Origin of the sequence: Rathayibacter sp. AY2B9 (assembly GCF_002931595.1) — a bacterium.
Taxonomy (GTDB): Bacteria; Actinomycetota; Actinomycetes; order Actinomycetales; family Microbacteriaceae; genus Rathayibacter.
In genome coordinates this window covers 109,021-163,618 of the sequence record NZ_PSUB01000001.1, presented here as the reverse complement: position 1 = coordinate 163,618, position 54,598 = coordinate 109,021, and the positions used below count along the sequence as shown (strand labels likewise).

Below are 54,598 nucleotides of genomic sequence, written 5' to 3'. Positions count from 1 at the left end.
TCGTCACCGAGCGCCACCTGGCCACCCTCTCCACCCCCGGCCGCCAGGGCCGCCTGCACGTGGTCGCCGTGGGCTTCACCTACGAGGACGGTGTCGTCCGCGTCATCACCTCCCGCGAGAGCCAGAAGGTGCTCAACGTCCGGCGGGGCGGCACCGCGACGGTCGGGCAGGTCGACGGCATCCGGTGGCTGAGCCTGGGCGGTCCGGCGACGATCGAGGAGGAGCCGGACGCCGTGCAGCACGCCGTCGAGCTCTACTCCCAGCGCTACCGCACCCCGCGCCCGAACCCCCTCCGCGTCGCGATCCGCATCGACGTCGACTTCGCCCTCGCCTCCTCCGGCCTGCGCGCGGAGTAGCCGGGTGGCCCGCGGCGACGCGCTGGGCGGGGGCGGCGCCGTCTCCTCCCTCCGCACCTACCGCTACGTCCGCCTCTCCCTGGTGGCGGCCGTGGTGCTCCTCACGGCCGGCCTCGTCCACCAGCTCGTCGTCGGAGGCCCGCTGCGCTCGATCAGCGCCTCGTACTACACCCCGGTCCGCTCCCTCTTCACCGGGGCGCTCTTCGCGGTCGGCGTCGCGCTGGTCGTCCTCGCCGGGAGGAGCGTGCGGCGCTTCCTCCTGCTGCTGGCGGGCATGACGTCGCCGGTCATCGCGATCGTGCCGGTGCCCCTCGCCTCGGAGGAGCTGCAGCGCCTCCAGGGAGCGGTGTGCCCGGCGGGAGGGGCGTCGTGCCTTCCCGCGACGGCCGCGGGTGAGGTCGCCGCCTCCCTGCCCGCCTACCTGGTCACGGCCGCGGCCGTCCTCGTCGCCTCCGTGATCCTGCTCGCCCTCGACCGGGTCCTCGACCGCTGGGCGCTCGTCCGCACCGCGATCGCCGCCGCCCTCCTGATCGCTCTGGCGGCCTGGAGCACGCTCCCGTCGTTCCTGCGGCTCGGCCACTACGCCGCCGCCGGCGTCTTCTTCCTCCTCATCGCCGTCACCGCGGGTCTGCACGCCGTCGCGGTGCGCGAGGAGGGAGCGAGCGGGCCGGGGACGCCGCGCTTCTACTCCCGCTGCTACGCCGTTCTCGCGGTGCTGATCGCCGCGGTCGATGCGGCGCTGGTGCTCCTGCTTCTCACGGGGCGGGGAGCGGAGCTGCTCGGCGAGCAGTGGCTCCTGCTCGGCGAGGCCGTCGCGCTCGCCCTCTTCGGGATCTTCTGGGTGCTGCAGACCGTCGAGAACTGGGATCGTCCCGACGTGCTGCTCGTCGCGCGGGGCTGAGGGGGCCGGTGGCGGCCCCCTCAGCCGCTCAGCGCTTGAGGGTGATCGACGCGCTCCGCCCGAGGTTTCCCGCGGCGTCGGAGGCGTGCGCGACGATCGCGTACCGCCCGGCCGGGTAGGAGGAGGCCGAGACAGTCAGGCGCCACGTGCCGTCCGACGCCCTCGTCGCGTCGCCCAGCCGCGTGGCTCCGCTCCAGAAGCTCAGCTTCGTCGTGCCGACGTCGTCCTTGGCGGTGGCGACCAGGGTGACAGAGCCGCGCACCGTCGATCCGCTCGTCGGCGCGGTGATGACGGTCTTCGGAGCCGTCGTGTCGCGCGACGGCGCGGGCGAGCCCGTGGGTGCCGGAGCAGGAGCCGCGGTGGGCGCCGACGTGGGAGTCGGGGTCGGGGTCGGAGCCGGTTCGTCGCCGAGGCCCCAGGCCGTCCACAGCTCCTCCGCGATCATCGCCTGGCCGGCGACGTTCGGGTGGAAGTAGTCGACGTCCGTCGAGAGCTGGTCGAGCGAGATCGGAGCCGCCGTGAGGGCGCCGCCGTCCCAGACGCAGTCGTTCGCGGCGGATGCGCAGGCCGATTCGAGTGCCTCGTTGAAGTCGGCCTCCCGGTCCTCCGCCGCCGCGAGCGAGGCGGTGTAGGCCGAGCCGGTCAGCAGGGCTCCGGTCGTGGCGTCGACTCCGCGCTGGGTCCGGCAGACCCCGCCCCAGGCCCAGATCGCGGCGCCCGGCGTCGGCTTCACGGCCTCCCACTCCGACTCGATGTCCGGGACCGAGCCGACGAGCACCGTCGCCTCCGGCCACTCCTCGCCGATCGAGCGCAGGATCCGGGTCGCCGACGCGGCGAAGGAGGCCGCGGGCGTCATCGCGTAGCCGTCGCGGGAGTCGGGCGAGAGGCTCAGCGAGCAGAGGTCGTTGCCGCCGATCAGCAGCGTGACCACGTCCGGCTCCTCCCCGGCCGCGACCGCGGCGTCGATCCGCGACTCGACTCCGCTGATGACCGCGCCCGACTTCGCGTAGTTCACCGCGCGGACCGCCGTCCGCGGATCCGCCGCCGCCATCCGGCTCGCGATCGAGTCGACCGCGGGCGCCGATCCCGTCGCCCAGGAGTTCTCGACGCAGTCGCGGTTCACCCCGCAGGTCGTCGCCGCGCGCGTGATCGAGTCGCCGAGCGCGAGCAGCGTCTGCGTCCCGGACGCCTGCGCCGGCGGTGCCGCCAGGAGCGCCGCCAGGAGCGCGATCGCCCCCGCGCCGACCCCTGCCGCTCTCCGCCGTGCCCTGTGTGCTGTGGTCCCCATGTCGTCCCGTCCCCTGGTCGTCCATCGTTCGAGTGCCTCGCGTGCTGCGAGAGCACGAGGGGCGAGCGTACGTCGCCGCGGATCCCCCGACGGACCGGAGGAGGGCGGCTCCCGTCCGGCGCGGCCCGGATGGGGGACACGGAGGACGCACGGAGGCGGGCGGCCCACAGCTTCAGGCGCCCGATCGTCAGGACCTGCACGACCGGCCCGCGCGCTCTCCCGCCCGGAGAGCACGTGGACCGACGGCTCCTCCTCGATACTCTGAGGCGATGATCGGCCGTCGCCGTGGAGGGAAGAGGGATCAGCATGGACTACTCGAACGAGGACGATCTCAAGCAGAGGATCGGTATCGACTCCTGGAGGAATCTGTCGAAAGAGAAGTTCATCGCGTTCGCATCCGAGCTGCCGAACATGAGCGAGGAGCTCGCCCTGAAGGTCGTCGAGCAGTTCCCGGATTTCAAGAATCTCGTCCTCGACTCGTTCAGTGAAGTGCGAGATCAGGCGAGTTCAGCCGTTCGAGCCAACTGGAAGAGTCAGAAGAAGGTTCACAGGGCCTTCGCCGAGTACCGCGCCGTCCTGAACCGCGAACTGGATCGTGACACCCTGAGCGCGGCGGACCGCTACTCGGTCCTTCGGCTGTTCAAAGAAGCGATCGATGACGAAGCGCTGAAGGATTCGGAGCACAAGGCGTTCGTGCTCCGTGCACTGGGCATCGTCGCGATGGTCGCAGTCGCCGGAGTCTCGACGGGAGTCGCCGTCCTCGGCGGTCGAGCCAGGATCGGCGGAGACGCCTAGTACCGAGTGCCGATCGAACGGACCACTCCTCCGCCGACGAGCGCGTCGAGGCCGCGAGGCGGTCGACCCGCCGAACAGGCGAGGTTCCCGATCCGGCCGCCGGCACAAAGCAAAAGGCCCGCTCTCTCGAGCGGGCCTTCTGTGGTGGTGGATCCGAGGGGATTCGAACCCCTGACCTCTTCATTGCGAACGAAGCGCGCTACCAACTGCGCCACGGACCCGTGCCTTCCGAGCCGTCACCGGCCCGAACAACTCGTCCACACTAGCACGGACGAGCAGGCGCCTCGCACTCGGGTCAGGCCCCGCGGCGGCGCTGCAGCGCCTGGTCGAGGTCGATCGCGTCGACGCCGTCTACGACGCCCATCGCGGCGAAGCGGGAGGAGGGACGCGGCGCCTCGGGAGCGGGAGCGGGAGCGGGAGCGGCGGCACGCGGGACGCGCAGCGGCGCCACCTCGGGAGCGGTCGCGGCGGCGCGCTGGGCGAGCTCCGCCTCCGCCGCGGCGGTGCGCAGGCGCTCCACGGCGTCGATCGACGCCATCGCGGAGGCGGCCACCGTGCCCCGGGAGAGGTAGAGCGGCTTGGGGAGCGGCTGCGGCGTCCAGCTCGCACGGTCCTCGGCGAGCTCCTCGGAGGCGTCGTCCGCCGCCTCCTCGGCGAGCTCGGCCTCGAAGACCTCGGCGCGCCGGCGCTCGGTCGCGGCGGCCGTCGTCGCTGTCGCGGCCGGAGCGGCGGCGCGGCGGCGACCCGGAGCCAGCAGGATCAGCGTGCCGAGCCCCGCGACGGCGAGGAGCAGGCCGACGAGCGGCACCGCACCCGTGCCGCCGAAGGGCAGCATCATGAGCCCGACCAGCGCGGCGACCGCCCCGACCAGCACGGCCAGCGCGGCGCCCTGGCGCCAGCGCAGGACCGAGGGCCCTGACCGCGTGCTCCGCCGTGCGCTCGCGGTCGCCCGTCGCAGCGCGTCGCGCGCCGCCTTCTCCGCCTGTGCCAGCTCCATCGCCTGTGCCTTCTCTTCGGCTCGTCGTCGTGTCTCGGTCACCCGGAGCCGGCGCTGCTGCAGCGCCACCTCGCGGGCCGTCGCCTCCGCACGCACGTGCTCGGGCACTTCCGCGGTCTCGGCGAGGATCCGCAGCGTCTGCTGCAGCCTCACCGCGTTGCGCTCGGTCGCGTTGTACGACCGCCTGCGCATCCATGTGGGGATCAGGTAGGCGACCCACAGAACGGCGGCGAGCGCCCAGACGACGCCCCCGCCCAGCCAGTCGCTACTCATGCGGACAACGCTAGGAGCACCGGGCACTCCCGTCCGTCATTACGGGTAGGTGTGTCCGTGCGGATCGCGGATCAGCCGGGGCCCCGTCGGAGGGACACCGGCGCCGTCGGAGGGTCCGGAGAGACCCGAGCGGCGCGAGGCGCGGAGATCCGCGTCGGTCGGCACGCCGACCTCCGACGGGACCTGCCCGTCGAGGTAGCGGCGGAGCACGCCGCGGGGCACCTCCTCCGCCACGAGGGCGAAGCAGAAGTGGTCCCGCCAGTCGCCGTTGATGTGGATGAAGCGCCGCCGCAGGCCCTCGTAGCGGAAACCGAGCTTCTCGACCACGCGCAGGCTCGGCCGGTTCTCCGGGCGGATGCAGATCTCGATCCGGTGCAGGCCCAGGTCGAGGAAGGCGTGGTCGGCCGCGAGGGCCACGGCGATCGGAGTGATCCCCCGCCCGGCATAGCGCTCGGACACCCAGTAGCCGATCGACCCGGAGGAGAGCGAGCCGTACCCGATGTTCGAGATGTTGAGCTGCCCGGCGAGCTCGCCGTCCCAGTCGATGAGGAACGGCACTCCCCCGCCGGCCCGCGCGTTCTGCTGCAGCGAGCGGATGCTGGCGCGCACGTCGAACGCGGCGCCTCCCCGGGGGTCGGACGCCTCCCACTGGCGCAGCCACGACCGGTTCGCGATCAGCTCCCGCTCGAGAGGGCGGGCGTCGCGCACGCGGATGGGGCGGACGGTGACACGACCCTCGGTGAGCGTCGGGATCGGGAGCGGCATGATGCGACCCTACTGCTCCACCGCACTGCGGGAGGGGGACTGGACTCCGCGGCGTTCTGTGCTCTCGGGGAACGGAGGAACGGACGGGATCCCCCGCCTCAGCAGGGGGTCCCGTCCGTTCCGGAGGCGCGCTCGCCGGGGGTCAGAGGCCGGCGACGAAGTCCTTCAGCCAGGGCTTGAGATCCTTGCCGAGGTCGTCGCGGTCGGAGGCGAGCTGCACGATGGCCTTGATGTAGTCGAGCTTGTCGCCGGTGTCGTAGCGGCGGCCGCGGAACACGACGCCGTAGACGCCGCCGAACTCGGCCGGGTCCTGGGCCATGCGCTCCAGCGCGTCGGTCAGCTGGATCTCGCCGCCCTTGCCCGGAGCGGTGTGCTCGAGCACGCCGAACACGTCGGGCTTCAGCACGTAGCGGCCGATGATCGCGAGGTTCGAGGGGGCGTCCTCCTTGGAGGGCTTCTCGACCAGCCCGGTGATCCGCACCACGTCGTCCTCGTCGGTCGCCTCGACCGCCGCGCAGCCGTAGAGGTGGATCTGGTCGGGGTCGACCTCGAGCAGCGCGACCACCGTGGTGTCGCGCTGCTCGGCGACGTCGATCATGCGGGAGAGCAGCGGGTCGCGGGCGTCGATCAGGTCGTCGCCGAGGAGCACGGCGAAGGGCTCGTCGCCGACGTGGCGCTGCGCGCGGGAGACCGCGTGGCCGAGGCCCTTCGGCTCGCCCTGACGGACGAAGTGCACGTCGGCGAGGTCGCTGGCGTACTTGACGTGCTCGAGCTTCTTGTCGTCCTTCTTCTGGGACAGGTTCTGCTCGAGCTCGGGCACCGAGTCGAAGTGGTTGGCGAGCGCGTTCTTGTTGCGCCCGATGATCACGAGCACGTCCTGGAGGCCGGCGTCCGCAGCCTCCTCGACCACGTACTGGATCGCCGGCTTGTCGACGACCGGCAGCATCTCCTTGGGGATGGCCTTCGTCGCCGGCAGGAAGCGGGTGCCGAGACCTGCGGCGGGGATGACTGCTTTGCGGATTCGAGTGCCCATGGGGCGCCATCCTAGCGGCGGGGGAAGTCGCGGGAGTTTCGCGCCAGGACCGGCGACGGAAGGCGCCGGACCCCGTTCCGGGGCGGTCCGGGACGAGCGTCCCTCAGGGTCGTCCGCGCGGAGGCCGGCGCGGGGCCCGGTTCTAGACTGAGCGCATGCCAGCCGACATCACGCACGAGAAGCGGGCGCTGCGCGCCGAGCTGCGCGAGCGCCGCCGCACGCAGACCTCGACCGCTCGCGACCAGACCGCGGAGCAGATCACCGCCCACCTGATCGAGCTCGCCACCCGCGTGGGGGCCCGCTCCCTCGCGTGCTACCTCTCCGCTCCGGACGAGCCGAGCACCCGGCCGTTCCTGGGCTGGGCCGAGAGCCACGGCATCCGCGTCCTCTTCCCCGTCTCGCGCCAGGACGGCCTGCTCGACTGGGCGGTCGGCGACGGCCACACCGAGACCCAGGGCCTGTTCGGCATGCCCGAGCCCGTCGGGCAGCTGCTCGGCCCCATCGCGATCAACGACGTCGACCTCATCGTCGTCCCGGCCGCCACCGTCGACCGGCAGGGGATGCGGATGGGCTGGGGGCGCGGCTACTTCGACAAGACCCTCGGCTCGATGGAGAAGTGCCCGCCGGTCTACGCCGTCGTCTTCGACAGCGAGCTCGTCGACCGGGTGCCCAGCGAGGTCCACGACCAGGCCGTCGACGGAGTCGTCACTCCCTCCGGCATCGTCGACCTGCGCCACTGACCCCGTCCTCCTTCTCCCCCACCCGCCTCCGAGGAGCTTCCTGTGCCCACCTACTCCTACCGCTGCACGCAGTGCGGCAACGCCTTCGACATCCAGCAGAAGTTCACCGACGACACGCTCACCGAGTGCCCGAGCTGCCAGGGGGCGCTGCGCAAGGTGTTCAGCGCGGTCGGCGTGACCTTCAACGGCTCGGGCTTCTACCGCACCGACTCCCGCTCCGGCGGGAAGTCGAGCGAGGGCGGCTCCTCCTCCTCGGGTTCCGGCTCGTCCGGCTCGGGCGCATCCGGCTCCGGCTCATCCGACTCGTCGTCGGGCTCCTCGGGATCGGGCGGCTCCTCCTCCGGATCCTCGGGTTCATCGGGCTCGGGCGGCTCCTCGTCCGGCTCGGGGTCCTCGGGCTCCGGATCGTCCTCCTCCTCGTCGTCCTCGGGCTCCTCCGGGTCCTCCTCCTCGGGTTCCTCCTCAGGGAGCTGACCCGCCACCCACCGCTCACGGCAGAAACGGAACGATCATGATCAACGGCTTCAAGGAGTTCATCCTCCGCGGCAACGTCATCGACCTGGCTGTCGCCGTGGTCATCGGCGCCGCCTTCACGACCATCGTCAACGCGATCGTGACGGGGATCTTCAACCCGCTCATCGGCGTGATCTTCGACGCCTCCTCCCTCGAGACCCTGGTCTGGACCATCCGACCGGGAGAGAACGGCGAGGACCCGACCGTCATCGCCTACGGCTCGGTCGTCTCGGCCCTGATCCAGTTCGTGATCGTCGCCTTCGTCCTCTACTTCGCGTTCGTCCTGCCGATCAACCACCTCAAGAACGCCGCGTTCGCCAAGAAGGCCGCCGACGCCCCCGCCGCGGAGGACAAGGCCCCCACCGAGCTCGAGCTCCTCGCCGACATCCGCGACCTGCTCGCCAACAACGGCACCGCAACCACCGCGAACTCCGGCAAGCACGTCGACTGAGTCGCTCTGTCGTCTTCCGCCGGAGGCGGGAGAGGACCTCGGTCGGCTTCCCGATGGGGGAACGCGTCGCAGAGCGTTGTGCGAACGGTGCGTCCGAAACGCCGGCACGCGTTTCGGACGACACAGGCAACTTCGGGAGGTCGCCGAACGGGACCTTCGGCGTCTCCGACGGGGGCTGATCGGCCCTGTCTCCGCGCGCTCCTCGATACCGGCGGGCACCGGGCGGGAAGCGGTCGGTCAACGGGCACCGGAAAGATGCGGTCGTCAGCGGGCGCCGGACAGAAGCGGTCGGCCATCGTCGACGGGCCCGATGTGAGCGGTCGGCAGGCGTCGGCGTGACGTGGTCGCTCGTCGAGCGGGGGCGCGCCGGGGGGAGGTCAGAGGTCGCCGACGGGACATGTCTCGACTCGCGGATCACCGACCGGTCCGGCTGACGTCAGTAGTGCGGGGGGACGTCCTGGCGCAGGCGCGCGTCGTTCGGGCCGGTGTCGGGGCGCGCGGGCGGCGCGGAGGGGTCGGCGATCGGAGCGTCGTGCGGGGACGGATCGGTGCCCGGCTTCGCGGGGAGCGTCGCCCGCCGACCGCCGCGGGTGCGCCGCAACGGGCGGTCGGCACCCGCGGGGGCGTCGGGATCCGGCGCCACGATCAGTCGTGCGGCAGCGGCTCGACGGGCTGCGTCTCCCCCGATGCCGGAGCGGCGGCGGCGGGAGGAGCGGCGGGAGCAGCAGGAGCCTCGCCGGCGGCGGGAGCAGGGGTCCGCTCCTCCCCCGCGGTCGCACCGATCAGCCCGGCCACCCGCGCGGCCACGGCCTCGGGGTCGGCGAACAGCTCGAAGTTGTGCACCCGCAGGTAGTGCCAGCCCAGCCGGCGCAGCAGCTCCGGACGCAAGCGCAGCGACACGCGCAGGCTCTGCGTGCTCACGTCGCGGTCGGTCTCGACCACCACGGCACGGGTCCCGTGCGCGGCGACGAGGGCCAGCTTGCCCTTGTGCCCGATGTTGACCCGGAGTCCGCGGCGCTCGAGGCGCGCGGCGAGATCCACCAGCATCGGCTCCGAGTAGTCGTCGCGATCGCTCGGCTGGACGCGGTCCTCCGCCTCCTGCAGCACCTGCGCGAGCGCGACCATGCCGTATCGCATGCGCGACTCGTCGATGTCGCCCGGGCGAAAGCACGAGACGATGTCCATCGAGCGGCGGGCACGGGTCATCCCGACCGCCAGCAGACGCTCTCCACCCGGCTCCGCGAGCGCGCCGAAGTTCGACAGCAGGCGACCGTGGGGCGTCCGGCCGTAGCCGATCGAGAAGATGACGCGGTCACGGCTCTGCGCGACCGACTGCTCCAGAGTCACGACGGCGAAGGGCTCGGGCCGATCGCCGAGGATGAAGTCGCTCAGGTCGGTGCGCTTGGCGAAGGCCGTCAGCACCGCCTGCTGCACCCGCACGGCGTGGCGAGGGCTCGCGGTGATGACCATCAGCGACTCGCGCGGACGGATCACGGCGTGCTCGAGCACCAGCTCGACCACCTTCGCGACCTCGGCGTCGACGGACTCGACGGCTCCGGAGTCGTTCTCGGGCATGCCGTGCCCGCTCGCGATGTAGTGGAAGCGGAGCGAGTCGTGTCCGAGGAAGGAGCCGGCCCAGGGCAGGGAGTCGATGCGGCCGCCGTAGAAGCGGCGGTTGACAAGCTCGGCCAGGTCCTCGCCGCCCGCGCGGTAGCTGCGGGTGAGCGTGACGGTGTTGAGCAGCTCGCCGAGTCGGGCGAGCGCCGACTGGGCGTGCAGCGCCTCCACGTCGGTCCGCGAGGCGGTGGAGCCGAACTCCGGCGTCTCGTCGACGCGCAGGCCGAAGGGAGTGGGGGTCTGCGTGACCGGGTCGCCGAACGCGACGACCTGCTTCGCCCGGCGGATCGCTCCGACGTTCTCGGCCAGCGTGGTCGCCCCGGCGTCGACGAGGAACACCGCGTCGAAGGTCGTCTCGGTGCCGATGCGGTGCACCTCGTACGGAGAGGCGAGCCACGCCGGAGCGAGCACGCGCGAGAGGTGCGGAGCGGCCTTCTGCAGCTCCTGAGGGGTCGTCGCCGCCTCGGTGCGCAGCAGCGCGCGCAGCGCGTCGCGCTCCTGCGGCCAGTCGACGAGCCCGATCTTCCAGGTCTCGGAGAGCTTCCAGGCCAGCAGCTCGGCGCTCGAGGCGGCGTGCGCCTCGTCGACGAGCTTGAAGTCGGCCTCGAGCCGGTCGAGCACGCTCGTGTTGCCGCCGAGCAGCGCGCGCTCGTCGGTCAGCATGATCTCGAGCGCCGAGCGCCACCAGGCCAGGTCCAGCTCGCCCGCGACCAGCTCGGCCGGCACGTGGCGGCGCGAGAGATCGGTGAGCAGCGGGTCCAGGCCCCAGTCGCGCAGGGTGGCGAGGAGGGTCGTCCGCTCCTGGAGGTTGGCGAGCACCTCGCTGTCCTCGGCGAGGCCGGACACCATCGAGGCCAGCTCCGCGAGAGGGAGCGAGGCGAGCTGCAGGTTCGTCCCGCGGCGGCCGAGCGGCTCGTCGAGACGGCTCAGCTGGTCGGTCACCTGCTGGTAGGCCACCTGCACGTCGGCGACGCCGACCGGGACCTCGGGGATCGTGCCGGCGACCGCGTAGCGCTGCCACAGCGTCCGCTGCTGCTGCACCCGGCGGAGCGCCGCGTTGAGGTCGGTGACGTGCGCGCCGGGACGCAGGTACTCGCGGGCGAGCTTCTTCAGGCGCCGGCGGTTGGTGGACGACATCTCGGCGGCCTCGCGGCGCGGCGAGGTGGCGACGATGAGGTCCTGGATCGAACGGTCGAAGACGGCCGGCTGGAACTTGTCCAGCGTCTCCCGGACGTCCTGCAGCAGGCGCAGGTAGATGCCGAGCTCGGCGACCGACTCGAACGGGCGCATGCGCGTCTGGCCGATGACGTCCTGGGCGCGGTCGAGCAGGCGCGGAAGGTCGCGCAGGTGCAGGCGCTTGGCCAGCTCGTGGGCGATCTCGGCGTCGGCGGTGGAGTCGAACTGTGCGCCGTACCAGGGCGAGTCGCCCGGGCCGTAGCGGAACTCGCCCAGGCGCGCCGACTCGATCAGCATCCGGGTCGCCTCGGGGCGGCTGTGCGCGAGAGCGGTGACGGAGCGGCGGTCGAGGCGGGCGGCGGTCGACGGCGGCGTCCGCAGCTGCGAGAGGCGGGCGAGCTCCTCGAGGGCCTGCAGCGCCGAGACGCCGAAGCTCTCGTCGCGGCGGGAGAGCGCGCCGCGGTAGTCGAGCAGCACCTTCCGCAGCCGGAGCAGGGCGTCGTCGATCTCGCTGACGGAGGGGCGCGCGGCCTTCTCGTTGCGGCCGATCGACTGGATGAGGTCGCGGCGGAGCGTGCGGGGCCCGACCGCGATGCCGCCCAGGCCCCCCGAGATCAGGCGCTGGTGGATGCTGTCGAGGCTCGACCGGCGGGCGCTGACGACCAGCACGCGCTTGTGCTGGGCGGCCAGGGCGCCGATCGCGTTGACGATGGTCTGGGTGCCGCCCGTGCCGGGAAGGGTCTTCACGACGAGCGAGTTGCCGGCCGCGATGTTCGCGATCACCTGCTCCTGCTCGGCGTCCGCGTCGAGGAGGAGGTTGTCGGTCGCCGGAGGACGCTCGTCCTGCGGGATGATCGACGCCACCTTCTGCGACTGCTGCAGCGCCCGCTTGGCGGCCGGGTTCCCGGCGACGGCGTCGAGGACGGGGTGCTCGAGCATCCGGGCGTCGCGGAGCATGTCGCCCGCCACGTCGGCGAAGCTCGAGACCACGAGGCGCGGGTGCACGGCGAACCACGGCAGGTGCGAGGTCAGGCCGCGCAGCTGGTCGATGACCGGCTGCGGCTTGAAGACGCCGTTCTGCACGGCCAGCTCGACGAACTGCTCGGGGTCGATCGTGATGCCGAACTGCTGCTTGAGGGCACGCGCGAGCTGCGGGTTGAAGTAGGGCTGGCCCTTGAGCTTGAGCTCGAAGTCGCGGCCGTAGCGGCGGATGGCGAGCGGGCGCAGGAGCACGGGTGCGGTGAACTCCGTGTCGCCGGCGCGCCACTGGGCGAGGCCGATGGCGAGGTGGACGCCCTCGATGCCGCGGACCGAGCGCAGCTCGATCCCCTTGTCGGTGATCGCACCCGCGGCGTTCTTCGCGGTGCGCAGGGCGAGCTCGTCGCGGATGAGCGAGGAGAGGAGCGTCGTCTTGCCCGAGATGAACGGGGGCAGCCCGCCGGGGTGCGTGGTCGAGAGCTCGATGCGCGTCCGGGGCGAGTCCACGAAGTGGAGCAGGGGCGACGGACCGCCGACCTTGGCGAGCTCGTCGCGCCACGACTGCCACACCGGATCGGCCACGTTGCCGCCCTGGTAGCCGGCCTCGCCGCTCGTCACCTGCACGGGAGAGGTCGCCGTCGGGGAGAGCCGATGCGCGGACGCCTCCCCCTGGTCACCGGATTCGGGTGAGGTCGCCACCGGTCCGGCTCCTGGGAAATCGTCGACTCGTTGCACACGGACACCCTAAACCGGGCACCTCCGAAAGGCCGTAGCGACGCGGGTCGGCGGCACGGCACCTCCGAACGGCTCACCTGCCTGGAGCATCGGAGGCACGCGGAGCGCCGGGTCGGATCGGCGAGCGCGCCCGCCCGATCGGGGCGGGCGGGGGTCAGGAGGGCCAGACGGCCAGGGGCGGCGCCGTCTCGACCCGGCGCTCGTCGCCGACCACGCGGATCCGGCTGCTCACGCGGTCGTGCCCGGCGGCCGCGGCGACCGCGGTCATGACGAGCCGGGCGTGGTCGCGCGTGAGATGCCCGAAGGCGCTCCGCAGATCGACGGGGCGGCCGGTGGCGAGCGACACGGCGATGCGCGCGACCGCCTCCTCCGAGAGGTCGAGGAGGCACGCCTGCTCGGCGAGGACGGCGAAGTCGATCCGCGGCGCGGCCTCCGTGGCGGCACCGGCCGCCCACGGGTGCTCGGGGCGGAGGCATCCGGCGCGGACGAGGAGCTGCTCCGCGGCCTCGAGGCCGAGCCCGGCGAGGACGGGGATCATGCCGCGGTCCGCTCGGCGCGGCGCCCGGAGGCGCGGACCCCGACGGACACGACGGCCGACAGCAGGAAGGCGACGCCGGCGATCAGCGGCGCGAGCCAGCCGAGGACGCTCACCTCGTCGACGTCCGTGCCGAAGTACTGCCAGTGCGCGATGGCGTAGACGAAGAGGGAGAAGAAGCAGAGCGCGACGCCCGTGAGCGCCGACACCAGGTCTGCCGGACGAACGAGGGGCTCGTGCTCCGCCGAGGCGGCCTGCTCGATCGCGGGCTCGGAGAGGGCGGCGGCCGGGACCTGCGGGAGGGTCGCGGTGGCGGGGTGCTGCGTCATGTCTCCGAGGGAACCAGCCGCGCGGTGTCACGGTCGTCACTCGCTGGCATGACGTCCTGAGCCGAGCGGATGGTGGCGCAGTCGGCCGGTCAGGGAGCGACGGGACCGTCCGCTCGGGCCGGTCGGCGTCCGAGCGACGACTGGAACCGCAGCAGGTACCCGTCGGGATCGGCGACCACCAGCTGACGGACGCCCGCCTCCTCCGCTTCGACCCGGTACCAGCGGGTCTCGAGCGGCGAGAACAGCGGCGTCCCGGCCTCGGCGAGCGCCGCCGCCGTCCGGTCCGCGTCGTCGACGTGCAGCTGCAGGTTCATCCCCCGGCCGAGCGGGCGCTCCAGCGGTGCCGCGATCCAGTTGCGGCCCCGCTCCGCCTCTTCGAGCATCACGTGCGCGGAGCCGAGGACCAGGTACGCGAAGCCCTCCTCGGGCCGGGCGTAGTGGATCCGGAACCCGCAGGGACCGCACCAGAACCCCAGGCTCCGGTCGAGGTCGGCGACGAGCAGCTCGGGGACGAGATCGGGATCGGCCATCCGCGCGGTCTACGCCTCGGCGCCCTCGGGGCGCTTCGTGCGGCCCGGGAGCAGGAGCAGGCCCGAGACGCCCACGACGATCAGCAGGATGGCCGCGACCGTGACGAAGGAGGCCAGCGCCAGCACGGGCATGATGATCGTCAGGACGCCCGCGATGACCGAGGCGATCCCTGCCGCGATCGGCAGCCACGCGGGGCCGGCGACGGTGCGGCCGCTGGTGATGCTCGAGACGCCGTCGAGGATCCAGCCCGCGCCGATCACGAGGCCCAGGACGCTCAGCGACTCGAACGGGTTCGACAGGCACAGGATGCCTGCGACCAGGATCAGGGCGCCTAGCAGGCCCGCGAGCCAGCGCACCCGGGCATCGAGCCGCGAGGCGGTGAAGGCCAGCAGCAGGCGGAAGACGCCCGCGGCGATCAGGTGGATGCCGAAGACGATGGCGACGGTCAGCAGCGTCGGACCGGGGATCAGGACGGCGATGACGCCGAGCACGATCGCGATCAGCGAGACGGCGATGATCCACCAGCGCTCGACGGAGGTGCGGGACATCGTGGGCGCGGCGGTCTCGGACATGGCGTTCCTTCGCGTCGGGGAGTGCGGACCCCTCGAACGTTAGGGCACCGGGGCGGGGTGGCGCGGGGCCTTGCGCCCGCCCGCCCGTGGACGCAGGTCAGTGGCGCGATCCGGTGCGCGCCGCGGCACGGTGCCGCCGCACGCGGCGCACCACGAGCGCGAGCAGCAGCACGCCGAACGCGCTGTAGATGATCGCGTCGAGCACGCCCGCGTACTGGTCGACGAGCTCGTACTGCGTGCCGAGGGCCGCGCCGAGGCCGATCAGCAGGCCGTTCCAGACGCCGGAGCCGAGGATCGTCAGTCCCGAGAACAGCAGCAGGTTCATCCGCTCGGCCCCCGCGGGGAGCGAGATGAGGCTGCGCACGCCCGGGATGAGGCGACCGAAGAGGACCGCCCAGGTGCCGTGCCGGCGGAACCAGCCGACCGCCTTCTCGAAGTCCTCGCGGTCGACCAGCGGGAGCTTGGAGAGCAGGCGGATCGAGCGCTCCGTGCCGATGCGGTGGCCGAGCGCGTAGAGGATCAGGCCGCCGAGGTAGGCGCCGAGGGTCGCCGTGATCACGACCAGCACCAGGTTCATCCGGCCCTGCTGGGCGAGGAAGCCGGCCAGCGGCAGCACGAGCTCGCTCGGGATCGGCGGGAACACCGTCTCGATCAGCGTCAGCAGGCCGACGCCCGTCTCTCCGAGCGCGGCGATCACCCGCGCGGCGACGCCGACGAGTCCGGAGAGCTCGTCGATGCTGTCGGAGGAGGAGGCGGTCGCCACGGAGGCGGGGGCGAGGGCGAGGGTCGCGATCGTCATGACTGAGAAGCTACTCAGTCCGCCGAGCGCGCACCTGGGAATCCGGCGGCCCGCTCAGGGGCGGCCGGTGAGCACGACGGTGTCCGATCCCTGCAGCCGCACCTCGACCGAGGCGATCTCGGACAGCGGGAGCCCGGTGGCGAGGCTGGGCTCCATCGTCGTCCCCGGCGCGCTCGTCCACGATCCGACGGCCTCGGTGCCGCCCGAGGTGTCCGTGACGTAGAGGACGTAGCCGGCCGAGCCCGCGTACTGCTCGGCCGTGTCGGCCCAGCTGCAGTCCATGTCGATCCGCGTGCCCCACTGCTGCGGCACGAACCGCACGGAGGCCTCGACGGGGACGCCCGGAGCCGCGGCGAGCGAGACGGTCGAGCCGACGGTCTCGACGGGGGCGAGGGACGGGCCGATCGCGAGCGGCAGGGCGACGGCGGCGGCGGCCGAGACGCCCGCGGCGGCGAGCACCAGGCCCGCGATGCGCAGCCGCGTCCGGCGGCGGACGGAGTCGGTGGCCGCGGCGAGGCGGGTCAGCAGTGCCGCCGGAGCCGGATCGCCGGCCGCCTCCGGCTCCTCGACCAGGCGCATCGCCTCGTCCTGGGGCAGGTGGGCCAGCAGGCCCGGCAGCGGGACGAACTCGGCGAGGGACTCGCGGCAGCCGGGGCAGGCGCGCAGGTGCAGCTCGTACTCGCGGCGGTCGGCGGCGGTCAGGGATCCGAGGAGGTACGCGGCGTCCCAGTCGCGGAAGGGGTCGTCGTGCCGGTCGTCGGAGGAGGGGTCGCGGTTCACAGCTCCGTCACCCCCCGCTCCTGCAGTGCGAGCTTGAGGGCCCGCATCCCGTAGTGCATCCGAGACTTGACGGTGCCCGGGGCGATCCCCAGCAGCGCGGCGATCTCGGTGACCGTGCGGCCGCCGTAGTAGGCGTGCACGATGACGGCGCGATGGTCGTGGCTCAGTCCGCTGAGCGCGTCCGAGAGCAGCCAGGCGTCGAGCACCTGGTCGGTGCGGTCGGCGGTCGGGCGCTCGGGGACCTCGTCCGTGCCCAGCTCCCGGGCGTAGCGGGCGCTGCGGCGGTCGTCGATGACGAGGTTCCGGGCCACGGTGTAGAGCCAGGAGCGGGCGGCGGCCTCGCCCTGGGCGAGGATCTCGGGGTGCTTCCAGGCGCGCAGCAGCGCCTCCTGCACGACGTCCTCCGCCATCTGGCGGTCGCCGGTCAGGCGCAGCACGAACCGCCAGAGCGCGCTGGCGTGCTCGTCGTGCAGCGCACGCAGCATCTGGGCCTGATCCTCGGACATCTCCACCTCTTTCCTGCACCAACGTAACGGGGGCCCGAACGGTTCAGCCGGTTCGCGCGAGCGGCCCCACTCTGGTACTCCGGAGTCGATGACCTTCCCCGATGCCGACGACGCCGCCCGCGTGCGCTCCTTCCTCCGCGACAACCGCTCGCGGATGCTCGACGACGTCCGGCACCTCGTGATGATCGAGAGCCCCAGCGACTCCCTCGAGGCGCTCGGCGAGCTGCACGCCTTCCTGGTGCACTGGGTGGGAGAGCGGCTCGGGCACGACGCCGACGTGCAGCACCGGCGTGCGCAGGACGCGCCGACCGCGACCAGCTGGACCGTCCCGGCGAGCGGCGGCGCGAGACCGCACCGCGGCACGCGTCCGTTCGTGGCGCTGCTCGGCCACTACGACACGGTGTGGCCCCTGGGCACGACCCGCTCCTGGCCCTTCGCCGTCGACGGCGACCGCCTGAGCGGACCGGGCAGCTACGACATGAAGGCCGGGCTGGTGCAGATGGTGTGGCTGGTGGCCGCGCTCCGCCACGCCGGCGTCCCGCATCCGGCCGTCCGCCTGGTGATGAGCGGGGACGAGGAGATCGGCAGCGCCGCCTCCCGCCCGTTCCTGGAGCGGCAGTGCGCGGGCGCCGACGCGGTCCTGGTGTTCGAGGGCGCGATCGGCGACGCGGTCAAGACGGCGCGCAAGGGCATCGGGCGCTTCGTGATCGACGTGGTCGGGGTCGAGGCGCACGCCGGGGTCGAGCCGGAGAAGGGGGCGAGCGCGATCCACGAGCTCGGCTCGCTGATCCCGCGGGTGCTGGCGATCGCGCGGGAGGAGGAGGGCACCTCGGTCAACATCGGAGTGGTCTCCGGCGGCTCGCGGGTCAACGTGACGACGGCCCGCGTGCGCCTGGAGCTGGAGGCGCGGATCCGCGGATCCGCCGAGGCCGCCCGCGTCGAGGCCGAGCTCGACGCGCTCGCCGCCGCCGACCCGCGCATCCGGCTGGAGGTGCGCGGCTCCTGGGAGCGGCCCGTCTTCGAGCGGACCGCCTCCGTCGCCGCGCTCTACCGCAGGGCCGAGCGGGTCGCGAAGCGGATCGACGTCCCCCTCCGCGAGATCGCGGTCGGCGGGGCGAGCGACGGCAACCTCGTCGCCGCGCTGGGCCTGCCGGTCCTCGACGGGCTCGGCGCCCCGGGCGAGGGGGCGCACGCGCGCAGCGAGGCGATCGGCATCGAGGGCATGCTGGAGCGGACGGCGCTGGCCGCACTGCTGGTCGCCAGCTTCGGCGACGAGCACTGACCGGCTGCAGAGGAAGGACGAGCGGATGACCCTGTACGAATCGCGCCCCGTGGGCGTCGTGATCGAGGCTCCGGCCGCGGAGGTGTACGCCTTCGTCTCCGACCCGGCGAACCTCCCGCGGTGGGCCGCGGGCCTCGCCTCCTCCGCGCTCGAGCAGGTCGACGGACGCTGGTTCGCCGACTCGCCGATGGGCCGGGTCGAGGTGCGCTTCGCCCCGCAGAACCCGTTCGGCGTCGCGGACCACGAGGTCACGCTCCCCGACGGGACGGTGGTGGACAATCCGCTCCGGGTGCTCGTGAACGGGGACGGCGCCGAGGTGGCCTTCACCGTGCGGCGGCGCCCCGGGATGAGCCTCGACGACTGGGACGAGGACTGCGCGCGGGTCGCGGACGACCTCGAATCGCTCCGGCTGCTGTTCGAGCGCGGGGCGCTGTAGGTTCGTCACAGCTCCGGCGCAGGGCCGGCACCCGTGAGAACGAGGACGCGATGACCTCCCCCGATCGTCCGAGCACCCGCCCCGCAAGCGGCATCGAGCTCAACGGCCTCGATACGATCCAGGAGTCGGAGCGGCACGGCCGCCCTCGCGACCTCTTCTGGCCGTGGTTCGCCGCGAACGTGTCCGTGCTCGGGCTGAGCTACGGCTCCTTCCTCCTCGGCTTCGGCCTCTCCTTCGGGCAGGCGACGCTCGTCAGCGTGATCGGGATCGTCGTCTCGTTCCTCTTCTGCGGTCTGGTCGCCGTCGCCGGCAAGCGCGGCTCCGCCCCGACGATGGTCCTCAGCCGGGCGGCCTTCGGGGTCGACGGCAACCGCCTCGTCTCGGTGATCTCCTGGCTGCTCACGGTGGGCTGGGAGACGGTGCTGGCCTCCCTCGCGGTGCTCGCGACGGCGACGGTGTTCGAGGAGTTCGGCTGGGACGGGGGCGTGCTCACCAAGGTGGTCGCGCTGATCGTGGTCGCCGCGCTCATCGTGATCGCCGGGATCGCGGGCTTCCGCCTGATCATGCGGCTCCAGCTCGCGATCACCGTCGCGACCGCCGTGCTGACCGTGGTCTACGTCGTGCTCGTCCTCGACCGGATCGACCTCGCCGCCGTCGGCGCCCTGCCCGCGGGCTCGGCCGCCGCGGTCATCGGCGGGCTCGTGTTCATGATGACCGGCTTCGGGCTGGGCTGGGTGAACGCCGCGGCCGACTACTCCCGCTACCTCCCCCGCGGTGCCCGCACGAGCGGAGTGATCGCGTGGACGACGATCGGCGGAGCGGTCGCGCCCGTCGTGCTGGTGGTCGTCGGCCTGCTGCTGGCCGGCTCCTCGCAGGAGCTCTCGGACGCGATCGCCGCGGACCCGATCGGAGCGCTCGCCGGGATCCTGCCGACCTGGTTCCTGCTCCCCTTCATCGTCGTCGCGCTGCTCGGCCTGATCGGCGGGGCCGTGATGGACATCTACTCCTCGGGCCTGGCGCTGCTCAGCACGGGGCTCAAGGTCTCGCGGCCGGTGGCCGCCGGGATCGACGGCGTGCTGATGGTCCTCGGAGCGGTCTACGTCGTGTTCGTCGCGGGCGACTTCCTCGGCCCGTTCCAGGGCTTCCTGATCACCCTCGGCGTGCCGATCGCGGCCTGGCTCGGCGTGTTCCTCGCCGACCTCCTCCTCCGCCGGCGCGACTACGACCAGGAGGCCCTGTACGACTCCCGCGGCCGCTACGGCAGCGTCTCGGCGGTCCCCGTGGCCCTCGTGCTGATCGGCGCGGTCGTCGGCTGGGGCCTGGTGGTCAACTACTCCCCCGGGTTCGAGTGGGAGGGCTACCTCCTCGGCCCGCTCGGCGGCCGCGACGGCGACTGGGCCGGCGCCAACCTCGGCGTCCTCGTGGCGCTCGTGATCGGCTTCGCGGGAACGCTCGCCCTCTCGCGCGGGGCCGTCCGCCGCCAGGAGGCCTCGGCGTGAGCCTGCTCGTCGCGATCGACCTGCAGCACGTCTTCGCCGACGCCGAGTCGCCGTGGGGATCCGGCGGATTCGAGCGCGCGGCCGAGGGGACCCGCCGGCTCCTCCCGGCGTTCGGCGAGCGGGTCGTGACCACCCGCTTCGTCGCCCCGGAGCGGCCCGCCGGCGCGTGGATCCCCTACTACCGCGAATGGCCGTTCGCGCTCGTCCCCGAGAGCGACCGGCTCTACGAGCTCGTGGCCGGGTTCGAGGGCCATCGCACGATCACCGCCACGACCTTCGGCAAGTGGGGGCCCGAGCTCGAGGCCGAGCTCGACGACTCCCGCGAGCTCGTGCTCACCGGCGTCTCGACCGACTGCTGCGTGCTCTCGACGGCGCTGGCGGCCGCGGACGCCGGAGTGCGGGTCAGGGTCGCCGCGGACGCCTGCGCCGGCGCCTCCGAGGCCGACCACCAGCGCGCGCTCGACGCCATGTCCCTGTACGCGCCGCTGATCGAGATCACGACCGTGGACGCGGTGCTGGCGGACCTGCGCGACCGGGTCTGAGACCGCGGGCGGGACACGAGCCGCTCGCGCCGGTCGGCCCCGCGCGTCGCGGGGCGACCCCGTCACCCGGCATGATGTCGGCATGTCCTCCACCGACGAGCGCGTCAGCCCGGCTTCCCGCACCCTGGTCATCGGCGAGGCGCTGATCGACATCGTCGAGCGAGACGGCAGCGCCACGGAGCACGTCGGCGGCTCCCCGGCCAACGTCGCCCTCACGCTCGCCCGCCTCGGGCGGCCCGCGACCCTCGTCACCGACATCGCCGACGACGAGCGCGGCCGCCGCATCAGCGCCCACCTCGAGGCCTCCGGAGTGGAGGTCCGGCACGGCGACTCGGAGCGCACCAGCACCGCTCGGGCGGTCCTCGCCGCGGACGGGTCGGCCCGCTACGTCTTCGACCTCTCCTGGAACCCGCCGGCGGCGGACCCGGAGGGCGCCTCCCACGTCCACACCGGCTCCATCGCGATCTTCCTCGAGCCGGGCGGATCCGCCGTGCTCGGGCTCCTCGAGGCTCTGCCCGCCGGAGTGACGGCGAGCGTCGACGCGAACATCCGTCCGGCTCTGGTCGGCGCGCACGCCGAGGCGCTCGCGCGCTTCGAGCGGATCGCCGCCGCGTGCGAGGTCGTGAAGCTCAGCGACGAGGACGCGGAGTGGCTCTACCCGACGATGCAGCTCGACGAGGTCCTCAGCAGGCTGCTCTCCCTCGGGTCGCAGCTCGCGGTCGTCACCCGCGGCGCGGAGGGACTGCTGCTGGCCTCGGCCGTCACGCGGGTGACCGTGCCCGCCGCCCGGATCGTGGTGGCGGACACGATCGGCGCCGGCGACTCCGCGATGGGCGCGATCCTCGACGAGGCGTTCCGCCAGGGCCTCGGCGCCGCGAACGGGATGCTCCTCGACGGCCCCGCCCTGCACGCGATCGGCCGCCACGCCGCGCACGTCGCCGGCATCACGACCTCCCGCTCCGGCGCGAACCCGCCCACCCGCGACGAGCTCTGAGGACCGGGGGCGGACCTTCTGCGGGACGCCCCTGGTGCTCGCGTCGGGACGCGGAGATACTGGGCGCACCTCGACGGAAAGGCGTGCCGTGCCCACTTCACTGAGCCCCTACATCGGCTTCGACGGCTCCGCGCAGGAGGCGATGGAGTTCTACCGGGACGTCCTCGGCGGCGAGCTCAGCTCCAGCCGCTTCGGCGACTTCGGGATGAGCGCGGATCCGGCCGACCAGGACCGGATCATGCACGCCCAGCTCGTCACGCCGAGCGGGATGATCCTGATGGGCTCCGACTCCCCCTCCTCGAGCCCGGCCGAGAGCGGCGCCCGCATCACGATCGCGCTCTTCGGCGACGACGACGCCGAGCTGAGCGGCTACTGGGACGGCCTGGCCGAGGGCGGCACGGTCGTCGAGCCGCTGGTCGCCTCGCCCTGGGGCGACCGCTTCGGGATGCTGGTCGACCGCTACGGCGTCGGCTGGATGGTGAACATCGCCGCTCCGCCGGCCTGACGCTCCTCCCCAGCGCGGGATCGGGGCACGCCTCCCCCGGGTGCGTCCACCCGTCCCGCCGGGCGCCGCGGCAGGCGCAGAATGGAGGGGCCGCTCCCGCTCCGGGGGCCGTCCCACCTCTCACGAAGGCTGCAGATGACGATCACGCTCGGGTACAAGGCATCGGCGGAGCAGTTCGGCGCCCGGGAGCTCGTCGAGCTCGCGGTCGGCGCAGAGCGGCACGGCTTCGAGACCGCGGTCGTCTCGGACCACTTCCAGCCGTGGCGGCACACGGGCGGGCACGCGCCGTTCTCCCTCGCCTGGCTCGCCGCGGCCGGTGAGCGCACCTCCACCATCACCCTCGGCACCTCCGTGATGACCCCGCACTACCGCTACAATCCCGCCGTCATCGCCCAGGCGTTCGGCACGCTCGGCGTGCTCTACCCCGAGCGGATCATGCTCGGCGTCGGCACCGGCGAGGCGCTGAACGAGGTCGCCACCGGCTACCAGGGCGCGGGCGAGCAGACCTGGCCCGAATTCAAGGAGCGCTTCGCCCGCCTGCGCGAGGCCGTGCGGCTCATGCGCGCGCTCTGGGCGGGCGACCGCGTCACCTTCGACGGCGAGTACTACTCCACGCACGAGGCGTCGATCTACGACAAGCCCGAGAGCGGCGTGCCGGTCTACATCGCGGCGGGCGGCCCCGTCGTCGCGAAGTACGCCGGCCGCGCGGGCGACGGCTTCATCTGCACGTCGGGCAAGGGCATGGAGCTCTACACCGAGAAGCTGCTCCCCGCCGTCGAGGAGGGCGCCGCGGCGGCCGATCGCGACTCCTCGACCATCGACCGCATGATCGAGATCAAGCTCTCCTACGATCCCGATCCGGCGCTCGCGCTCGAGAACACGCGCTTCTGGGCGCCGCTCTCGCTGTCGCCGGAGCAGAAGCACTCGCTGACCGATCCGGTCGACATGGAGCGCGCCGCCGACGAGCTGCCGATCGAGCAGGTCGCGAAGCGCTGGATCGTCGGCTCCGACCCCGAGGAGACGGTCGCGCAGATCAAGCCCTACGTCGACGCGGGCTTCACCCACCTGGTCTTCCACGCCCCGGGCGACGACCAGCAGCGCTTCTTCGACGCCTTCGAGCGCGACCTCGCGCCGCGGCTGCGCGCGCTCTGACCTCCCGCCTCCGCCACGACCCCCTTCGGAAGGGCCGCTCCCGCATGACCACGGCCACCCTGCTCGCCCGGCTCGACCGCGGCGAGGCGCTGACGCGCGTGACCGCCGAGGAGCTCCTCGGCGCGCGCGGCGACGACCTCGACCTGCTGCTGGAGGCCGCCGGCCGCCTGCGCGACGACGGACTCGCCCGCCGCGGACGGCCCGGCGTCGTCACCTACTCGCGGAAGGTCTTCGTCCCGCTGACCAAGCTCTGCCGCGACCGGTGCCACTACTGCGTCTTCGTGGAGACACCGGGCGGGCTCGCGGCCAAGCGCGAGTCGACCTTCATGGAGCCGGAGGAGATCCTCGAGGTCGCCCGCGCCGGTGCCGCGCTCGGCTGCAAGGAGGCCCTGTTCACGCTCGGCGACCGCCCGGAGGACCGGTGGCCGGTCGCCCGCGCCTGGCTCGCCGAGCACGGCTACGCCTCGACGCTCGAGTACGTGCGCGCGATGGCCGTCCTGGTGATGAGCGAGACGGGCATGGTCACGCACTTGAACCCCGGCGTGATGTCGTGGGCCGAGCTGCAGCGGCTCCGCCCGGTCGCGCCCTCGATGGGCATGATGCTCGAGACGACCGCCGAGCGCCTCTGGTCGGAGAAGGGCGGCGTGCACTACGGCTCCCCGGACAAGGACCCGGCGCTGCGCCTGCGCGTGCTCGAGGACGCGGGACGCAGCCGCATCCCCTTCACCACCGGCGTGCTGCTGGGCATCGGCGAGAACGCGGCGGAGCGGGCGGACGCCCTCTTCGCGATCCGCGAGTCCCACGAGCGGTGGGGCCATGTGCAGGAGTGCATCGTCCAGAACTTCCGCGCGAAGCCGCGGACGGCCATGCAGAACGAGGTCGACCTCGAGCTGCAGGAGTACGTGGCCAACGTCGCGGTCGCGCGCCTCGTGCTGGGCGCCGAGGCGACGATCCAAGCGCCGCCGAACCTCACCGACGAGCAGGAGCTCGGGCTGCTGCTGCGCGCCGGGGTCGACGACTGGGGCGGTGTCAGCCCGCTCACGGCGGATCACGTGAATCCGGAGCGCCCCTGGCCGAACATCGACGACCTCGCGCGGCTCACCGCGACGGCCGGCTACCGGCTGCACGAGCGGCTGACCGCCCACCCGCAGTACCTCCGCGACTCGGCCACCTGGATCGATCCGCGCGTCGCTCCCTACGTCGAGGCGCTCGCCGACCGCGGGACCTGGCTCGCCGACGAGGCGGCAGCGGTCCTCCCCCGGCCCTACCGCGACTCGCTCGACGCCCTGCCCCGACCGGTCGCGCCCGCCCTCGGCGCCGTGCTCGCCCGGGCGGAGACGGACCCCGCCGGTCTCGAGGACGCCGACTACCTCGCCCTGCTCGCAGCCGACGGCGACGACCTCGACGCCCTCTCCGCTCTGGCGGACGACCTGCGGCACGACGCCGCCGGCGACGAGGTCTCGGTCGTCGTCAACCGCAACATCGACACCTCCCTCTGGGGAGACGGCGGGCTGACCGTCGAGCGGCTGGAGGAGCTCGCCGACGAGGCGGTCGCGCTCGGCGCCACCGAGCTCTGCCTCCAGGGCGCGATCGGACCGGAGCACCCGGGCGACGATCTGCTGCTGATCGTCCGCACGCTGAAGCAGCGGCAGCCCTCGCTGCACCTGCACGCCTACCGGCCCGGCGAGATCCTCGAGGTCGCCCGGCGCACGGGCCGAACCCTGCCCGCGATGCTCGACGCTCTGCGCGAGGCCGGCGTGGACTCCGTCCCGGGGACCGCCGCCCGCATCCTCGACGACGACGTCCGCGCCGTCCTGAGCGAGGGGACGGACCCGACCGTGGCCGAGTGGCGGGAGGCGATCGCGGCCGCGCACCGCAGCGGCCTCCGCTCCACCTCGACCATGGTCTACGGACACGTCGAGACCCCCGAGCAGCAGCTCGCGCACCTGCGCACGCTCGCGGCGATCCAGGACGAGACGGGCGGCTTCACCGAGTTCATCGCGATGCCCTTCGTCCCGGCGGAGGCGCCTCCCGCCGTGGTGCGCGCGAGCCGGGGCGGGCCGACCCTCCGCGAGACCCGCGCCGTGCACGCCGTCGCACGGCTCGTCCTCCACGGCCGGATCCCCCACGTGCAGACCGCCTGGACCAAGCTCGGACTGCACGCGGCGCAGGTCCTCCTCCGCGGCGGGGCGGACGACCTCGGCGGCCTGCTGCTCGACGGCGCCCTGCGGCCCGAGGCCGGAGCGGAGGCCTACCGCTCGCTCGACATCGCGACCGTCGCCCGGCTGAGCGGCGAGATCGGCCGCGGCTGGCGCCAGCGCACCACGACGTACGGCGTGGTCGCGCCGGAGAGGGCGCTGCGGGCGGAGCCCGTCGCAGCGGCGGGTCCGCAACGGATGCGCCTCCCGGTCCGCGGGACCCGCCGGGCGTCATGACCCGCTCCGAGTACCTGCGGCGCCAGGCCGATCTGGTCCGGGAGGAGCGGATCGAGTCCGACAGCGCCACCGTGCGGCTGCTGACCGCGGGCGCCGAGAGCCCGCGCGCGGTCCTGCTGCTGACCGGCGTCGGCCGGGGCGCGCGGAGCGACACCGGACTGCTGCTGCCGATGCTGGCGCGGCGCCACCGCGTCGCCGCGCTCGAGCTCGCCGATCTCGGCGACCCCTGGCTCGACGGACCCGCCGCGGTCCGCGCCTCCCTGGACGCGCTCGGCGCCGAGGAGGCCGTCCTGATCGGCCACTCGCTCGGAGCCGCCGTGGCCTTCGCCGCGGGCGATCGGCGGGTGCGCGCCCTCGCCCTCGTGGCCGGATGGCTGCGCCCGACGGAGCGCCTCCTCCGCACGGCGCGCCTCTGGCCGATGCTGCCGCCCGACGCGCAGGAGGAGGCCGCTCGGCTCCTCGCCGTCCGCTCGGCCACCGCCTCCTCCCCGTGGGGCGCCGACGCCGCGCGGATGCTCGCCGCCTCCGCCCGGGCCGACGTCGCTGCGGCCGCCTCGGACTGCCGGGTTCCCGCCCTCGTGGTCGGCTGCTCCGCCGACGCCGTCGCCGGCGTCGAGGGCGCCGAGGCCCTGCTCGGCGCGATCGACGACGCCCGCTACGCCGTCCTCGACTCCGGTCACGCGGTGCTCGCCGAGCGGCCCGCCGAGCTCCTCGCCGTCCTCGAGCACTTCCTCGCCGATCCGCACCGCGACCCGGCGGGCAGCGTCCTGGCGAGGACGACGGTCTGATGGACGTCGACGTCGTCGTGATCGGCGCCGGGTTCGCCGGGCTCGGAGCCGCGGTCCGCCTGGAGCGCCGCGGCGGGACCTCGTTCGTCGTGCTGGAGCGCGCCGAGCGGATCGGCGGGACCTGGCGGGACAACGTCTACCCCGGAGTCTCCTGCGACATCCCCTCGCACCTCTACTCCTACTCCTTCGCCCCCGAGGCCGACTGGTCGGCGTTCTACGCCCCCGGGGCCGAGATCCAGTCCTACCTCGAGCGCGTCGTCGAGAAGGAGGGCCTGGCGCCCCGGCTCCGGCTGGGGACCGAGGTGCTCGAGGCGGTCTTCGACGAGGAGGCGCACCGCTGGCGGGTGCGCACCTCCCGGGGCGACCACTCCGCCGCGGTCCTCCTCGTCTGCGCGGGGCGCCTCTCCGAGCCCCGCCTCCCGGCCGTCCCGGGCCTGGATTCGTTCGCGGGTCCCGCCTTCCATTCCGCCCGCTGGAGGGACGACGTCGACCTCGACGGGAAGCGCGTCGGTATCGTCGGCTCGGGAGCCTCCGCCGTGCAGATCGTGCCGCACCTCGCCGAGCGCGCCGCCGAGGTGGTGCTCTTCCAGCGCTCGGCCCCGTACGTCGTCCCCCGCCGGAACCGCCCGTACCCGCCGGAGGAGCGCCGAACCCTCTCCCGCGCGCCCGGGGCCCTCGCGAGGCTCCGCGAGGAGCTGTTCTGGCGCGCCGAGCTCGGCTTCGCCGGCCGCGTCGCCGTGCCCGAGGCCATCGACCGGCTGCGGGCGGAGGCGCTCGGCCACCTCGAGGCGCAGATCATCGATCCCGCGCTCCGCGCCGTGCTGACTCCGGACTACGAGATCGGCTGCAAGCGCGTGCTCCTCTCGGACGACTACTACCCCGCTCTCGCGCAGCCGCACGTCCGCGTCGTCCCCGGTCCGCTCCGGCGCCTCGAGGAGGGCGCCGCGCTCGGCGACGACGGTGTCCCGCACAGGGTCGACGTGCTCGTCTTCGCGACCGGCTTCCACTCCACGCGGCCGCCCTTCGCCCGGCGCATCCGCGGCCGCGGCGGCGTCCTCCTCGCCGACCGCTGGGCCGACGGCATGGTCGCGTACGAGTCGACCGCGGTCCACGGCTTTCCGAGCCTCTTCGTCGTCAACGGCCCCAACGCGAGCCTCGGCCACAACTCCGCGGTGCACATGATCGAGACGCAGATCGCCTACGTGCTCGCCGCGCTCGACCACCTCGCGGTCTCCGGCGCCGACCGGCTCGAGGTCACCGCCGAGGCCGAGGCCGCCTCCGTCGCCCGCCTCGACGCCCTCAGCGCCGACACCGTCTGGACCAACGGCGGCTGCGAGAGCTGGTACCTGGACGACAACCGGCGACTCACGCTGCTCTGGCCCGACTTCGCCTTCGCCTTCCGCGAGGAGCTCGGCCGGTTCGACCCCTCGGCCTACACGACCTGACCGCGGCTCGCTATCGTGACCGCATGACCGACCGCGTGCTCGCTCCCGAACCGCCCGCCGACGGCGCGAAGCCGAAGGGACCGGCCTCGTACTTCCCGAGCATCGAGAAGACCTACGGCCGTCCCGTCCAGGACTGGCTCGATCTCGTCGACGAGCGGCTGCGCTCCGAGCCGCACATGCAGGTCGTCACCTGGCTGAAGACCGAGCACGGCCTGGGCCACGGCCACGCCAACGCGATCGTCGCCTACGTCCGGGCCGCCCGCGCCTGACCGGTCCGCCCGTCGTCCGCACAGGCTAGGCCCGCCGGCCTCCCCGGACCACCCGTCGTCGGCGCCCGCGCCGTCCGGGGATAATCGGGGCATGCGCGAAGACGACGATGTCGATCTGGTGATCGACGCGTGGGCCGGGGCCCTGCCCGACCTCGATTTCGCGCCTCTGGACGTCGTCTCCCGCCTCCGCCGGCTCAGCCCGCGCGTGCAGGAGGTGCGGCGGCAGTCCTTCGCCGTCAGCGATCTCGCCCCGTGGGAGTTCGAGCTCCTCTCGCTGCTGCGGCAGCGCGGGGAGGGCGGGATGACGCCCTCGGCCCTGGCCACGCACCTCGCGTTGTCCAGCGGCAACCTCGCCAGCCGCGTCGACCGCCTCGGGGCTCGCGGGCTCGTGGTCCGCGAGCAGAACGCCGCCGACTCGCGCAGCAAGATCGTCTCGCTCACCCCGCGGGGCATGAAGCGGGTCGACGAGGCTATGCGGAATCTCGTCGCCGCTGAGGGCGAGGTGCTCGCCGACCTGGACGCCGCGCAGGTGTCGGTCCTCATCGAGTGCCTGCGGCGGATCAGCGACACCCTCGACCGACTGCAGTGACCCGCTACGCCCGACGAGCCTGAGAGGTCAAGCCCGTTCGGAGAGACGGGCACCGGACGTAGCGTGAAGCGTGCACGGTCGAGGCGTCAGCCACCCGTGCGGATGATCGCGAAAGCGGAGAGCACCATGACACAGATTTCTTCTATCCAACCCGCGCGATGGAGCCGGAACGGAGTCAGGATCGTCGTCGTCCCCGGGGCGGAGCTGCCCCGGTTCCGACTCGAGATCGACGCCCGACTGACCACCGCGCCCTCCCTCGTCCCCACCGGACCCTTCTCGACCGTCGAGGAGGCCGAGCGGGCCGCCGAGGTCGCCGCCGGCCTGCTGGGGGCGAAGATCCCGGCCTGAGCGCACACCCGTCGAGACGGCCGGATCAGCCCGCGAGCTCCGCGAGCGATCCGGTCGGGACCGCGATCCACCCCTCGGCCTCCGCCGCCTCCTGGAGTTCGGGAGGCACGGGCATGGTCGCGCCCAGGGCGTGGGCGCGGGCGTTGAGAGCGGCGACGACGGCGTCGAACGCGTCGTCGGAGCGGCTCATCAGCGCGAGCGCGGGCGCCGGCACATCGAGCCAGGGTGCGGCCCGTCGCAGCGACTCCGCGGCGAGCGCCACGGCCTCCGGTCGCGTCTTGTACCCCGTGGTGTCCACTCCCCAGAGCCGCAGCGCCGCCGCCGGGTACGCCTCGACGAGCCGTCCGCGCCCGGAGCGGTCGACGTCCTCCCCGCTCGCGGCGAAGGCGTCGAGCAGCTCCGCGCAGCGCATCGCGGTCATCCCGAGCCGGTCGGTCGAGACGCTGAGCGGCCAGCGGCCGGTGACCTCGCGCGCCACCCGGTCCGTCTCGCGGTACGCGAGGCGGCGGCGCCAGTCGCGTCCCGCGAGCGTCCGCGGCGAGACCTCCCGTCGCGTGTGCGCGGAGACGAACGCCGCGAACTCCACCGGCCAGCCGAACGCGCAGTCGATCCCGATGACCGCCGCGTCCCGTGACGCATCGACGATCGTCGCGTCCTCGGCGCCGAGGGCGAGCGAGCGGACGACGGCCCGGCCGCCGGAGAACTCGAGGGCGGCGAGAGCGGTGCGCACCGGCTCCGCAGCGAGGTCGACACCGATCGTGAGCACGGGGACAGGGTAGGCGCTCCGGCGCTACGCTCGAGCGATGACGCCGCCCGCTCCCTCCTCCCGGGCGGAGTCGGCCCGCGTGCCGGTCGCGCTCCTCCGCCTCCTCGTGGCCGCCGCCGTTCTGGTGGCCGTGATCGCGACGGCCGTCGACACCGCCTCTCGGACGCCGCTGAACCCGTTCAACTTCTTCGGCTTCTTCACCATCCAGAGCAACATCGTGCTGGCCGTCGTGCTCGGAGCCACCGCCGTGCTCGCGCTCCGCCGCCGTCCCGCGCCCGGCGGGCTCCTACTGGTGCGGGGTGCCTTCACCGGGTACATCATCGTCGTCGGCCTCGTGTACAACACCCTCCTCACCGATGTGGCGGGCGGAGTGGCGCTGCCGTGGGCCAACACCGTCATGCACGTGCTGTTCCCCGTCTACGGACTGCTCGACTGGCTGCTGCTCGCGGATCGCCCTCCGCTGCCGTGGCGCAGGCTCTGGCTGGTCGTGGTCTACCCGATCGTCTGGCTCGTCGTGGTGCTGATCCGCGGAGCGACGGACGGCTGGGTGCCCTATCCGTTCCTGGATCCCGCGACCGGGTACGGGCAGGTGTCGGTGTTCGTCGTCGGGATCGCGGTCGCGTTCCTCGCGTCGGGGGCGCTGGTCTGGGCGATGAGCCGGCTGCGGATCGTGCCGGTGGCGGGCGGCTGAGAGGACGCTCGCCTTCCAGACGGTTCCGCCCGCCGGACGACCGGATCCGCTGCCGTCGCGCACATCCGGCCCGTTCTGGGGTCACCCGTTCGGGGTCATCCGGGGCGCCGCTCCCCTAGCGTCAGCACCGACGGCTCCCCCACCGTCCTCCCCCTCGAGAACGGTCCCCCATGAGCCTCTCCCTCTCCCGCCCGCCGACCCCGAGCCGCCGCGTCCGCGCCCTCGCCGTCGGAGCCGCGCTCGCCCTCGCCGCCGCGCTGCTCCCGGCGCAGGCCGCCGCCGCCGCCACTCCCGCCACCCTCTCGGTGCTGAGCCTCGGCGACTCCATCACCCAGGCCTACGGGACCTGCGGCTCCTTCGCGGACTGCCCCCGCAACAACTGGTCCACCGGCACCAGCTCCTCGGTGAACTCCTTCGCCTCGCGCCTGCGGACCGCGCTCCCCGGCACCACCGTCACGACCGCGAACTTCGCCACCACCGGCGACGTCGTCGCGCAGGTCCCCTCGCGGATCGACGCCGCGGTCGCCGCCGGCGTGCGGCCGGACGTCGTCACCCTGCTCATCGGCGGCAACGACCTCTGCTCTCCCGACAACCGCGTCGCCTCCGACGGCTACACGATGACGCCGGCGAGCACGTTCCGCACCGGAGCCTCCGCCGCGATCACGAAGATCCGCACCACGTGGCCCTCCGCCCGCATCGTCCTCTCGTCGATGCCGAACGTGGCCTCCGAGTGGTCGGTCGTGAAGACCGGAGCCGGCGCGCTCGTCTGGGCGGGCGGCGACCTCTGCCGGACCACGCGCGGCGTCAGCTCCACCGGCCGCAGGCTCAGCAGCACCGCCGCGGCCGCCTCCGCCGCTGCCGCGAAGACGCGGACGACGCAGTACAACACCGCGCTGCAGACGGCGTGCAGCGCCGCCGGTCAGCTCTGCGACTGGGACGGCGGAGCGCTCACCGCGACCCCCGTCACCAAGGGCCTGATCGGGACCACCGACTACTTCCACCCGAGCGTCGCGGGTCAGGCGAAGATCGCCTCGATCCAGTGGGCGGCGTCGAACTTCTCGAAGTAGCCGCCTCCGAAGCGGCCGCTCACGCGTCGAGCGGCCGCTCACCCTCGCGGCGGCGACGCTGCTCCTCGGCGAGCCGCGCGTAGTGCGCCTCCTCGCGCTCGAGGTCGGCGAGCTGCTCCTCGGTGCTCTTCGGAGCGGGCCGCACCACCATCGTCGGCGGCGCCTGCTTCCGGCGGCGGGGCACTCGGCCGCCCGGCACGAAGGATCCGCCGTCGCCGCGCTTCCAGTCGTGCCCGAGCAGGAACCACAGCGAGACGCCGATGAGCGGGAGGAAGAAGATCAGCAGGATCCACACGATCTTGGGCAGGTTCTTGATGACGTTGTCCGGCTGCCGTACGACGTCGACCAGCGCGAGCACGGTCAGGACGATGATCACCAGCGAGAAGACGAACCCCATGCAGTCGAGGGTACGACGCCGAGGGCTCCCCGTCGCCGCTGTGCCGGCCGACGTCCGTGGCGCCTGCGGTCGAGGAGCGGCTCCGACGCATCCGCCCCGTGCCTCCGCGCTGTTCGGCGCCGATCCCGGGCACACGCCTGCTCCCCACGAACGCGTGCCACCATCGGACGATGACCGAGACGCCGCCCGCCCCCGCCTCGACGCCGGCGAGGAAACGCCTGACCGCCGCGCGTCTCGCCCTGCTCGCCGGCCTCGTCCTCGCCGTCGCCGGACTCGCGGCCCTCGCGCTCGTGCCTCTGCAGTTCGCGAACATCGACCGTCAGGGCTTCGACTACGTGTGCAGCGTCAGCCTGGGCGGCGTCCCGCCCGAGGCTGGCGACCTGGTCCGCGGCTTCTGGTCGTGGTGGCCGCTGGGCGCGGCCTGCGAATGGACGCTGCTCGACGGCACGACGGTGGTCGACCTCCCCGACTGGTCGACGACCGCCGTCGCGATCGTGGGGGCCGTGCTGCTCGTCGTCGGCGCGGCACTCGCGATCGCGTCGCCGCTCCTCCGCAGGCGCGCTCCGGTCCCGTCCGTCTAGCGGTCGAAGAGGTTCCCGAGGTCGCCGAGCCCCGACAGCTGGAAGTCGGAGCCGAACTCCGACACCTGCTCCCCCAGCCCGGACACGTGCTCACCCGCACCGGAGACGAACTCTCCCGCGCCGCCCGTGATGTCGCCGAAGTCGCCCAGGTCGCCGAACCCGCCAGCGAGGTTCTCGAAGTCCACGCCGAGGCCGGACGCCTGCGCGAGCAGCGGACCGGCGACGCTGCTGATCACGGCGCCGCCCGCGACCGCCGCGAGCAGTCCGCCCGCCGCGCCGAGCCCGATGCCCGCCGCCGCTCCGACGCCAGCACCCGCGAGGGCACCGCGGGTGCCCGGCTTCGAGAACATCTTCTTGAGGAACCCCGGATCGTTCGCCTCGCCGCGCGTCGCCGCGCGCGCCAGGTCCTCGGGGGCGGAGGACCGCGGCTGCTCGTTCGCGGGCAGCTCGTCGCGGAGCCGCGCCTCGACCTGTGCGCGCTGCGCCGTCGTCAGCTTCGTGAACGCGTCGCGGTGCACCTGCTCGAGCTGCTCCGGGTCGGCGGTCCGGAGGAGGTAGTCGTAGCGCGCGATCGCCGCGCGGTCCTCCTTGGTGACGACCGGCTGCTGCCCGGGCCGGGCGTCCTGAGGGCGCGCGGAGGGGCGCTGCGGCGACCCGTACTGCTGAGGCGGCTGGGCCTGCCCGCTCCGCGAGTCGCCCGTCACCTTGTCGGCAGCGGAGCGCACGAGGTCGCGCCAATCGGTCGTCCCGCTCGAGGACGAGCCCGAGCCACTCTTCGAATCGAGCGCCTTCGACGCCATGCCGAGAACGCGCTTGAACATGCTCACAGAGAACCTTCCGTCGAGTACCAGCCTCGATCATGGCGGCGCCGCCTGAGCGAAGGCCCGCGAGACGCCCTCAGAAGGCCGTGAGCGGTGGGCCGAAGGCCGTCCGGAGTCTTTCCCGGAGGGCGTCGTCGCAGACGTACACGTACGTGCCGAGCATCCCGCGGGTTAGGAGCACCGCGTAGATGTTGACGATGTACTGCAGGAGCTCGTCGTCGGTGTAGTCGCGGCCCATCCGTCCCGGGTTGTTCTCCTTGCCCTTCTTGTCGTGGTAATCCGAGCGGGAGACCCTCAGCCGGCCCTTCTCGCTGTCCCACCTCAGGTCCGGGCCGATGACAACTCCCGCGTAGTTCAGGTCGTACCCCTGCACGGTGTGGATCGAGCCCATCTCGTCGGCGGAGCCGGGCGACGCGATCCAGTCGACCTGCGTGCTGTTCCAGCGGAGCCGCTCTCCCTGGATCTCGATGTCGGCGGCTGACGGATCCTTCCGCGACGTCCAGCGCCACGCGTAGCCGGCGACCAGCCGCGCCAGACCGCTCTCCTCCTCCCGCTGCCGCAGGTCGCGCCGCAGGGCTCCGAAGTCGTCGTAGAAGCGGAGGTCGTACTCCCCGAAGTCCGGTCGCCGGGGGAGGTCTGCTGCCGTCGGATCGAGGACGGCGCGCACCCAGCCGACGTAGTCCGTTCCGGCGCGCACCCGCATCTGCGAGGTCAGACGGTGCAGGCGGCCGTCCTCCTGAGCGGATCGGATCAACGCGTCGATCGCGGGCCGCGGAAGGTCTGCCGGTCGGACCGACTGCGCCGCGTCGAGAAGGAGGATCTGGTGATCGCTCTTCGCGCGGATCCAGTCGAGCTGAGTCCGGGCGTGATCGTCGGAGCCGAATAGCGCAGTGGTGATGTCCGTGAACTTCTTGTTGAGGGAGCCCGACGGCTGGTTGGCCCGCTGATTGAGGCGGTGCGACTCGTCGACGACGAGGAGGTCCCAGCGTCCCGGGTCCTCACCGACCTGGAAGGGAGTGAGCACCATCTTCTCGTCGAGCCCTGTGGTCTTGGCGAAGACCTTCTTGATCGAGGAGCGCAGAGACTGCTGCGGCACGACGATCCCAATGCGCAGCCCGCGCAGCAGTTCGCGGGTGTCGGCGAAGAAGAAGTCCGAGAAGACGGAGTCGCCCTCGACGAGGTCGTCCAGCCGGTCCTCGCCGGGAGCCTCCTCGGCTCTGTCGATCCTCTCCGCGAACAGCCGGACGTCCGCGAGGAGCTTGAGGAGGTAGACAGCGACGATCGTCTTGCCCGTCCCCGGCTCCCCCTGAACGATCGACGTGGACTGTGTCTGCTTCCCGAGGTCCTCGACGAGCGCGTCGACGATTCCGACGACCGCCGCCGCCTGCTCGGAGGTGAGCGTCTTGAAGGGCGACAGTTTGAAGAGGTCGCTGTTCTCGATCTCAGCGATGCTCCGCGTGAACAGGCCTTCCAGGCGCAGCTGCTCGAAGATCTCGGCGAAGCGGTCCTGGTAGGCCGCCCGGTCGTAGTAGTCGGAGTCGACGATCCCCTCGTTGCGATTGAGGACGGCGAATCGACCTTCCGCGAAGAGCAGCTTGATCAGGAAGGATTCGAGATCGAGGCAGACCGACTTGTTGAACCTCGGATCGACGATCACGCGCGCCGTCTGGAGATCGACCTTGTCGACCGAGCCCAGGTGCTGCCGCAGCCGGCTCGCGGCGCTCCTCGTCTCTCCGACGTAGACCCGCGGGAGCCGCCTCGCGCGGCGCTTGCTCTCGTCCAGGACGTAGACGACCGGCCAGTTCGAGCGGCGGTCGTCCGTCATCGCCCAGGCCTTGACGGACGGCCCGTCGAAGACGATCCGCTCGATGTCAGAGGGCGTCATACCGGGCGCTGCTTCCCCGTGCCCTGTCCACCGGGTACTTCTCGCGCGTCCGCATGAGCTTCGACCGCACCAGGTCCTCGGGGTCGGCGCCGATCCTGTCGGCGAGCAGCAGGCAGTAGGTGAGGACGTCCGCCAGCTCGGATCGGACGGCATCCCGGTCGGCGTCGTGGCCCCACTGGAAGCATTCGAGCAGTTCCCCCGCCTCGATGGCGATGCTCTTCGCCAGATTCTCCTCCGAGTGGAACTGCGCCCACTCCCGCTCGGCGACGAACGCGGCGAGCTCGTCGCGCAACTCACGTGTGGTCATGGAGCGACGCTAGCGCAGGCCCTGCTTCCCGACACGGGCGGCAGCAAGGGCCGGCGGCCCGGGGCACCGAAGCTGCCGCACGCAGGACCAGCCACTATCAGGGCCGTTCGCCCGGCGTGCGTCGACCGCGGAGTGTGCGAGCGCTTACGGCGGGGCACCCGACCACCTGAAGAGGCTCTTCAATCAGGTCTTCCTCGCGCGTGTTCTCGTTCAGGCGGACGAGACCGTCACCGTCGAGTTGAACGAGCCCTTCGCCGCGATCGCCTCAACCGCCGTTCAGCTCGCAGCACACGAAAAAAGCACCACTCGAAAGAGTGGTGCTCGGAGCCTCACCAGCTTCCTGGAGGCCGAGATCGGCGCCGTCTCGGCGTTTTTCCCTGGCAAGGGTCTTGGTGACGACACTTTGGTGCACCTATCTGCAGATAGTCAAGAAAGATGGGAGCGCGCACTGGTGGCCGCCAGGACCGGAACCAACAGGGGTGACGAGCCAGAAGCACCTGCTCCCCCGGTCGGCGTTCAGGCTCTCCGTCAGCGCCAGGTGCGGCTGTCTGATGAGCAGAAGGCCAAGCTCGCCGCTGAGCACGCCCCCGATCCGCGCCGAGAACGCCATACGCAAGTACAGCGGACGCGAACTCAGCAGAAGGATGCTGCGCGCAATGGACGCCTCGAGCCCGCCGACGGGTCCGTCGCCACCCGACGCTGAAGACGCGGGGCGCGGTCCACTGAAGCGAGCCGGATCGACCTAAGCCCTCTGATCTGCGAAAGCGTGCTGATTAGCACGTCGACGAAGTCGCTCGAATCTCGCATCATGGCCTCCCCATTATCGCCACCCGCACGCCGTCTCTTTGCCCGGCGTCGTGGTGTCGAACCGAAGGTAGCTCTGACGTCCGACATCGAGCGGCCAGCCACCCGCCAGACCAGCGCACATCGACCTCAACCTTGACCTCGCAGCGGTCGACGCGAGGATGTCTGCACCGAGGGCGGTTCCCGACCGCTCATACCTCAGACGATCCGGAGCTCATCGATTTCCATCGGTGACCGGCGCACGGAATTTAACATTCACTCTGTTAGTTCGATGCGCTACTTCGAATTGGGCCGCCCAGTCGCTTTCCGGGAATACCAGCTGCCATCTTTGCAATCGCGGTGTCAAGTCGGAGCCGGCCCGCGTCACCGGAGAAACCCCGGACCGCATCCAGCAGCGCACGGTCGTCTTTGGCCGTCAGCTTGGGTTCGATTATCGAAAGAAGCTCGGTCCATTTTCTCGAACCAGCACGGGTCGCTAATACGTTTGAGATTGACTCGTCAGTGAAGGCGCGAAGGGCGATTCGCGCCAAACTCACGTCTAATGCTTCGAGGAGTCGACGGTAGTCGGGCTCGGCGGAAAAAGCAGTCCCATAGCCGTTACCTAAATAGACCTTAACCAAAGTTCGAACATATTTAGCACTTATAGACTCAGGGATCTTGCCGCTCTTACCTACTAGACTCGCAAGTCTGCCCGCCGGCGCGGATTCAGTGTAGAAATTATCCATTCCGACGTGCGCGGACCGAAGCTCGTCAAGGGCTGCATCGATTTCGACCGCCCTAGTTGCCTCCGGGAGGTACGAAGCACCATCGACAAGATCTATAAGCTCACGCGCAGCGGTCGCTTGATCGGTATCAGCACTTGCGGCGAAGCGACCGTGCCGAATGCCATAGCCGTTGCGGCGCTCGTCGCTGACGTGCGGCCACAGTTCCGGCCAGAGCATTCGCACGTTATCGGCGACCGTCGGTGTGCGAGCCGGAGCAACGTACAGGCCGAATAATCCGTCAGCCAAGGTGTCCGCGCGGTCCTGCGGAAGCTCTCCGAAGAAGGCAGCCGCATTGTCGACAGCGCCCTGCGTCAGCAAATCCTTTCGGATATTCGAGAGTAGCTTTTTTGTATCTGCAGTTATAGTATCTGGCGGCGTCGTGATGACTTGAATTACGCAAGTCTCAAGCCAGTTTGCAAGATCTAGTCCGGTGAGCTCAACCTGATTCGGGTGAGCGGCGCTCGCATGATTGCGCATGTAGCGAATATTGTCTAGACGCTGGTATCCAATTTCCGTAAGCAGCCCAATTTCACGGGCAGCCTGCAGGAGACTCGCGTCATCAATGCGCGTCAGGTCCTCAGCGGTCTTGAGATGCTTCCGCAAATCACTGTTCTTAACTGCGATATCGAAGAAGTACGTGAGGTCGAACCCCGCCACCCGCCGACGAAGCTCCCCTACGGTCTCGTCCCACAGATAGTTGAGCGCGGCGTCGAAGAGGCCGGCCGCGGCCGCGGCCACCATCTTGCTTATGTAACGCGATCCCGAGCGCTGATCGGATGAAAGCCTTTCGATGGCATCACCCACGTTGCCAAGCATTCTCCGCCGTTCGTTGACGGAGACAAACACGGCGTCGTTCGGCAAACCAGCAGCGGCGAGCTGATCGAGGATCAGTTGCTCGAATCGTTCGAGATCTGTGGTCGTGTCGACGCGGCCCCCGGCAGGGGGTCGTACAAGTTCCTGGCTCATCTACAGTCCTCCTCGACCGTCGCACCCGGAGCGACTCCGATCACGCTAGCGGCTCCCCGTGCGCCTCGGACATGACACGAAGAGCCGAAGCACAACTGACTGGCCGGCTACCCTCCCCGGCCACCATCGGCAATGCTTGGATGACCGCCGCGGGCAGTCCTCCGGGGCCAGGGAGCAAGCGCTCTACGCTAGGCGGGCGTTACTCTCAGGCATGGCGTACGTACCGATCATCCCCGAAGGCATGCACTTAGGGACGTCACGACTCGTCGACGGTGCCGTCGTCGGGCATCTGTTCGATGACGAGACCAACGAGCTCAAGGGGCACGCTGCGTGGCAGCGGGTCGATGATCCGGACAACGCGGGCCACGAGCCGCCTCCGTACCGCTCCTCCGACGAGCTGACACCGGAGGAGCGTGAAGCCCTCGCTCGGCTCGTCGCCACGATCGTAATATTGGTCGCGCGGGCTGCGTCTCCTCACGTGAAGCGCTGGTGGAACACGCTCGCCCTGCCTCTCCTCCGGGAGAAATGGAAGCAGCTACGTGCGCTCCGCAGCGCGAAGGGCACCAAGTCTCATGATGGCGGGGAGACGCTGTCCACGGCAAAGCCTGACAGCCCAGAGCAGATACTCGTCGATCTGCTCGCGACGCTCAAGGTCACGATGAGTGAGGAGATGTGGAACGGAGCCTTCACGAAACTGCTTCAGGCCGGCTCATTCACACCGGAGCAACTCCGGGTCCTGCAGGAAGTCCAGAACGTAGCGACGAGGAGCAATTCTGCGGCTCCCCTCACCGAGACTCAGTTTGCTGAGCGACTCCAGCTCGTCCTACAGGCGAACCCCGTCCTGCTCACGGCAGACACGTCCCAACAGCTGGAGCGCGCCTTGCCGCTTGAACTGATGGCCTAGCACAACCCGGCGGGTCGAGAAGGGCGGTCGGAAGTGGCACGAGACATCGGCACTCAGATGATCCTCGCCGAGTGGCTTTTCGTCGAGACGGTCGCCGACATAGAGCGGCGGAGCCGGCGTAGTGCTGTGTACAGCCGCTACGAGCTACTCGGCATCGCTCCCCTGCTTCGCAAACTCCTGATCGACCAGCGTCCACTGCTCGACATCGTCAAATCGGATCGGCTCAACGGTCCGCCCTTATTCGCTGTCCACCCCTGTCGCCCGCCTACTCTGGTCGACGGGCAGGAGGACTTGCAGTACGAGCTTCAACTAGGGAACCCGGACGTCGGAGCTGAAGCGGACCCACCGGCTGAGGGCGTCCCCTCGTTTCTTTCAGCCGTCGTTGGTCAGGTCGTAAGCGTCGATCTGACGGTCAAGCAGGTTACTTCACTATCACGTGCATGCCGAGGGCGGGGTGCACGCCAGGGTGCCCAAAATCCAGTCGAGGCCAAGATCGCGCGCGTGGCGCCATTTCTCGTATGGCTCTCAGCTGGCCAGATCGAGATACTCGCCCGCCCGGGTCGCACCCCACTCCAAAACTTGACCCACTGCGAGACGCTATTCTCGCCCGTCCAGTCGTGGCACCGCGCTTGGCCGTGTCCAGGGCAGGTCTCTACAACGACCTGCGAACAGTGAGGGAAACCCAGGATGCTGCACCTGACTGAAACTGAGACCGTCGCTCTCATCAACGATGAGCCTCGCCATCGCTGCCGCCCGCGAGGCGGCCACCGGTGAAGGCGTCGTGTTTCCGGTTGTCGTCGGCCGCACCGATGCAGATAAGCAGCGGTTCACCCTCAAATCGGGAACCACGGGTTAAAATTGGCAAGTAATGGCTCACCAGGCCTCCGTCGCAGCAAGCCATTGCAGAAACCAACGAGGCTGTCGTAAACACGCTGGAGGTTGGCGACGTCCTTCACCCCCAGTTTCGCGACGGGATGCCCTGCGGCGAATGCGCGGATCGCAGCGAGGTAACTCTCCGCATGAGCTGGTACGAGCCAGGTCTCGCCAGTCAACGCCCGTTCGCACAAGAATATTCGCGGCGGATCGAAGAAGTGTAGCGGGGTAATACATTCAGATCTGTGACTTAGGATCCGTTGTGATGTAAGTTCAATGAACGAAGAGGGGCGCATATGCGCATGCAAGTGGAAATAGTAAATGTAGGCGATGGTGCGTGCGCCGTCATTCGCGGCCACGGCGAAACGATGGTCATCGATTGCGGAAGCTTGCACGATCGGTTCGGGATAGCATCCGCGAAGGCTCTGCGGGCCGCCCTAGGCCCGATTGCTCCTCTGCCTACGAAGGTTGTCGTCACGCACTTCGATTTGGACCACTGGATGGGACTCAACGCCTTCGCGCAACAGTCGTCGAAAGGCTCGGTGAATGTCACCCTCTTTTATCCAGGCTTTCCACGAGTCGCGAGACCGATACAAGCCGCCCTAGTTGCCTATCAGACGGCCCACCTGAGCGCACCGGAGCGGTCGGCAATGGACCTGGCTAAATCCTGGGAAAGCAAGTCGGCAAGCCTGGTGCGCCACCCGGTCAACGCTGGGGCTACTATCTTTGCCGCCGGAACAGCATGGAATGTTCTCTGGCCGCCCCATCAGCTGGAGAGAAAGGTGAGCAAAGTATTTGAGCGAGTTGCGAGAGAGTCCGCGTCACTTGCAAAGGAGTACGCTCCACTCGGTGACGCTCTTGATTGGGCATACAGATCCGGACCGTTCTCCGATCAAAGAAACGAGGATCCTTTACAAGTTGAGAACGAGGAAATGCGCAACGACAGCGATGAGTACGACGGCAGCGATGAGTACGACGGCAGCGATGAGTACGACGGGCACCTGCCGACAGAGACATCCGCGCCAATTACAGAAGACGAAGATATTCTGGCGACATACGGGCAAGACGCCTTTTCAGATGCCAATCCTGAGCTGCGAAGGCGTTTGAGAAAGAACAGAGCGGAAGTCCAGGAGTTAAACAACGAGCTGAGTCTGGTCCTCGAAGAAGAGCGCGGCCTTATGTTGAACCTGGGCGATCTGCAGAGGTGGGGTTTGAACGAGTTGGTCAGACGTCGTTGGATGCGGCCCCACTACGATACTATTCTGGCTCCTCATCACGGCACTCAAGTCCCAGGGAAACGCACGCTCCCCAAATTTCCAAAGTCGCGAGTTACGGTAGCTCAGAACGGCCCAAGCCATTTTGGACGGTTGCGGCTCGAGCTTTCGCAGCACACGAACACGCTTCTGAGCACTGCTGTTATCGGCTCAGTCATGATAGATATTGAAACAGGAATACTGGTTTCACATTTTTGGGACGACCAAAGTAGGCACAGATTTAGCGGCCACTGAGCGGCTTAAATATGGCTGACTGACGCCCACCTCTTAGGCGGTCGTTCGCCGCTTGCGGCCCAATCTCTCTTCATTGCGGGGCAGAAGACATTCGACCTGAGCGGTCGAGCAGCGACACCTGCCACGGCAACGTCGGAGATCTCGAGGGGGTCATGAGCCGACAGTGCTGAGGCTCGAGGGCGCCGCTCAATGAACTGGCAACCGCACCCTCCGGCGGCGCTCTGCACTTGCTCGGGGGCACCGCTCGTCATGCGAGTGGACTCCCTGCGGGTGCCATGTCGAAGATGCGAACCGCGTTGTCGACCCTAGTCGCCCTCAATCTACGGGCCAGTTACCGCGGCGCCGTCAATGCGGCCTTTGTCCACCACTCCGCCGGCGCGCTGATCTCGGCTACGGAAAGCATCGACCAGTCGCCATCAGGTGCACTCCTTCACGGCATCATGTCCTCGATCGCCGAGTTTTACTCGCGCAACCTCGCGCACGAGGTCACCAAGGGCATGACGCAGAAGGTGCAAAAAGGCGGGACCCCAGGCCGGGCTCCGCTGGGGTACCTGAACGTCCGCGAATTCGACAGCGACGGCCGCGAGAGCCGAACCGTTCGCCCGGACGCCGACCGCGCTCCGCTCATCACCTGGGCCTTCCACCGCTACACCGAGCCGAGCGTCAGCCTGTCGCAGCTCGCCCTCGAACTCGCTCAGCGAGGACTCACCACTCGACGAACTCCGCAGATACCGTCGCGAGCGCTCACCGACAGGGACCTCCACAAGATCCTGACCAACTCGTACTACCTCGGCCTGGTCTCATTCTCGGGCGCGACCTACGCCGGCAAGCACGAGCCCCTGATCGATCAAGAGACGTGGGACAAGGTGCAGGACGCGCTGCAGTCGCGTCGCTCCGGCGAGCGCCGACGTCGTCACGACCACTACCTCAAGAGCACCGTGTACTGCGGGAACTGCCACAACCGGCTGATCGTGCAGATGACGCGGTCGAAGTCGGGCGAGATCTACCCCTACTTCTACTGCTCGGCGCGTCAGGCGAAGCGGAACGACTGCACTCAAAAGGCCGTCCTCATCCACGTCGTGGAGGAGAAGATCGTCGAGGAGTACAAGAACAGTCTCCGGCTCGACCGCATAGCTCGAGCCGACCTCGAGCGCCTGTTCCACGACGAGCTCGTGGCCACCCGAGGCGACGCCGAGCGACAACGAGCACAGATCAAGACGGACTTAGAGCGTCTCGAACGCGAGCAGCTGCGGCTCCTCCAGGCTCACTACGCAGACGCGATCTCGCTCGACCTGTTCAAGAAGGAGCAGGACCGCATCCGCGCTGAGCGAACGATCGCCGAGCGGGACGAAGCGAGGCTGACACAGGACGTGGCCGATGTTGAGTATGCGATCGGGCTCGCCCTTGATGTGAGCGCGGAGTGCGCCAGCGCTTACGGCTGGGCGCCCGACCACGTGAAGAGGCTCTTCAATCAAGTCTTCCTCGCGCGTGTTCTCGTTCATGCGGACGAGACCATCACCGTCGAGTTGAACGAGCCGTTCGCCACGATTGCCTCGACCGCCTTTCAGCTCGTTTCACACGAAAAGAGCACCACTCGAAAGAGCGGTGCTCGGACCCTCACCGGCTTCCTGGAGGCAGAGATCGGCGCCGTTCCAACGTTTTTCTCTGGCGAGGGTTTTAGTAACGACACTTTGGTGCCCCTGGAGGGACTCGAACCCCCAACCTGCTCCTTAGGACGGAGTCGCTCTTCCATTGAGCTACAGAGGCTGGCGGAGCCAGTGTACCCGCCGTGCCCCGCCCCCCGCGAAGCGCCGACCGGCCGCCCACCACAACGCTCGCGAAGCACGCCACGGCCCTCGTCGCGCCGACCGAGCGGCACGCACCTCTTGACACGGACGTCTCCCGCCTCCATGGTTAGTTACAACACCAACTAACCACCCAACCCAGCACCGAAGGAGCCCGCGTGGACGACTCCCGCCCGCTCTTCCTGCAGATCGCCGAGCAGATCGAGAACGACATCATCGACGGCGCGCTGCCGGAGGAGTCGCAGGTCCCGTCGACCAACGAGTTCGCCGCGTTCCACCGCATCAATCCGGCCACCGCCGGCAAGGGCGTGAACCTGCTCGTCGACGACGGGGTGCTCTACAAGAAGAGGGGGATCGGCATGTTCGTCGCCGAGGGGGCGCGCGACCGGCTGGTCGAGAAGCGCCGCACGCAGTTCCGCGACCAGTTCGTCGCTCCGCTGCTCGCCGAGGCCGCCAAGCTCGGCCTCAGCACCGAGCAGCTCGCCGACATGATCACAGAAGGGGGATCGCGATGAGCGCGGTCATCGAGGTCCACGACCTCACCAAGCACTACGGACGCATGCGCGCCGTCGACGGCATCGGCTTCGCGCTGGAGGAGAACCGCATCCACGGCCTCCTCGGCCGCAACGGCGCGGGCAAGACGACGCTGATGTCGCTGCTCACCGGCCAGGAGTTCGCCAGCTCGGGCGAGATCCGCGTCTTCGGGCAGTCGCCGGTGGAGAACGCCGCCGTCCTCTCCCGCACCTGCTTCATCAAGGAGAGCCAGAAGTACCCGGACGACTTCAAGGTGAAGCACGTCCTGCGCAGCGCCCCCTGGTTCTTCGACGGCTGGGACGAGGCGTTCGCCCGCGAGCTCGTCGAGGACTTCCGCCTCCCGGTCGACCGCAAGATCAAGAAGCTCTCCCGCGGACAGCTCTCGGCGATCGGAGTGATCGTCGGCCTCGCCTCCCGCGCCCCGCTCACGTTCTTCGACGAGCCCTACCTGGGGCTGGACGCCGTCGCCCGGCAGCTGTTCTACGACCGCCTCCTCCAGGACTTCGCCGAGCACCCGCGCACGGTCGTCCTCTCCACCCACCTCATCGACGAGGTCAGCAGCCTGCTCGAGCACGTCCTCGTCATCGATCGGGGCCGCCTCGTCGTGGACAGCGACGCGGAGGAGCTGCGGGGTGCCGCGGCGACGGTCATCGGACCCCGGCACGCCGTCGAGTCGTTCACCGCCGGCCGCGAGGTCATCGCCCGCTCCGCTCTCGGCAGCCGCGCCTCGGCCACGCTCCCCCGGCTCGACGACGCCGGCCGCGCCTCCGCCGCCCGCCACGGGCTCGAGCTCGAGTCCGTCCCCCTCCAGCAGCTCGTCGTCCAGCTCACCACCGGGAAGGCCTCGGAATGACCGCCCTCACCGGCGCCCACACGCGCCACGACACCGCCGCCGGCCGCCTCGGCAGCATCGTCCGCCTGCACTTCGCGAACCCCGCCACCATCCTCTACACGCCGCTGATCATCACAGCCGTCATCCTGTCGGGCAACCTGGTCGTCTGGTGGCTGATCCTCCGCGGGCTCGACTCCGGCGAGCGCCTCGAGGCGCAGGAGGGGATGACCTACTCCGGCGCGTCCTTCTTCCTCTTCGTCTACATGATGGTCGTGGCCGTCCAGTCGGTGAACGTCACCTTCGGCCTCGCCCTCGGCTACGGCGCCACCCGCCGCGACTTCTCCCTCGGCACGGCCCTCACCTTCGTCGCCCTCTCGGTCTTCTACACCGGCGTCTTCGTGGTCCTCGGGATCGTGGAGCGGGCGACCGACGGCTGGGGCTTCGGCGGCAGCTTCTTCCGCTCGATCTACTTCGGCGGGGACTCCGTGGGCGAGCAGGCCGTCGCGGTGCTCTGCGCCCTGCTCTTCTTCTTCTTCATCGGAGCGGCGACGGCGGCGGTCTACGTGCGCTGGCGCCAGCGCGGGATGCTGCTCTTCTTCGGGATCCTCGGCGCCCTCCTGCTGGCCGTGATCACCCTCCTCACCCTCACCGAGAACTGGCCCGCCGTCGGCTCCTTCTTCGGCAGCGTCGGATACGCGGGCGGCTACGCCCTCTCGCTCATCCCGACCGCGATCGCCGGAGTCGCGGGCTGGGCGATCCTCCGCCGCGCCACCCCGCGCAGCAGCTGACACCACCGCCACCGATCCGAGAGGACCGACCATGACCGCCCCCGCCCGCCGCTCCGCCTCCCCGCGGAGGATCCTCTCCGTCCTGAGGCTCCACCTCGCCCACCCCGGGACGGTCCTCGGCTGGCCGCTGCTCGTCCTGCTCGCCGTCCTCGCCGGCAACCTCGTGATCTGGTGGCTCGTCCTCCGCGGGACCGGGGCCGAGCGGGGCGGCGGCGACTCGGGCATCCTGCTCGTGGGGCCGGGGATGCTGATCGTCGTCTTCCTCTTCATCGGCTCCATCCATGCCACGACCGCCACCTTCGGGCTGGCGCTGAGCTACGGAGCGACCCGGCGCGACCACGTCCTCGGCAGCGCCCTCGCCTTCGCGGCACTGTCCGTGCTCTGGTCCGCGATCGTCGTGGCCCTCGGGGCGATCGAGGAGGCGACCGGGGGCTGGTGGCTGGGCGGCGCGCTCTTCCTCGCCTCTCCCCTCGACGGCCCGTGGCTCGAGCGCTTCGTCGTCCTGCTCTGCTCGCTCCTCACCGCCTTCGCCCTCGGCGGAGCAGCGGGCGCGGTCTTCCTCCGCTGGCGGGAGCGCGGAGTGACGGCCTTCCTCCTCGTCCTCGGAGCGGCGGCACTCGCGGTGGTCGTCGTCGTCACTCTCGCCGGCGGTCGGCCGGTCGTCACGGACGTCCTCGAGAGCGCGGGCACCGCCGCAGCCGCCGCTCTGCTCCTCGTCCCCGCCGCCCTGCTGACGGCGGTCGGCTCGCTGGTCCTCCGCCGGGCGACGCCGCGCGGCTGACCCCCTCCGGAGCCGGGCCTGCAAGGCCCTTCCGCCCCGGGCGTCCGGATGCCAGCGTGGGCACATGGCCGACTCCCCCGCTCCGTCCCTCCTGCCCGTCCCCGAGCACAGCTGGATCGCGCGACCCGCCGACGCCGAGCTGACCCAGGACACTCTCGACACGGTCGACGCCTGGTGGCGCGCCGCGAACTACCTCGCGGTCGGACAGATCTACCTGCTCGCGAACCCGCTCCTGAAGACCCCGTTGAGCCGCGAGGACATCAAGCCCCGCCTGCTCGGCCACTGGGGCACCACCCCCGGCCTCAACCTGATCTACGCGCACCTGAACCGCGCGATCCGCGAGCGCCGCCAGCCGACCCTCTACATCACCGGTCCCGGCCACGGCGGACCGGGCATGGTCGCCAACGCCTACCTCGACGGCACCTACAGCGAGATCTACTCCCACATCGACGAGTCGGAGGAGGGGCTGCGCCGCCTCTTCCGCCAGTTCAGCTTCCCCGGGGGCATCCCCAGCCACGCCGCCCCCGAGACTCCGGGCAGCATCCACGAGGGCGGAGAGCTCGGGTACGCGCTGAGCCACGCGTACGGAGCGGCGTTCGACAACCCGGACCTCCTGGTCGCGGCGGTCGTCGGCGACGGCGAGGCCGAGACCGGCCCGCTCGCCACCAGCTGGCACTCCAACAAGTTCGTGAACCCGCTCACCGACGGCGTCGTCCTGCCGATCCTGCACCTCAACGGCTGGAAGATCGCGAACCCGACCGTCCTCGCCCGCATCCCGCAGGAGGAGCTCGACAGCCTCCTCCGCGGGTACGGCCACGAGCCGTTCCTCGTCGAGGGCGGCTTCGACGGCGAGGACCCGATGCGCGTGCACGAGCGGTTCGCCGACGTCCTGGACACGGTGCTCGACCGCATCGCGGCGATCAAGGAGCGCGCCGCCGCCGGCGACCTCTCACGCCCGGCCTGGCCGATGATCGTGCTGAAGACCCCGAAGGGCTGGACCTGTCCGACCGAGATCGACGGCGTCCAGGTGGAGGGCACCTACCGCTCGCACCAGGTCCCGCTGCCCAACGCGCGCGACACGGAGGCGCACACCCGGCTCCTCGAGGACTGGCTCCGCTCCTACCGGCCCGAGGAGCTCTTCACCGAGGAGGGCGGCGTGGTCGACCGCGTCCGCTCGCTGGCCCCCGAGGGCGAGCTGCGGATGAGCGCGACCCCGCACGCGAACGGCGGGCTGCTGCGGCAGACCCTCGACCTGCCCGACTTCCGCCGCTACGAGGTCGTCGTGGAGCAGCCGGGGGGCACCGTCGCGGAGGCGACGAAGGTGCTCGGCGAATGGCTCGCCGACGTCATCCGCGCCAACCCGACCAACTTCCGCCTCTTCGGGCCGGACGAGGTCGCGAGCAACCGGCTGCAGTCCGTCTACGCCGCCACCGACAAGCAGTGGGACGCCGAGCTCAGCCCCCTCGACGACCACCTGGCTCGCGCCGGGCGGGTCATGGAGGTGCTCTCGGAGCACCAGTGCCAGGGCTGGCTGGAGGGCTACCTGCTCACCGGCCGCCACGGGCTCTTCACCTGCTATGAGGCGTTCATCCACATCATCGACTCGATGTTCAACCAGCACGCGAAGTGGCTGGACGGCACCCGCGACATCGAGTGGCGCCGCCCGATCGCGAGCCTCAACTACCTGCTCTCGAGCCACGTCTGGCGCCAGGACCACAACGGCTTCAGCCACCAGGACCCGGGCTTCATCGACCACGTCGTCAACAAGAAGCCCGAGGTCGTGCGCGTCTACCTGCCCTTCGACGCGAACACGCTCCTCTCGACCTACGACCACTGCCTCCGGAGCGTGGACTACGTCAACGTGGTCGTCGCCGGGAAGCAGCCCTCGCCCCAGTGGCTCACGATGGCGGAGGCGGTCGCCCACTGCACGCGCGGACTCGGCATCCTGGAGTGGGCGAGCAGCGAGCGGCAGGGCGAGTCCCCGGACGTCGTGCTCGCCTGCGCGGGCGACGTGCCGACCCTCGAGACCCTCGCGGCGGTGAGCATCCTCCGCGAGAAGCTGCCGGACCTCGCGATCCGCACGGTCAACGTGGTCGATCTGATGCGCCTGATGTCGGAGTCGGAGCACCCGCACGGCCTCTCCGACCGCGAGTTCGATGCGGTCTTCACCCCCGACCGCCCGATCGTGTTCGCGTACCACGGCTATCCGTGGCTGATCCACCGCCTGACCTACAAGCGGACCGGCCACGGCAACCTGCACGTGCGCGGGTACAAGGAGAAGGGCACCACCACCACTCCGTTCGACATGGTGATGCTCAACGACCTCGACCGCTACTCGCTGGTGATCGACGTCATCGACCGGACCCCCGGCCTCGGCGCCCGCGCCGCCGGTCTCCGCCAGGAGATGCAGGACGCCCGCATTCGCGCCCGCGCCTACACCCGCGAGCACGGCGAGGACATCCCCGAGGTCGCGAACTGGACCTGGGCCGGCGAGCGCTCCGGCAACGCCAGCGCCAACACCGGCAACGACAACGAATGACGCGGCGCGAGGGACGACCTCAGCGGCGTTGTCGTCAGGCGCGATACCGCCGGTATCGCTTCCTCCTCCGCCTTGCCGAGCCCGCCCCTCGCACCGCGTCCACTCGAACGGCGGAACGTCGTCATCGGATATCCGCGGGGGCGATGCCGACTCCGCAGCGTCAGGCTGCGGGAGCCAGGTAGTCGTCCCAGTCGGGCTGCGTCCGCTCCGCGCCGCGCACGAGCCAGGAGCCGGCGCGCGGCATCCGGGGGACGGTGCGCAGACGCCATCCCATCTCGTGCGGGGTGCGGTCGCTCTTGACGTTGTTGCAGCGCTGGCAGCAGGCGACGAGGTTCTCCCACGTGTCCCGGCCCCCGCGCGACTTGGGCTGGATGTGGTCGATCGTGGCCGCGTGCTGACCGCAGTAGCCGCAGCGGTGGTTGTCCCGGCGGAGCACGCCCCGGCGCGACACCGGCACGCTCCGGCCGCTCGGGATGCGCACGTACCGGGTCAGCACGATCACCGAGGGCCGCACGTGGTCGCCGTGCGCGCTGTGCACCGGATTGCCCTCGTCCGCGGCGATCACGGTCGCCTTCTCCGTCATCAGCAGGACCAGGGCCCGCTTGAACGACACCACCGCGAGCGGCTCGTAGCCGGCGTTGAGAACCAGAGTGCGCATCAGTGACCTCCGTGCTGTCGCACGCCGTCGCGCGAAGGCGCCGCGACCACGAGCAAGGGCGCCGTCGTGATGACGGCGCCCTGCGAGGCCGCGGCGGAGTGCCGCGCGATGACGTGGAGTCGTATCCGCGTGTCGGAGGAGTGCACCGCCGCGGTGAGGACCCGCGCGCGTATCGAATCGGCCGGCCGCACGCGCGAGCGCAGCCCCACGCTGTGGCGCCCGCTCCGCTCGGCCATCCCGGCACTCCGTCCCTCGACGAATCGATCCGCTCGCCACGCGAGCGGACTGGGGTTCAGGTTAACCCTTCACGCCCGGAACACCAGGGGTCGGTCCGGATTCGTCACGCGGCGTTCACACGGCGGGACGACGAGAGCCCGCCCCCTCCAGGAGGGGACGGGCTCTCGAGCGGATCGACCGGATCAGCCGTTGATGCGCACGATCCGGTAGTCGGAGGTCCACAGCGGCTGCACGCGGACGCTCGCGCCCTCGTACGGCGCGTGCAGGATGTTGCCGTTGCCCGCGTAGAAGCCGTCGTGGCCGTCCATGATGACGAGGTCGCCGGGCTGCGCGTCGGCGAGCGAGACGGGGGTGCCCATGGCGCCCTGGCCCGCGGCCGAGTGGGGCATCGAGATGCCGTACTGGGCGAAGACGTACATCACGAAGCCGGAGCAGTCGAAGCCGCTCGGGTCGGCTCCACCGAAGACGTAGGGCACGCCCTGGTACTGCATCGCCGTGTTGAACACCGCCGAGAGGCTGTAGCTGGTGGTCGGGGCGGCGGCCGCGATCTCGCTGGCCGAGGCGCCGGAGTAGGAGTTGAACTCCTCGGCGGTCTCGGCGCGCGCCTCGGCGACGTCGCTCGTGTCGACGACGGGCTCGGCCACCACGACGGGCTCGGGCTCCGGTGCGGGCGGCGGGGGCGCCGCCTCGGCCGAGAAGCCGTCGCGGGCGATCGCGGCCTGCACCACTCCGCCGTCGACGGCGACGGTCTGCGCGGAGCCCTGGCGGAGGAGGTCGGCTCGCGACGCCGCGAACAGGCCGTCGTCCTGGCTGCCCGGAGTGAAGGCGTAGGCGGGGAGCGCCATCGTCGCGACCAGCGCGCCGGCGAAGCCGACCATCGCGACCTTGCCGACGACACGGCCCCGGCGCTTGCGCGGGGTCCCGGCCGGCGACGGCACGAAGTCGGTGATGTCCGCGCGGCGGGCAGGAGCTGCGGGAACGGCGCGACGGGAGACGGGTGCGTCCCCGTGGATCCGGGCGCGGATGACCGGGGGCCGGTTCTCGAAGGTCGCGTCGCCGGAGCGGTCGGGGTGGTTGGAGCGGAACCGGTCGGGTGAGCCGGCGTCCTCGTTCGGGGTGAGGGGGTTCTGGGGCAAGGGGGAGATCCTCCGACGTCCCCTCAGCCCAGGCAGCTGTCCCGTCTCATGCACGAAGCATCGGTGTGCACAGGATCCGAGACGGGTGTGGGGGCGTCGGATCCCGCGCCCTGGGACCGAGGCTCGGCCGCAGGGCTCCACAGAGCGTAAGCGACCGTTACCGATTTGTCACCTTCTCGGCGGGAAGAGACCGCTCTCCCGTTCGCCTCCGGTCACCGGATGCGGTAAGGGCCCGTACGGGCCGCTCCCAGGGAGACGCGGATCAGACGACGAGGAAGATGTGCGCCGCGACCTCGTTCGGCAGCTCGATGCCCGCCTCGGCGCCGTCGATGCGAGCAAGCACGTAGCCGTTGAGGGCCGAGAACTCGCCCTCGGCACCGGGGACGACGCCGGCCTGCTTGAGCTGGAGAAGGAGCTCCGGATCGACCTGCGCCGGCTCGCCGAGGCGCCGGACGACGCCGCGGCGGGGCTCGCTCGACCCCGCGACGAAGCGCGGCAGGCTGATGACGCCGTCGGCGAAGCGGGAGGCGGGGGTGTCGCCGAGCTCGTCCAGGCCCGGGATCGGGTTGCCGTAGGGCGACTCCGTCGGGTGGTCGAGCATCTCGAGGAGACGGCGCTCGACCTGCTCGCTCATCACGTGCTCCCAGCGGCAGGCCTCCTCGTGCACGAACTCCCAGTCGAGCTTGATGACGTCGTGGAGGAGCCGCTCGGCGAGGCGGTGCTTGCGCATGACGTGGATCGCCTTGCGGCGGCCGTCGGAGGTGAGCTCGAGGTGGCGGTCGCCCGAGACGACGACGAGGCCGTCGCGCTCCATGCGGCCGACGGTCTGCGACACGGTCGGCCCGGAGTGGCTGAGCCGCTCCGAGATGCGCGCGCGCAGCGGGATGATGTTCTCCTCCTCGAGCTCGAGGATGGTGCGCAGGTACATCTCGGTGGTGTCGATCAGATCCGTCATCTCAGCCTTCCCGTCTCGGCGCGCTCCACCCTAGTGGTCGCCACGACGCAGCATCGGCGCTGCGGCGCGACGCAGGCCTCCGTCGCTCGGAGGAGGGGTGCGGGCCGGGAACCCTAGTATTAACGCATGCCGGACCTCACCATTCCTCGCGAGCTGCTCCCCCACGACGGACGGTTCGGCTGCGGCCCGTCCAAGGTGCGGCACGACCAGCTCGCCCACCTCGCGACGCAGGGCGCGCACCTCCTCGGGACCTCGCACCGCCAGGCGCCCGTCAAGGACCTCGTCGGGCGCGTGCGCGAGCATCTCGCCACGCTGTTCCGCATCCCCGACGGCTACGAGGTCCTGCTGGGCAACGGCGGCTCGACCGCCTTCTGGGACGCCGCGGCCTTCTCCCTCATCGAGCGCCGCGCCGAGAACCTCACGTTCGGCGAGTTCGGCCAGAAGTTCGCGGCCGCCGCCTCCGCGCCGTTCCTCGAGCCGGCCCACGTCGTCTCCGCCCCGGCGGGGTCCCGAAGCGAGGTCGAGGTCGTCGAGGGGATCGACGTGTACGCGTGGCCCCACAACGAGACGAGCACCGGAGTGATGGCCCCGGTCCGCCGGGTCCGCGGCGACGAGGGCGCGCTCACCGTCATCGACGCCACCAGCGCGGCGGGCGGCATCGACGTCGACATCGCCGAGGCCGACGTCTACTACTTCGCCCCGCAGAAGAACTTCGCCTCCGACGGCGGACTCTGGTTCGGCCTCTTCTCCCCCGCCGCGATCGAGCGGATCGAGCGCATCGCGGCGAGCGGCCGCTACATCCCCGAGTTCCTCAGCCTCAAGAACGCCGTCGACAACTCGCGCCTGAACCAGACGCTGAACACTCCGGCGCTCTCGACCCTCCTGCTGATGGAGTCGCAGCTCGAGTGGATGAACGCCTCGGGCGGCCTGGCCTGGGCGTCGGCGCGCACGGCCGAGTCCTCCTCCGCGATCTACGACTGGGCCGAGGCCTCGAGCCTCGCCACCCCGTTCGTCGAGGTGCCCGAGCACCGCTCCCAGGTCGTCGCGACCGTCGACTTCGACGCCTCCGTCGATGCCGCTCTCGTCGCGAAGATCCTCCGCGCGAACGGGATCGTCGACACGGAGCCGTACCGCAAGCTCGGCCGCAACCAGCTGCGCGTGGCGACGTTCGTCGCGATCGAGCCGGACGACGTCCGCTCGCTGCTCGGCTGCATCGACCACGTCCTCGAGCGCCTGGCGGTCTGAGGCACGCCATGCGGCTGTGGCTGCGCGAGGAGGAGCGGCGGCCCGCGCCGCCGCCCTACGCGAGCGACGACGCGACGGCTCTGCTGGTCGGGTGCGTCGTCTGGGCGGTCGCGCTCGTGGCCGTGCTCGTGGCGACGGCCGTCGGAGCCGTCATCGAGCCGGTCGTCCTGTCGACCGTCGTGATCGGACTGGTCCTCGGCACGATCGGGCTGTTCTACAGCCGCAACCGCCGCTAGACCGCGTCGGTCTCCATCCGGAGTCCGGTGGCGTCGGCCTCGGGCTCGAGACGGACGCGCAGGCCGGTGAACTCGCCGAGGCGCTCGACGTGGGTGCCGCCGCACGCGATCGCGGCGTCCCCCGCGGGGAGGGTGCAGCGCCATGTCCGCCGCGTGCTGAGGAGGTCGTCGTCGCGCTCGATGCGCACCTCCGCGTCCGAGGCGATCCACTCGGCGAGGAGGGCGTTCACCCGCTCCTGCACCTCGAGGATCTCCGCCAGCAGGCGGGCGGTGTCCATCCCGCTGCGTCGGAGGGACTTGCCGAGGCGGTAGACGTCGGTCGAGCCGGACTCGCGGATCCGCGAGGTCTGGATCGCCGCCTGGTCGAAGTCCGGGTTCCCGAGAGCGTCGGTGCGCGCCGGCTTCGACCAGAACGAGGCCAGAGCGGCGTTCAGGGCGAGGGAGGCGAGGTGGCAGGCGGTGTGCCCACGGGAGAGCTCGTGCCGGTGCTCCGCGTCGACCTCGACGTCGACCTCGTCGTCCACGTGGAGTGAGGAAGGGTCGTCGACGATGTGGACGACGACGAAGCTCCACTCCGGAGTGCCGAGCCGCGCCGGGAGCCGCTCGCCGACGTGCAGCTCGCCGCCCTGCCACGCCCCGATGCGGCAGTCGATGAGGGGATGCCGCTCCCCCGCCACGACCAGCGCGCCGCGGTCGGGCCCCTGGTCGGGCCAGGTCGGGTCGACGGGGTGAGCGGAGGTGGCATCGAGGACGACCGCCCAGCGGCCGTCCTCCAGCCGGCCCACGTGCTGCACGCGCCCGGAGGAGCGCACGGCGCCGTCGGGATAAGCGATGCGGGTGTCGGAGTCGATGCTCATCGGGCGGCGCCGGACCGGATCAGCGGCGACGTCGACGGCGACGGGTCGTCGGGGCGGGGGCGGGCTCGGGCTCGACGTCGTCGGAGTCCTCGTCGTCGGGGTCGTCGTCCGGGTCGTCGGAGTCGTCCTCGTCCGAGTCCTCGTCGTCCGAGTCGTCGTCGTCGGAATCGTCCTCCGAGTCGTCGTCGTCATCCGAGTCGTCGTCGTCGCCCGCGTCCTCGTCGGAGTCGTCGTCCGACTCGTCGTCGAGGTCGTCTTCCTCGGCGTCCTCGAGCTCGTCGTCGTCCGCGTCCTCGACCTCCTCGCCGAGCGCGTCCTGCGCGGTCTGGTAGTCGGCGAGACGCACGGACCACGGCACCCAGTCCGGAGCGAGGACCGCGCCCTCGCCCGGCAGCAGCTCGACCTCCAGGACGTTCACGTCCTCGGTCTCGTCGATCCGGGACAGCGTCGCCGTCCACAGCCAACCCGGGTACCCGCGCATGAGGTTCGCGAACTGCAGCGACACGACGTGCTCGCCCTGCGCCAGAGTCGTGACCAGCTCGCCGATCGTCCCCTCGGGGGCGATCTCGGCGAGCGCGGCGCGCGCGACATCGAGAGACCCGGCAAGCACGGCGTCCGCCTCGTAGACGGGCTCGGGAGCCTCGTCCGCGGCGGCCTCGTCCGCCTCCCCCGGGGAAGCGTCGTCGTCGGCCTCGGAACGGTCGTCG

The 54,598-nt window shown here is 70.9% G+C and carries 58 protein-coding genes, 2 tRNA genes and 1 pseudogene (2 of these 61 running past the window's edge); 34 read left to right on the top strand and 27 right to left on the bottom strand.

The window, feature by feature from the left end:
• Positions 1-356, top strand: the 3' portion of a protein-coding gene (locus C5C25_RS00885) for a pyridoxamine 5'-phosphate oxidase family protein (RefSeq protein WP_104223212.1). It extends 31 nt beyond the left edge of the window; only the last 356 of its 387 coding nucleotides appear in the window; the start codon falls outside the window, past its left edge; it ends in the stop codon at positions 354-356.
• 4 nt (positions 357-360) lie between these two features.
• Positions 361-1,257 carry a hypothetical protein gene (locus tag C5C25_RS00880; protein WP_104249461.1) on the top strand — a complete coding sequence of 299 codons (897 nt, stop codon included), beginning with the start codon at positions 361-363 and terminating at the stop codon, positions 1,255-1,257.
• A gap of 28 nt (positions 1,258-1,285) precedes the next feature.
• Here the strand turns inward: C5C25_RS00880 and C5C25_RS00875 are convergent, their stop codons facing one another.
• Positions 1,286-2,545 (bottom strand): GDSL-type esterase/lipase family protein, encoded by a 1,260-nt coding sequence (locus C5C25_RS00875; RefSeq protein ID WP_104249460.1) that lies wholly within the window; start codon positions 2,543-2,545, stop codon positions 1,286-1,288.
• Between the two features lie 306 nt (positions 2,546-2,851).
• Between C5C25_RS00875 and C5C25_RS00870 the strand changes: the two genes are divergently transcribed.
• Complete coding sequence (locus tag C5C25_RS00870) at positions 2,852-3,340, top strand: hypothetical protein (RefSeq protein ID WP_104226443.1); 489 nt, start codon at positions 2,852-2,854, stop codon at positions 3,338-3,340.
• Positions 3,341-3,485: 145 nt separating this feature from the next.
• Here C5C25_RS00870 and C5C25_RS00865 read toward each other — a convergent pair.
• The 4 genes from C5C25_RS00865 to galU all read right to left on the bottom strand — a co-directional run bounded on the left by C5C25_RS00865 (position 3,486) and on the right by galU (position 6,408).
• A tRNA-Ala gene (locus C5C25_RS00865) sits at positions 3,486-3,561 on the bottom strand.
• A gap of 74 nt (positions 3,562-3,635) precedes the next feature.
• On the bottom strand, positions 3,636-4,610 hold the full coding sequence (locus C5C25_RS00860; RefSeq protein WP_104249459.1) for a hypothetical protein: 975 nt from the start codon (positions 4,608-4,610) through the stop codon (positions 3,636-3,638).
• A gap of 39 nt (positions 4,611-4,649) precedes the next feature.
• Entirely contained in the window at positions 4,650-5,375 is a 726-nt protein-coding gene (locus C5C25_RS00855; RefSeq protein WP_104223217.1) for a GNAT family N-acetyltransferase, read from the bottom strand.
• A 142-nt stretch (positions 5,376-5,517) separates the two neighbouring features.
• The gene (gene galU, locus C5C25_RS00850; RefSeq protein ID WP_104223218.1) at positions 5,518-6,408 is read right to left on the bottom strand and encodes a UTP--glucose-1-phosphate uridylyltransferase GalU; all 891 of its coding nucleotides are present in this window, start codon (positions 6,406-6,408) and stop codon (positions 5,518-5,520) included.
• 155 nt (positions 6,409-6,563) lie between these two features.
• Here galU and C5C25_RS00845 point away from each other — a divergent pair, with 155 nt between their 5' ends.
• From C5C25_RS00845 to mscL, 3 genes are read left to right on the top strand one after another with little or no spacing between them, the layout of a single operon-like run.
• Complete coding sequence (locus C5C25_RS00845) at positions 6,564-7,148, top strand: 5-formyltetrahydrofolate cyclo-ligase (protein WP_104249458.1); 585 nt, start codon at positions 6,564-6,566, stop codon at positions 7,146-7,148.
• 42 nt (positions 7,149-7,190) lie between these two features.
• Positions 7,191-7,622 (top strand): FmdB family zinc ribbon protein, encoded by a 432-nt coding sequence (locus C5C25_RS00840; RefSeq protein ID WP_104249457.1) that lies wholly within the window; start codon positions 7,191-7,193, stop codon positions 7,620-7,622.
• A gap of 37 nt (positions 7,623-7,659) precedes the next feature.
• Positions 7,660-8,112, top strand: a complete 453-nt coding sequence (gene mscL, locus C5C25_RS00835) for a large conductance mechanosensitive channel protein MscL (RefSeq protein WP_181072883.1) — start codon at positions 7,660-7,662, stop codon at positions 8,110-8,112.
• A 436-nt stretch (positions 8,113-8,548) separates the two neighbouring features.
• Here the strand turns inward: mscL and C5C25_RS00830 are convergent, their stop codons facing one another.
• From C5C25_RS00830 to C5C25_RS00790, 9 genes are all read right to left on the bottom strand, one after another.
• Positions 8,549-8,755: a hypothetical protein gene (locus tag C5C25_RS00830; protein ID WP_104223221.1), complete on the bottom strand. Its 207-nt coding sequence runs from the start codon at positions 8,753-8,755 to the stop codon at positions 8,549-8,551.
• Positions 8,756-8,757: 2 nt separating this feature from the next.
• A complete protein-coding gene (locus tag C5C25_RS00825; RefSeq protein WP_374955566.1) occupies positions 8,758-12,582 on the bottom strand; it encodes a DEAD/DEAH box helicase in 3,825 nt (1,274 codons plus the stop codon).
• A 190-nt stretch (positions 12,583-12,772) separates the two neighbouring features.
• Positions 12,773-13,156 (bottom strand): hypothetical protein, encoded by a 384-nt coding sequence (locus tag C5C25_RS00820; protein WP_104249456.1) that lies wholly within the window; start codon positions 13,154-13,156, stop codon positions 12,773-12,775.
• Positions 13,153-13,482: a hypothetical protein gene (locus tag C5C25_RS00815; protein ID WP_104249455.1), complete on the bottom strand. Its 330-nt coding sequence runs from the start codon at positions 13,480-13,482 to the stop codon at positions 13,153-13,155. Before C5C25_RS00815 ends, C5C25_RS00820 begins: the two co-directional genes overlap by 4 nt.
• 89 nt (positions 13,483-13,571) lie before the next feature.
• Positions 13,572-14,012 carry a VOC family protein gene (locus tag C5C25_RS00810; protein WP_104249454.1) on the bottom strand — a complete coding sequence of 147 codons (441 nt, stop codon included), beginning with the start codon at positions 14,010-14,012 and terminating at the stop codon, positions 13,572-13,574.
• Positions 14,013-14,021: 9 nt separating this feature from the next.
• Positions 14,022-14,585 carry an HdeD family acid-resistance protein gene (locus tag C5C25_RS00805; RefSeq protein ID WP_104232862.1) on the bottom strand — a complete coding sequence of 188 codons (564 nt, stop codon included), beginning with the start codon at positions 14,583-14,585 and terminating at the stop codon, positions 14,022-14,024.
• Positions 14,586-14,682: 97 nt separating this feature from the next.
• Positions 14,683-15,384 (bottom strand): DedA family protein, encoded by a 702-nt coding sequence (locus C5C25_RS00800; protein ID WP_104249453.1) that lies wholly within the window; start codon positions 15,382-15,384, stop codon positions 14,683-14,685.
• 54 nt (positions 15,385-15,438) lie between these two features.
• A complete protein-coding gene (locus C5C25_RS00795; RefSeq protein ID WP_104232863.1) occupies positions 15,439-16,164 on the bottom strand; it encodes an anti-sigma factor in 726 nt (241 codons plus the stop codon).
• Positions 16,161-16,670: a sigma-70 family RNA polymerase sigma factor gene (locus tag C5C25_RS00790; RefSeq protein WP_104225070.1), complete on the bottom strand. Its 510-nt coding sequence runs from the start codon at positions 16,668-16,670 to the stop codon at positions 16,161-16,163. Before C5C25_RS00790 ends, C5C25_RS00795 begins: the two co-directional genes overlap by 4 nt.
• Before the next feature lie 88 nt (positions 16,671-16,758).
• Here C5C25_RS00790 and C5C25_RS00785 point away from each other — a divergent pair, with 88 nt between their 5' ends.
• The 13 genes from C5C25_RS00785 (at position 16,759) to C5C25_RS00725 (ending at position 28,954) form a co-directional block, all read left to right on the top strand.
• Complete coding sequence (locus C5C25_RS00785; RefSeq protein ID WP_104225069.1) at positions 16,759-17,952, top strand: M20/M25/M40 family metallo-hydrolase; 1,194 nt, start codon at positions 16,759-16,761, stop codon at positions 17,950-17,952.
• A 25-nt stretch (positions 17,953-17,977) separates the two neighbouring features.
• Entirely contained in the window at positions 17,978-18,388 is a 411-nt protein-coding gene (locus C5C25_RS00780; protein ID WP_104249452.1) for an SRPBCC family protein, read from the top strand.
• Positions 18,389-18,438: 50 nt separating this feature from the next.
• Positions 18,439-19,887 (top strand): cytosine permease, encoded by a 1,449-nt coding sequence (locus C5C25_RS00775; RefSeq protein WP_104249451.1) that lies wholly within the window; start codon positions 18,439-18,441, stop codon positions 19,885-19,887.
• Entirely contained in the window at positions 19,884-20,429 is a 546-nt protein-coding gene (locus C5C25_RS00770; protein ID WP_104249450.1) for a cysteine hydrolase family protein, read from the top strand. Before C5C25_RS00775 ends, C5C25_RS00770 begins: the two co-directional genes overlap by 4 nt.
• 82 nt (positions 20,430-20,511) lie before the next feature.
• Positions 20,512-21,423 carry a carbohydrate kinase gene (locus tag C5C25_RS00765; RefSeq protein WP_104225065.1) on the top strand — a complete coding sequence of 304 codons (912 nt, stop codon included), beginning with the start codon at positions 20,512-20,514 and terminating at the stop codon, positions 21,421-21,423.
• Between the two features lie 88 nt (positions 21,424-21,511).
• The gene (locus C5C25_RS00760; protein ID WP_104246718.1) at positions 21,512-21,928 is read left to right on the top strand and encodes a VOC family protein; all 417 of its coding nucleotides are present in this window, start codon (positions 21,512-21,514) and stop codon (positions 21,926-21,928) included.
• Between the two features lie 135 nt (positions 21,929-22,063).
• A complete protein-coding gene (gene fgd, locus C5C25_RS00755; protein ID WP_219814369.1) occupies positions 22,064-23,080 on the top strand; it encodes a glucose-6-phosphate dehydrogenase (coenzyme-F420) in 1,017 nt (338 codons plus the stop codon).
• A 44-nt stretch (positions 23,081-23,124) separates the two neighbouring features.
• On the top strand, positions 23,125-25,515 hold the full coding sequence (gene cofG, locus C5C25_RS00750) for a 7,8-didemethyl-8-hydroxy-5-deazariboflavin synthase CofG (protein ID WP_104249449.1): 2,391 nt from the start codon (positions 23,125-23,127) through the stop codon (positions 25,513-25,515).
• The gene (locus tag C5C25_RS00745; RefSeq protein ID WP_104249448.1) at positions 25,512-26,303 is read left to right on the top strand and encodes an alpha/beta fold hydrolase; all 792 of its coding nucleotides are present in this window, start codon (positions 25,512-25,514) and stop codon (positions 26,301-26,303) included. Before cofG ends, C5C25_RS00745 begins: the two co-directional genes overlap by 4 nt.
• Complete coding sequence (locus tag C5C25_RS00740; RefSeq protein WP_104249447.1) at positions 26,303-27,748, top strand: NAD(P)/FAD-dependent oxidoreductase; 1,446 nt, start codon at positions 26,303-26,305, stop codon at positions 27,746-27,748. The genes C5C25_RS00745 and C5C25_RS00740 overlap by 1 nt, the downstream gene beginning before the upstream one ends.
• Before the next feature lie 23 nt (positions 27,749-27,771).
• Positions 27,772-28,017, top strand: a complete 246-nt coding sequence (locus C5C25_RS00735; protein ID WP_104249446.1) for a DUF4287 domain-containing protein — start codon at positions 27,772-27,774, stop codon at positions 28,015-28,017.
• Between the two features lie 91 nt (positions 28,018-28,108).
• The gene (locus C5C25_RS00730; RefSeq protein ID WP_104249445.1) at positions 28,109-28,606 is read left to right on the top strand and encodes a MarR family winged helix-turn-helix transcriptional regulator; all 498 of its coding nucleotides are present in this window, start codon (positions 28,109-28,111) and stop codon (positions 28,604-28,606) included.
• 126 nt (positions 28,607-28,732) lie between these two features.
• A complete protein-coding gene (locus tag C5C25_RS00725; RefSeq protein WP_146076606.1) occupies positions 28,733-28,954 on the top strand; it encodes a hypothetical protein in 222 nt (73 codons plus the stop codon).
• 25 nt (positions 28,955-28,979) lie between these two features.
• Here the strand turns inward: C5C25_RS00725 and C5C25_RS00720 are convergent, their stop codons facing one another.
• On the bottom strand, positions 28,980-29,720 hold the full coding sequence (locus C5C25_RS00720; RefSeq protein ID WP_104249444.1) for a DUF429 domain-containing protein: 741 nt from the start codon (positions 29,718-29,720) through the stop codon (positions 28,980-28,982).
• 37 nt (positions 29,721-29,757) lie between these two features.
• On the opposite strand from C5C25_RS00720, the gene C5C25_RS00715 reads away from it, so the two are divergent.
• Positions 29,758-30,411: a Pr6Pr family membrane protein gene (locus C5C25_RS00715; protein WP_104249443.1), complete on the top strand. Its 654-nt coding sequence runs from the start codon at positions 29,758-29,760 to the stop codon at positions 30,409-30,411.
• Positions 30,412-30,581: 170 nt separating this feature from the next.
• Positions 30,582-31,478, top strand: a complete 897-nt coding sequence (locus C5C25_RS00710; protein ID WP_104249442.1) for a GDSL-type esterase/lipase family protein — start codon at positions 30,582-30,584, stop codon at positions 31,476-31,478.
• A gap of 19 nt (positions 31,479-31,497) precedes the next feature.
• On the opposite strand, the gene C5C25_RS00705 is transcribed toward C5C25_RS00710, so the two are convergent.
• Complete coding sequence (locus tag C5C25_RS00705; protein ID WP_104249441.1) at positions 31,498-31,875, bottom strand: PLD nuclease N-terminal domain-containing protein; 378 nt, start codon at positions 31,873-31,875, stop codon at positions 31,498-31,500.
• Positions 31,876-32,045: 170 nt separating this feature from the next.
• Here C5C25_RS00705 and C5C25_RS00700 point away from each other — a divergent pair, with 170 nt between their 5' ends.
• Positions 32,046-32,456: a hypothetical protein gene (locus C5C25_RS00700; protein ID WP_104249440.1), complete on the top strand. Its 411-nt coding sequence runs from the start codon at positions 32,046-32,048 to the stop codon at positions 32,454-32,456.
• Here the strand turns inward: C5C25_RS00700 and C5C25_RS00695 are convergent.
• The 3 genes from C5C25_RS00695 to C5C25_RS00685 form a co-directional block, all read right to left on the bottom strand.
• The gene (locus C5C25_RS00695) at positions 32,453-33,277 is read right to left on the bottom strand and encodes a hypothetical protein (protein WP_258069307.1); all 825 of its coding nucleotides are present in this window, start codon (positions 33,275-33,277) and stop codon (positions 32,453-32,455) included. The genes C5C25_RS00700 and C5C25_RS00695 overlap by 4 nt on opposite strands.
• A 76-nt stretch (positions 33,278-33,353) precedes the next feature.
• Positions 33,354-35,162: a DUF2075 domain-containing protein gene (locus C5C25_RS00690; protein ID WP_104249438.1), complete on the bottom strand. Its 1,809-nt coding sequence runs from the start codon at positions 35,160-35,162 to the stop codon at positions 33,354-33,356.
• The gene (locus C5C25_RS00685; protein ID WP_104246730.1) at positions 35,149-35,469 is read right to left on the bottom strand and encodes a nucleotide pyrophosphohydrolase; all 321 of its coding nucleotides are present in this window, start codon (positions 35,467-35,469) and stop codon (positions 35,149-35,151) included. The genes C5C25_RS00690 and C5C25_RS00685 overlap by 14 nt, the downstream gene beginning before the upstream one ends.
• Before the next feature lie 238 nt (positions 35,470-35,707).
• Between C5C25_RS00685 and C5C25_RS16230 the strand changes: the two genes are divergently transcribed.
• Positions 35,708-36,172, top strand: coding sequence for a hypothetical protein (locus C5C25_RS16230; protein WP_146079403.1), 465 nt, complete (start codon positions 35,708-35,710; stop codon positions 36,170-36,172).
• Between the two features lie 364 nt (positions 36,173-36,536).
• Here the strand turns inward: C5C25_RS16230 and C5C25_RS00675 are convergent, their stop codons facing one another.
• On the bottom strand, positions 36,537-38,003 hold the full coding sequence (locus tag C5C25_RS00675; protein WP_181133603.1) for a hypothetical protein: 1,467 nt from the start codon (positions 38,001-38,003) through the stop codon (positions 36,537-36,539).
• A 136-nt stretch (positions 38,004-38,139) separates the two neighbouring features.
• Between C5C25_RS00675 and C5C25_RS16225 the strand changes: the two genes are divergently transcribed.
• The 4 genes and pseudogenes from C5C25_RS16225 to C5C25_RS16975 all read left to right on the top strand — a co-directional run.
• Entirely contained in the window at positions 38,140-38,907 is a 768-nt protein-coding gene (locus C5C25_RS16225; protein ID WP_146079402.1) for a hypothetical protein, read from the top strand.
• A 730-nt stretch (positions 38,908-39,637) separates the two neighbouring features.
• Positions 39,638-39,763, top strand: coding sequence for a hypothetical protein (locus tag C5C25_RS16720; RefSeq protein ID WP_258069306.1), 126 nt, complete (start codon positions 39,638-39,640; stop codon positions 39,761-39,763).
• Positions 39,764-40,076: 313 nt separating this feature from the next.
• Complete coding sequence (locus tag C5C25_RS00660) at positions 40,077-41,288, top strand: MBL fold metallo-hydrolase (RefSeq protein WP_104249434.1); 1,212 nt, start codon at positions 40,077-40,079, stop codon at positions 41,286-41,288.
• Positions 41,289-41,563: 275 nt separating this feature from the next.
• A pseudogene (locus C5C25_RS16975) lies at positions 41,564-42,334 on the top strand (recombinase family protein); the annotation flags it as partial.
• A 177-nt stretch (positions 42,335-42,511) separates the two neighbouring features.
• Here the strand turns inward: C5C25_RS16975 and C5C25_RS00650 are convergent.
• Entirely contained in the window at positions 42,512-42,790 is a 279-nt protein-coding gene (locus tag C5C25_RS00650) for a hypothetical protein (RefSeq protein WP_104249433.1), read from the bottom strand.
• Positions 42,791-42,980: 190 nt separating this feature from the next.
• Positions 42,981-43,055, bottom strand: a tRNA-Arg gene (locus C5C25_RS00645).
• 196 nt (positions 43,056-43,251) lie between these two features.
• Here C5C25_RS00645 and C5C25_RS00640 point away from each other — a divergent pair.
• The 5 genes from C5C25_RS00640 (at position 43,252) to C5C25_RS00620 (ending at position 48,567) form a co-directional block, all read left to right on the top strand.
• Positions 43,252-43,608: a GntR family transcriptional regulator gene (locus C5C25_RS00640; protein WP_104224613.1), complete on the top strand. Its 357-nt coding sequence runs from the start codon at positions 43,252-43,254 to the stop codon at positions 43,606-43,608.
• Entirely contained in the window at positions 43,605-44,480 is an 876-nt protein-coding gene (locus tag C5C25_RS00635; RefSeq protein WP_104249432.1) for an ABC transporter ATP-binding protein, read from the top strand. Before C5C25_RS00640 ends, C5C25_RS00635 begins: the two co-directional genes overlap by 4 nt.
• Positions 44,477-45,247, top strand: coding sequence for an ABC transporter permease (locus C5C25_RS00630; RefSeq protein WP_104249431.1), 771 nt, complete (start codon positions 44,477-44,479; stop codon positions 45,245-45,247). The genes C5C25_RS00635 and C5C25_RS00630 overlap by 4 nt, the downstream gene beginning before the upstream one ends.
• A 31-nt stretch (positions 45,248-45,278) precedes the next feature.
• Positions 45,279-46,028: a hypothetical protein gene (locus tag C5C25_RS00625; protein ID WP_104249430.1), complete on the top strand. Its 750-nt coding sequence runs from the start codon at positions 45,279-45,281 to the stop codon at positions 46,026-46,028.
• 64 nt (positions 46,029-46,092) lie between these two features.
• Entirely contained in the window at positions 46,093-48,567 is a 2,475-nt protein-coding gene (locus C5C25_RS00620) for a phosphoketolase (protein WP_104249429.1), read from the top strand.
• A gap of 160 nt (positions 48,568-48,727) precedes the next feature.
• On the opposite strand, the gene C5C25_RS00615 is transcribed toward C5C25_RS00620, so the two are convergent.
• From C5C25_RS00615 to C5C25_RS00600, 3 genes are all read right to left on the bottom strand, one after another.
• Complete coding sequence (locus C5C25_RS00615; protein ID WP_104224608.1) at positions 48,728-49,225, bottom strand: HNH endonuclease; 498 nt, start codon at positions 49,223-49,225, stop codon at positions 48,728-48,730.
• Between the two features lie 419 nt (positions 49,226-49,644).
• Complete coding sequence (locus C5C25_RS00605) at positions 49,645-50,598, bottom strand: C40 family peptidase (protein ID WP_244229473.1); 954 nt, start codon at positions 50,596-50,598, stop codon at positions 49,645-49,647.
• 262 nt (positions 50,599-50,860) lie between these two features.
• On the bottom strand, positions 50,861-51,553 hold the full coding sequence (locus tag C5C25_RS00600) for a metal-dependent transcriptional regulator (protein ID WP_104224606.1): 693 nt from the start codon (positions 51,551-51,553) through the stop codon (positions 50,861-50,863).
• Between the two features lie 126 nt (positions 51,554-51,679).
• Between C5C25_RS00600 and serC the strand changes: the two genes are divergently transcribed.
• Together serC and C5C25_RS00590 are read left to right on the top strand one after the other, a co-directional pair.
• The gene (gene serC / locus C5C25_RS00595; protein ID WP_104249428.1) at positions 51,680-52,798 is read left to right on the top strand and encodes a phosphoserine transaminase; all 1,119 of its coding nucleotides are present in this window, start codon (positions 51,680-51,682) and stop codon (positions 52,796-52,798) included.
• Between the two features lie 8 nt (positions 52,799-52,806).
• On the top strand, positions 52,807-53,034 hold the full coding sequence (locus C5C25_RS00590) for a DUF2530 domain-containing protein (RefSeq protein WP_104224604.1): 228 nt from the start codon (positions 52,807-52,809) through the stop codon (positions 53,032-53,034).
• Here the strand turns inward: C5C25_RS00590 and C5C25_RS00585 are convergent.
• Complete coding sequence (locus C5C25_RS00585; protein ID WP_104249427.1) at positions 53,031-53,891, bottom strand: metal-dependent hydrolase; 861 nt, start codon at positions 53,889-53,891, stop codon at positions 53,031-53,033. The genes C5C25_RS00590 and C5C25_RS00585 overlap by 4 nt on opposite strands.
• 19 nt (positions 53,892-53,910) lie before the next feature.
• Positions 53,911-54,598 carry the 3' portion of a DUF3027 domain-containing protein gene (locus C5C25_RS16715; RefSeq protein ID WP_258069305.1) on the bottom strand. Its footprint extends 575 nt past the window's final position, so 688 of the gene's 1,263 nt are visible here — the last part of the coding sequence; the start codon falls outside the window, past its right edge — the gene reads right to left on this strand; it ends in the stop codon at positions 53,911-53,913.

Coding starts and splice junctions, on each gene's coding strand:
- C5C25_RS00875 (WP_104249460.1), bottom strand. CDS start 2,545: ATGGGGACCACAGCACACAGGGCACGGCGGAGAGCGGCAGGGGTCGGC.
- C5C25_RS00870 (WP_104226443.1), top strand. CDS start 2,852: ATGGACTACTCGAACGAGGACGATCTCAAGCAGAGGATCGGTATCGAC.
- C5C25_RS00860 (WP_104249459.1), bottom strand. CDS start 4,610: ATGAGTAGCGACTGGCTGGGCGGGGGCGTCGTCTGGGCGCTCGCCGCC.
- C5C25_RS00855 (WP_104223217.1), bottom strand. CDS start 5,375: ATGCCGCTCCCGATCCCGACGCTCACCGAGGGTCGTGTCACCGTCCGC.
- galU (WP_104223218.1), bottom strand. CDS start 6,408: ATGGGCACTCGAATCCGCAAAGCAGTCATCCCCGCCGCAGGTCTCGGC.
- C5C25_RS00845 (WP_104249458.1), top strand. CDS start 6,564: ATGCCAGCCGACATCACGCACGAGAAGCGGGCGCTGCGCGCCGAGCTG.
- mscL (WP_181072883.1), top strand. CDS start 7,660: ATGATCAACGGCTTCAAGGAGTTCATCCTCCGCGGCAACGTCATCGAC.
- C5C25_RS00820 (WP_104249456.1), bottom strand. CDS start 13,156: ATGATCCCCGTCCTCGCCGGGCTCGGCCTCGAGGCCGCGGAGCAGCTC.
- C5C25_RS00815 (WP_104249455.1), bottom strand. CDS start 13,482: ATGACGCAGCACCCCGCCACCGCGACCCTCCCGCAGGTCCCGGCCGCC.
- C5C25_RS00810 (WP_104249454.1), bottom strand. CDS start 14,012: ATGGCCGATCCCGATCTCGTCCCCGAGCTGCTCGTCGCCGACCTCGAC.
- C5C25_RS00805 (WP_104232862.1), bottom strand. CDS start 14,585: ATGTCCGAGACCGCCGCGCCCACGATGTCCCGCACCTCCGTCGAGCGC.
- C5C25_RS00800 (WP_104249453.1), bottom strand. CDS start 15,384: ATGACGATCGCGACCCTCGCCCTCGCCCCCGCCTCCGTGGCGACCGCC.
- C5C25_RS00790 (WP_104225070.1), bottom strand. CDS start 16,670: ATGTCCGAGGATCAGGCCCAGATGCTGCGTGCGCTGCACGACGAGCAC.
- C5C25_RS00785 (WP_104225069.1), top strand. CDS start 16,759: ATGACCTTCCCCGATGCCGACGACGCCGCCCGCGTGCGCTCCTTCCTC.
- C5C25_RS00780 (WP_104249452.1), top strand. CDS start 17,978: ATGACCCTGTACGAATCGCGCCCCGTGGGCGTCGTGATCGAGGCTCCG.
- C5C25_RS00775 (WP_104249451.1), top strand. CDS start 18,439: ATGACCTCCCCCGATCGTCCGAGCACCCGCCCCGCAAGCGGCATCGAG.
- C5C25_RS00765 (WP_104225065.1), top strand. CDS start 20,512: ATGTCCTCCACCGACGAGCGCGTCAGCCCGGCTTCCCGCACCCTGGTC.
- fgd (WP_219814369.1), top strand. CDS start 22,064: ATGACGATCACGCTCGGGTACAAGGCATCGGCGGAGCAGTTCGGCGCC.
- cofG (WP_104249449.1), top strand. CDS start 23,125: ATGACCACGGCCACCCTGCTCGCCCGGCTCGACCGCGGCGAGGCGCTG.
- C5C25_RS00745 (WP_104249448.1), top strand. CDS start 25,512: ATGACCCGCTCCGAGTACCTGCGGCGCCAGGCCGATCTGGTCCGGGAG.
- C5C25_RS00740 (WP_104249447.1), top strand. CDS start 26,303: ATGGACGTCGACGTCGTCGTGATCGGCGCCGGGTTCGCCGGGCTCGGA.
- C5C25_RS00735 (WP_104249446.1), top strand. CDS start 27,772: ATGACCGACCGCGTGCTCGCTCCCGAACCGCCCGCCGACGGCGCGAAG.
- C5C25_RS00730 (WP_104249445.1), top strand. CDS start 28,109: ATGCGCGAAGACGACGATGTCGATCTGGTGATCGACGCGTGGGCCGGG.
- C5C25_RS00725 (WP_146076606.1), top strand. CDS start 28,733: ATGACACAGATTTCTTCTATCCAACCCGCGCGATGGAGCCGGAACGGA.
- C5C25_RS00715 (WP_104249443.1), top strand. CDS start 29,758: ATGACGCCGCCCGCTCCCTCCTCCCGGGCGGAGTCGGCCCGCGTGCCG.
- C5C25_RS00710 (WP_104249442.1), top strand. CDS start 30,582: ATGAGCCTCTCCCTCTCCCGCCCGCCGACCCCGAGCCGCCGCGTCCGC.
- C5C25_RS00705 (WP_104249441.1), bottom strand. CDS start 31,875: ATGGGGTTCGTCTTCTCGCTGGTGATCATCGTCCTGACCGTGCTCGCG.
- C5C25_RS00700 (WP_104249440.1), top strand. CDS start 32,046: ATGACCGAGACGCCGCCCGCCCCCGCCTCGACGCCGGCGAGGAAACGC.
- C5C25_RS00695 (WP_258069307.1), bottom strand. CDS start 33,277: ATGTTCAAGCGCGTTCTCGGCATGGCGTCGAAGGCGCTCGATTCGAAG.
- C5C25_RS00690 (WP_104249438.1), bottom strand. CDS start 35,162: ATGACGCCCTCTGACATCGAGCGGATCGTCTTCGACGGGCCGTCCGTC.
- C5C25_RS00685 (WP_104246730.1), bottom strand. CDS start 35,469: ATGACCACACGTGAGTTGCGCGACGAGCTCGCCGCGTTCGTCGCCGAG.
- C5C25_RS00675 (WP_181133603.1), bottom strand. CDS start 38,003: ATGAGCCAGGAACTTGTACGACCCCCTGCCGGGGGCCGCGTCGACACG.
- C5C25_RS16720 (WP_258069306.1), top strand. CDS start 39,638: ATGAGCCTCGCCATCGCTGCCGCCCGCGAGGCGGCCACCGGTGAAGGC.
- C5C25_RS00660 (WP_104249434.1), top strand. CDS start 40,077: ATGCGCATGCAAGTGGAAATAGTAAATGTAGGCGATGGTGCGTGCGCC.
- C5C25_RS00650 (WP_104249433.1), bottom strand. CDS start 42,790: ATGAACGAGAACACGCGCGAGGAAGACTTGATTGAAGAGCCTCTTCAC.
- C5C25_RS00635 (WP_104249432.1), top strand. CDS start 43,605: ATGAGCGCGGTCATCGAGGTCCACGACCTCACCAAGCACTACGGACGC.
- C5C25_RS00630 (WP_104249431.1), top strand. CDS start 44,477: ATGACCGCCCTCACCGGCGCCCACACGCGCCACGACACCGCCGCCGGC.
- C5C25_RS00625 (WP_104249430.1), top strand. CDS start 45,279: ATGACCGCCCCCGCCCGCCGCTCCGCCTCCCCGCGGAGGATCCTCTCC.
- C5C25_RS00620 (WP_104249429.1), top strand. CDS start 46,093: ATGGCCGACTCCCCCGCTCCGTCCCTCCTGCCCGTCCCCGAGCACAGC.
- C5C25_RS00615 (WP_104224608.1), bottom strand. CDS start 49,225: ATGCGCACTCTGGTTCTCAACGCCGGCTACGAGCCGCTCGCGGTGGTG.
- C5C25_RS00600 (WP_104224606.1), bottom strand. CDS start 51,553: ATGACGGATCTGATCGACACCACCGAGATGTACCTGCGCACCATCCTC.
- serC (WP_104249428.1), top strand. CDS start 51,680: ATGCCGGACCTCACCATTCCTCGCGAGCTGCTCCCCCACGACGGACGG.
- C5C25_RS00590 (WP_104224604.1), top strand. CDS start 52,807: ATGCGGCTGTGGCTGCGCGAGGAGGAGCGGCGGCCCGCGCCGCCGCCC.
- C5C25_RS00585 (WP_104249427.1), bottom strand. CDS start 53,891: ATGAGCATCGACTCCGACACCCGCATCGCTTATCCCGACGGCGCCGTG.